Below are 53,628 nucleotides of genomic sequence, written 5' to 3'. Positions count from 1 at the left end.
GGTTAAGCTTTTTGATCGCCGCGTCGTCCCATTTTGTGATTTCGCCAAGGAAAATCTTCGCGATCGTCTCGCCGTTCAGCGTGAGCTCGCCGCCCGTGACGCCGTCCAGATTGACGACCGGGACGATGCCGCCGATCACCTGCGGCCACTGAATGAGGCCCGCGGACTGGAGGTCGTCGGCCTTCAGCGGCTGGTCCGTGGCGCCGAAAGTGACCGTGCGCGCCTTGATCTGCTTGATGCCGCCGCCCGAGCCGATCGACTGGTAGTTAAGGCCGTTGCCAGTCTCTTTCTTATAGGCCTCGGCCCATTTGGCGTAGATCGGGTAAGGGAAGGTCGCGCCCGCGCCGGAAATGTCCATCGCGCTCGCCGCGCCAGCCAAAACGGCGAGAGCGAGCGCTGCGCCAGCGCCGCGCTTGAAGATCGTCGAGATCATTTGAAGGTCTCTTTTGCTCGAGAACAGATTTCGCGGTGCGCCCCGCGCCACCGCGCGCCAGAAACTAGCGATCCGACAACAGGTTTTTGTGACAGATAGATTACAGTTTTATGACATAATCAAAATATATATTTTTAAATAACTTAGCGCTTTAACCAACCTCGGTTCCCGGAAGGATGACGCGAAACAGCGTGCCTTCGCCGAGCGCGGATTCGATCACCAGCCGGCCGCGATGGCGCAGCACGATATGTTTGACAATGGCGAGGCCGAGCCCGGTGCCCCCTTTGGCGCGGCTCTTGCCCGCATCGACGCGATAGAAGCGTTCTGTGAGCCGCGGAATATGCTCCGGCGCGACGCCGGGACCATAGTCGCGCACCGACAGAACGGCGAGCGCGCCCTTGCGGGCGAGCGAAATGTCGATCGGCTTGCAGGCGCCATGCTCGGCGCACCCATATTTCAACGCGTTCTCGACGAGATTCTCTATGACGCGCGCAAGCTCGTCCCGATCGCCCGGCGCAACGACGTTCGGCTGGAGATCGAGGTTGATGGCGACGCCCCCGTCCTCGGCCATCTGCGACAGCGTGTCGACGATATGCGCGACCAGGAGAGTGAGGTCGACGGGCGTCGCCGGCCGCAGATGCATATGCTGCTCGATGCGCGAGAGCGACAGAAGATCGTCGACGAGGCGCGCCATCCGCTGCGCCTGCTCGCGCATGATGGCGAGGAATTTATCGCGCGTTTCGGCGTCCTCGCGCGCCGGTCCTTGCAACGTCTCGACGAAGCCGAGAAGGGACGCGAGCGGCGTGCGCAATTCATGGCTGGCGTTGGCGACGAAGTCGACGCGCATGCGCTCGACGCGCCGAGACTCGGTGAGATCCCGCAGGCTCACCATTGCGGCCGGCTCGAACCCCTCGATCTGCATCGGGGCGATATGGGCTTCGAACCAGCATTCCACCGGTAGGCGCTCGACCCAGACGGTTTTCTCGGTCTCGCCGCCGGCGAGCACGCGGGCGACGGCGTCGAGCATATCGGGCGAGCGAAGACTGCGGGAAAGCGGTTCGTTCAGGCGAATGGCGGGCGAGAGAGATTGCGCGGCGGCGTTAACGGCGACGACGTGCGTTTCCGAGTCGATGACGAAAATTGGCTCGGGGAGCGCATTGATCACAGGCGACAGCAGATCCATCGCTTGATTGCGCCACTTGCGTTGCTCAACCGACAGAGTCATGACGACTGGCCCGGCGCCATTCAATTCGAGCGCTCCTCCACAATACGCGCGATAGCCTCACGCAAAGTCGCCCAGCGGCGCGCGCCTTCGTCAGCGCCAAGAAGCGCAAGCGCGACGATGAACGGTATAAAATAGTAGATCATCCGAAACAGAAGCAGCGACGCCAGAACGCTTTCGTGCGAAGCCGCCGGAATGGCGTGCAGCATGGTCGCTTCAAAGACGCCGATGCCGCCCGGCGCATGGCTGATCACGCCGAGAATGCAGGCGACAATATAAACCGCGACGAAGGGAACAAAGTCCAGCGGGACGTCCGCGGGAAGCAGCACATAGAGCGCGCCGGAGGCGCAGCACAGGTCGGCGACGCCGAGCGCGAACTGCGCCACAGTCGGGACGAAGCCAGGCAGGTCAAGAGTGTGGCCGCGAAGCTTAATGCTGCGGCGCTCTAGCGTTACCCAGCCAAAATAGAAGAGAACGCCGCCGAGCACGAGCACGCCGGGAATAATGTGAAGAATGGCTGGCGCCCCGTCGAGCGCGGCAAGCGCATCCGCGCCATAAACGAAGCCTATGCCTATCATCAGCGTCATGCCGAGCCAGAAGGTGACGCCGGCGAAGACGGTGATGTTGGCGACCTGAAGCGCGCTCAGCGCAACGCGCGAATATATCCAATAGCGGACCGCCGCGCTGGTGATGACAGGAAATCCAAGGTTGAATGAAATGGCGTAGCTCGCGAAGGACGCCAGCGCGGCCACTCTATAAGGCGCATGCGTTCGCATATGATGCAGAGCGACGACGTCATAGCCCGTCAGGAAGAGATAAGAGAGCGCGGAAAGCGCTAGCGCCGCGAGAATCTGTGTCGCGCTTGTCGCACGAAAGGCGTTCAGCAGATCGCTGTAGCTGAGGCCCGATAGCGTTTTTCCGAGAACATATGCGGCGAGCGCAAAGACGGCGAGACTCGCCCCAAGGCCCAGCGCGCTCAGAGCCCCTTTGGGCAGCCGTTTCCGCAGCGAGTCAAAAAAGTTTTCTCGTGGCCTTACGACAGGCAGGCCCGGCGTGGAGGCTTGCACCAGATCGTTATCCTGTCGCGTCACGCTTTCCCCGCGCCAGCCGCCGCCCGGTTCTTGGGCCGTTCAAATGGATCATCCTCTCGATCTTCATCCTGAAGTTCGTTTTTCGTCGTCGCTTAAAGCTCATCCGGTTCAATCCCTCAATCATGTCAGGGCGATGACTGGAGTCGAACGGAGACGTTCGCGCTGCCTATGAGCTTGGCGCCCAGGCTGTCAACGTCAAGCCCCAACCACCGTTTAAGCCTCAAATCTGGACCCGCGAGCGTGCAATCTAGATGTGAGCTTTCTGTAGGTTATCCATAAGTCGGCGAGAAACGCTTCCGAAAACGGGGCTGTCGTTGTTTGCTGAACAGGCGTCAACCGATTGGCGGCCCTTTCAGTTCGACGACATTCTGTTCGGGATCCTTGATGTAGATCGACAGTCCTTGGCCCTCTGCGCCAAAGCGTGAAGCGGTTTCGCCGGCCTCGACGTTATGTGCTGCGAGGTGGCTGCGGATTTTGCTCTCGTCGAAAGGGTCGACCCGGAAGCAGAAGTGATCGAGATTACGTCCTTCCCTTCCCGGCGCGCCGCCGCCGGCGCGGCCGAGCTGGCCGTCGACGGGCGCGAGATCAAGCAGTGAGCGCCCTGCCCTGAGCTGCACGATGCCGAGGGCGTCGTTTCTCCGTTCGATCGCGCAGCCAAGCACGTCGCAATAAAATTTCAGCATCGCGTCGAGATCAGCGACGCGAAGCACGAGATGATCGATCTCCCGGATCCGCATCTTGGAGCCTCCTTTCCGGTCGTCAGATGGATCGATGGTCGCCGATCGCTATAGAGAGTGTCAATCTTCGGCATGGCGCGCAGCTTCCTCCATCGCCACACGCTTCTCCAAGTCCGAGACCGATAAGATCATCGACAGGGAACTGGCCGAGGAAGGCCGCTCGCCCGAAAGCAATTTCGCACTAGGCATCACCGCTGTCGTTCGCGACAAGCCCAATCGGGACGCCCGCCTCGACATAGAGGCAAAAGGGAAGAGGCGGCGCGCTATTTGCCGCCAAGCTCCAAAATATAGCTCGCAAGCGAGTCGATCTCTTCGCGCGAAAGAATGAAATTCGGCATGTTCCTGTGCGATGAGCGCAGGAACACTTTAAGCGACAGTTCGGTCGTCGAAGCCATCTTGGCGACATCGACGAAACGAGGGGCCTTGGGATCGGGACTCTTCGCCTCGGCGTCGCGCGCGATCGCATGACAGGTGGCGCATTCGGTTTTGGCGATATGTTCGCCGGTCGCAGGATCGGCGCCCGCGGCGCTCGCCGGCGCGGCAACGAGGACCAGTGCTAAAGAGAGCGCTATCCTCATTTCGTCACTCCTCGCCGTTCAAATCCTCGGGACGAGGCTGCAACATGATGTTGTAGCCGGCGTCGACGAGATGGACTTCGCCTGTAACGCCCCCCGAAAGCTCCGATAGAAAATAAAGCGCGGAACCGCCGATTTCATCAAGCGTGATCATCCGGCGCAATGGACAATGCTTTTTCTGAAACGCGCCCATCGCGCGCGCGCCGGTGATGCCGGCGCCCGCCATTGTCCGCACCGGGCCGGGCGACAGCGCATTGACGCGAATGCCGCGATCGCCGAAGTCGGCGGCGAGATAGCGGACTGATGAATCGAGCGCCGCCTTGGCGATCCCCATGACATTGTAATTCGGCATGACATGGGTGCCGCCGCCGAAACTCACCGTCAGCAGCGATCCGCCATTCTTCATCAGCGCCGCGGCGCGGCGCGAGGCTTCCGTGAAGGAGAAACATGAAATGACGAGCGTGCGAATGAAATTTTCGCGCGAAGTGTCGGCATAAAGCCCCTTCAATTCGCTCTTGTCGGAATAGGCGATGGAGTGGACGAGAAAATCCATGTCGCCCCAGTCATATTCGAGACGGGCGAAGACCTGGTCGACGGTGGAAATGTCTTCGACGTCGCAAGGCAGAACAAGGTTCGATCCGAGTTCCTGCGCGAGCGGCTTGACGCGTTTGCCGAGCGCCTCGCCCTGATAGGTGAATGCGAGCGTCGCGCCGTGGCGCGCAAGAACGCGCGCGATGCCATAGGCGATCGAATGATCATTGGCGACGCCCATGATGAGCCCGCGCTTACCTTGCATCAAATTGCTGGCGACCGTCATTTACAAACGTTCCTCGGAAAGATGGCGCGGCCGCTTCGCATTGCAGTCGCGCGACTACAAGCAGGCGGGCACGCGTTACGCTGTTCTAGAGAGTTGACGCGCTACCGCGCCAGAAAGGGCAATCTAAGTCATCAAGCGTCCGGATGCTTGAACACCAATGTCGCATTGGTGCCGCCAAAGCCGAAGGAGTTGGACAGCACGGCGCCGAGCTTCACATTATCGAGGCGCTCGCGCATGATCGGCATGTCGGCAAAATCGGGGTCGAGCTCTTCGATATTGGCGCTCTCGCAGATGAAGCCGTTCTGCATCATCAAAAGGGAATAGATCGCCTCCTGCACGCCCGTCGCGCCGAGCGAATGGCCGGTCAGGGATTTCGTCGCCGCGATCGGCGGGCATTTGTCGCCGACGCCAAAAACTTCGCGCAGCGCTTCGATTTCCTTGGCGTCGCCGACCGGCGTCGCGGTGGCGTGTGGATTGATGTAGTCGATCGGGCATTTCACGGTCGCGAGCGCCTGCTTCATGCAGCGTACGGCGCCTTCGCCGGAAGGCGCCACCATGTCATAGCCGTCCGACGTCGCGCCGTAGCCAGCGACCTCGGCGTAGATTTTCGCGCCGCGCGCCTTGGCGTGTTCGAGCTCTTCCAGCACCAACACGCCGGCGCCGCCGGCGATGACGAATCCGTCTCGGTTCTTGTCATAGGCGCGAGAAGCCGTGGCCGGTCGATCATTGTAGGAGGAGGACATCGCGCCCATAGCGTCGAAGAGCACCGAGAGCTCCCACTCCAGTTCCTCGCAGCCGCCCGCGAAGATCATGTCCTGCTTGCCGTATTGGATCAGCTCATAGGCGTTGCCGATGCAATGATTGGACGTGGCGCAGGCCGACGAGATCGAATAGTTGACGCCCTTGATCTTGAACCAGACGGCCAGCGTCGCCGAGGCCGTCGAGGACATGCATTTCGGCACGGCGAAGGGACCGACGCGCTTGGGTCCCTTCGTGCGGGTGATGTCGGCGGCTTCGACAAGAGTGTGCGTCGAGGGTCCGCCCGAGCCCATGATGATGCCGGTGCGCTCATTGGAAATTTCCGCCTCGGTCAGCCCAGCGTCGCGGATCGCCTGATCCATGGCGACATGGTTCCAGGCCGTGCCGGTCGCATGGAAGCGCATGGCGCGGCGATCGACAACCGTCGAGGGGTCCAATGTCGGCATGCCGTGCACCTGCGAACGGAAGCCGAGTTCGGCGTATTTATCGGCGCGCACGATGCCGGATTTCGCCTCGCGCAGCGAAGCGACCACCTCCTGCGTCGTGTTGCCGATCGACGACACGATGCCCATTCCGGTGACGACGACTCGTCTCATCTCGCTCTCCCTTGACGCCTTCGCAGCGTCTTCCGCGCGTTCTCGCTTGTCCGTTTCAGGCGGCCTTCGCCTCGTTGGCGAGGCAGACCTTGAGGTCCTTGGCCTCGTAAATACGCTCGCCATCCGCCGCCACCCAGCCGTCGGCCAAGCCGATCACGAGCTTGCCGGTACGCAGGCGCGTGAAGTCGACGCCATAGGTGACGAGCTTCGTATGCGGCCGCACTTGGCCGCTGAATTTTACTTCGCCGACGCCGAGCGCCATGCCGCGTCCAGGATTGTCGAGCCAGGCGAGATAGAAACCGACCATCTGCCACAGAGCGTCAAGCCCAAGGCAGCCCGGCATCACCGGGTTGCCTTTGAAATGGCAGTCGAAGAACCAGAGGCTCGGTTTGATGTCGAGTTCGGCGCGCATATAGCCTTTGCCGTGCTCGCCCCCTTCTTCGAAAATCTCAGTGATACGGTCGAACATGAGCATCGGCGGCAGCGGCAGCTGCGCATTTCCGGGGCCGAACAGCTTTTCCTCGCCGCACGCCAGTAAATCCTCATAACCGAATGAGGAGCGCCTTTCGCCCATTGTTCCTTGTTCCTCGCGTTCGAGCCTTTCGGGCCATCCTCCCTAAGCGCCGCAAAAAGGCGCGCCCTTATCCTTATTGGCGCCGTGAGGCGCCGCTCCTGGGCGAAGCGATCCGTAACATAGGCTCGTCCAGGCCGAAAGCGCCGCGGCGAACTGGCTTCAAATGGCCGAGCGACGTTGAATTTCCCGCCATTTTCCCTATGATGCCAAGTGGAAACCGCGAGTAGAAAAGCCGCGAGCCGAGATGGACGCCGACCAAACCCCAGCCGTTCCTAAAAACGCCGCCCCGCGCAAGCCGGTCGGTGAGTTGCTGGCCGAAGCCGGGCTGCGGCCGACCCGCCAACGGTTGGCGCTGGGCGAGTTGCTGTTCGGGCAGGGCGGCGATCGCCACGTGACGGCGGAGCGTCTTTATGAAGAGGCGCTGGCGGCCGATCTCTCGGTGTCGCTCGCGACCGTATACAATACGCTCCACCAGTTCACCCAAGCGGGACTGCTGCGGGAGATCGCCGTAGACGGAACGCGGGTGTATTTCGACACCAACACCGACGACCACCATCATTTTCTGCTCGAAGACGATGGCGACCTTTACGACATCGCCGGCGCGAATGTCTCGGTCTCCGATCTTCCTCAGCCGCCTGAGGGTTTGCGCGTCGCGCGGGTCGATGTCGTCGTGCGTCTACGCCGCGCCTAAGTTCGCCCTATATCTTAAAACGCGAAGAGAGTTTCCAGAGAGCTCGGCTTGCCGAGGGGCTTGCCGATGACTCTTTGAGGGCATGTTTCGGGCGGGGAGCAATGTCGCAACTGGCGGCTGCACGAGAATCGGAGATCACCTACGCGCAATTTAAGGCGCTCGCCAACTCGATGCCCAACCTTGCGTGGATGGCGCGCCCGGACGGCTGGATTTTTTGGTACAATGATCGTTGGTATCAATATACCGGCACGACGCCCGAGGAGATGGCGGGGTGGGGCTGGCAATCCGTCCATCATCCGGATGTGCTGCCCAAAATGCTGGAACGCTGGACGTATGCGCTTCAGCATGGCGAATTCTTTCAGATGATCTTTCCGCTCAAGGGCGCGGACGGACTCTATCGACCCTTTTTGACGCGCGTCGAACCTTTGCGCGAAAACGGCGCCATCGTCGGCTGGTTCGGCACGAACACCGACGTGACCGAGCAGGAACGCGACCGCGAACGCCTGCAGCTTTTGGTCAATGAGCTCAATCATCGCGTTAAGAACACGCTGGCGACGGTCCACTCGATCGCCATGCATTCGCTTCGTGACCTGAAGCCAGATTCTGCGCAGCAATTTGAAAAGCGCCTGCTGGCGCTTGCCGCCTTGCACGATGTTCTGACCCGCGAAAATTGGACGAAGGCGCAGGTAGGCGAACTCGTGCATATGGCGATCGCGCCGGTGGACCAAGAGAATTTTGATGTGTCAGGGCCGCCGGTCGGCATATGCCCGCGCATCGCGTCGGCTCTGGCGATGACCCTGCACGAATTATGCGCCAACGCCGTCATGCACGGATCGCTGTCGGCGCCGGGCGGGCGCGTCGCGGTCGATTGGAGGCTCGACGCGCAGCGGCGGACCCCTATGCTCCATCTCGTCTGGCGCGAGTATGGCGGGCGCTCTGTCACGCCCCCGCTAAAGAAAGGATTTGGCCTGCGACTGATCGAAAAAACGCTGGCGTCTGACGCGGGCGCTCGGGTCGCTATCGAATTTCCGCCTGAAGGGTTACGCTGCGCGATGGACATTCCTCTCGCCGTGGAAGTGCTCAAATGACCGAACCGCGCGTCCTAATCGTCGAAGATGAGGCCGTCATCGCCATGGCGCTTGAGATGTTTCTCGAGGAGCTTGGCGCACAGGTCGTTGGCGTTGCGGGCAATATCCAAGACGCGTTGCAAAAGGCGACGAGCGAAGACTTCGACCTCGCCTTTCTCGACATCAACCTCAATGGCCAGAAGGCGCATGTTCTGCCTGGCGTCCTGGAGCGGCGGCGCAAACCCTTCGCCTTCGTTACCGGCTATGGCGAGCAGGGCGTGCTCGAAGCGCACGCCGATGCGCCTGTCGTCGCGAAACCGTTCAGTCGCGGCACGATTTCGACGGCGCTGGAGCAACTCAAGGGACGGCTGCCGGCGACCCCCTCGCCTGACTAATCGAATTTTTCTCCCGGATAGACGCCCCAGAGATTTTCTTGCTGCATGTAGCCGTCAAAACCCTTGCCGGCGATACGGCACCATTTGCCGTCGCAGCCGCGCAAATTTCCGATGACGCCGGGGCCGAGCTTCGCCACAGGCGTTGAATGATCGTCGGCGACAAGCAGCTGCGGCTCCTTTTTCCAGGGCGCGACCAGCGCTGTGCGCCTTCCCGAAAGCAGCGAATGCAGCACCCAGCCCTCGGCGCCTTCGGAATCGCGGATCTTGCGCCAAGTTTCGAATTCGGCGGTGATCTCGACGGGGAGCGCGGCGCGTTCGTAAATCCACAGGGTCGGATGCTCCTTGCTGGGGCCCTCCCGCACATTCACGCGATCGGACTTGAGGCTCACGTAGCGAGGCAAGGGCAGACCGCTCACGGGACCTTTTTGAGGCTCCTGAGCGTGCGCGTGCATTGCGCAAAAAAACACGGCCAAGAGAACCGGGGCGAGCTGGGCGAGGAGACCGCGCGGACGCTTCTGGAAACATTCCGGAGCGCCGGAGAAAGCTGCCGAAATTGGCGCAAATTCTGCATTTATTCGCGACATGCTGGACTGTTCGCTCGCTTGTCTTTGGCCCGTCATCTGCTAGGAAGTCGAATGCGTCCGCTAAAGGGGCGTATTGGTTTTGTCGCCGACCGCCGTTAAGACCCGGTTGAAAGCCGGCGAAACTCGCCGGCGTCTTTTCATCCGCTTCGACGAAGCGGCAAAGATCATAGCGCAATCGCAGAAATGCTGCTGCAACACAACATAAACGCGGAGGCACGACCAGGGATATGCCGAAAAAGAAGCCGCTCGTTGTCGTGTCGCGCCGGCTGCCCGAGGTGATCGAGACCCGCATGTGCGAGTTGTTCGACACGCGCCTCAATGAGAGCGATAAGCCGCTCACCCATGACGAACTTGTCGAAGCCATGCGCACGGCCGACGTGCTGGTGCCCACCATCACCGATCGTATCGATTCGCATCTCATCGCCCAGGCAGGCGAGCAGATGAAGCTCATCGCCAATTTTGGCAATGGCGTCGACAATATCGACGTCGCCTCGGCGCTTGATCGCTCCATCACGGTCACCAACACGCCCGGCGTTCTGACCGAAGACACGGCCGACATGACCATGGCGCTGATTCTTTCGGTCTCGCGCCGGCTCGTCGAAGGCGCGAGCGCGATTCCCGACGGCTCCTGGCCGGGCTGGTCGCCGACCTGGATGCTCGGCCATCGAATCACCGGCAAGAGGCTCGGCATCGTCGGCATGGGCCGGATTGGACAGGCCCTGGCGCGGCGCGCGAAGAGCTTCGGTCTTTCGATCCATTACCACAACCGCCGACGCGTGGCGGCCGAAGTCGAAGAGCAATTGGAGGCGACCTATTGGGAGTCGCTTGATCAGATGCTAGCGCGAGTCGACATCGTGTCGATTCATTGCCCGCATACGCCCGCGACCTACCATCTTCTCTCGGCTCGCAGACTGTCGCATCTGCGTCCCCATACGATCCTGGTCAATACCGCCCGCGGCGAGATCGTCGACGAGAACGCTTTGGTGCGCATGCTCGAAGCCGATGAGATGGCCGGCGCCGGCCTCGACGTCTTCGAGCATGAACCTGCTGTATCTCCCAAATTGTTGAAGCTCGCGAAGGCCGGGAAGGTGACGCTGTTGCCGCATATGGGCTCTGCGACCATCGAGGGCCGCATCGACATGGGCGAGAAGGTCATCATCAACATCAAGACCTTCATGGATGGCCACCGCCCGCCTGACCGCGTTCTGCCGAGCATGCTATAAAGCGTTGCGCCGCGGTCGGAGGGGCCCGGCGACTGGCCCGCCTTACTGGAGGATGATTGACGCGATGAACAGGATTTTGCTCGCCTTAGCCGCCTCGCTCTGCGCCGTTGCGCTCGCCGCCGCGCCTGCCGACGCCAAGAGCCGCGCAAAGTCGCCTGAAGGGGCGGAGCAGAAGCAGCCGGAAGACGAAAACAAGGAGACCGGCGGCCTTCCCCGCTATCAGCCGTTCCCCCACAACCAGAACTTCGTGCTCAAGGAGATCAACGGCAAAGCGCCGCCGGTGGAGATGTGGATCTCGATCGACTCGACGGGCCGCGCCAATGGCTTTTCGGGCTGCAAGAACTGGTCGGGCGTTTTCGTCATCGGCCCGAACCGCTTGGGGCCGCGCGCCATGCCGGCGACTAACGAACGTAAATGCGAAGGCGCGCTCGCGGCCATCGAGCGGGATTATTGGGCGGTGCTGCTCTCGGGCCCCTATTGGGACACCAAGGGCGACGACCTGATCCTGAAGGGCGCGCAGGGCGGCGTGCTGCATTTCCAGCGTTCGCTGTAGCGCCTGCGCCCTTCATTGTGAGCGAAGCGAGGCAATCCAGTCTCGCGGAGCCTTTCTGGATTGCTTCGGCGCAAGCGCCTCGCAATGACGGCGAATTATTTCACCGGCGAGGCGAGCAGCGGACAGGGCGCCTCATGCAATACGCGCTCCGTCGTCGAGCCGCGGAGCGCCTCCAGCAGGCCTTTTCGGCTACGCGTCGGCATGGCGATCAGGTCCGCCTTGATCTCGCGAGCGTAGGAAAGAATGGTCTCGACGACCGGTCCCCGGCGCAGCTCGATGTGCGGAAGCAGCCCTTCGAAAATCGGCAGGTCGTCGCCGACATGCAGCATCATGACGTCGGCGGCCGGATTGAGACAATGGGCGATGTCGGCCGCGTGGCGAAAGGCGTCGAGCGGCGAAATCGTTGGCTCGACCGGCATCAGCACCGTGTTGAGAGAGACGGCGCCCGTCTCGCGATCGACGAAACCCTTCTGGTCCTCGCGCAGGAAGAGCGCCGGCACATGAGTCTCACGCGCCGTCTCCTCCGCGATTGAGCCCTCGAAGAGGCGCTCCAAAGCGCTGCGCGGCCGCGTCATCATCACGAGAAGATCGCACAGGTGCCGCTCGACATAGGCGGAGACTCCAGCGACGGGGGATTCCGATTCAACCGACGCTTTGACGAATTTGACGCCGAGCTGTTCGGCCGCCTCAGCGCGCGTCGCCGTCGGCGAGATCATTTTCCAGCGCGCCAGCATTTCGCGCACTTGCGGGAAACGGTCCCAATCGTCTTCCTCCGACTCAGGAGCCTCAATGTGCAGAATGTGGAACATGCTCTTGCAGTCCACGGCGATCCGCAGCGCATGAGCGAACGCGTCCAGGCTCGCAAAGGAGAGATCGGTCGGATGAACGATTGATCTGGGCGTGTCGCCATTCATAGGGGGTTGCTCCTCTATCGCTTCGCGAAAACTATACGCGCCCGCGCGCGTGGCAATGACGAGCTTCGCCGCAGGCTAATTTTTGAGCGTCTTTTGGACCTGCTCGACAAGTTCCGCTTCGGGAACGGCGAATTGGGCGGGGCGAAGCGCCTTCCATTCTTCGTTGGTGGCGATATTCGCGGCGGCCTTCGCGCCGGCGACGAGATCCTTGATGGTGACCTCGCCTCTCGCTTTTTCATCCGAGCCCTGGATGATGGCGAGCGGACTGTTGCGCCGGTCAGCGTATTTCATCTGCGCCTTCATGCCCGCAGCGCCGAGATAGATTTCGGCGGCGATTCCTGCGTTGCGCAATTGCGCCGCCATGCGCTGATAATCGGCGAGCCTCTCGCGATCGAGGACGAGAACCACGACGGGCCCCACATGCGGACGCGCCGAGACGATGGGGCTGCCGATGAGTTTCAACGCCGCGAAGAGTCTTGAGACGCCGATCGAGAAGCCGGTCGCCGGCGCATTTTCCGGCCTGAAGCGCCCAACCAGCCCGTCGTAGCGGCCGCCGCCCCCGACGGAGCCGAAGCGCACGGGATTTCCCTTCTCGTCGCGGGTCTCGAAGGTGAGATCCGCCTCGAAAACGGGCCCCGTGTAATACTCAAGGCCGCGCACGACGGAGGGGTCGATGCGGATGCGATCGGGGCCGAAACCGGCGTCGCGGGCGAGGTCTTCGATTTCTAGAAGCTCCTCGGCGCCTTGGGCGCCGATCTCGCTTTTGCCGAGCAGGCCGAAGAGATCGAAGGCGGGAGCGCCGTCCCCATATTGTCCGCCGAGGCTGAAGGACAGGATCGTGTCGATCGCGGGCAGATCGAGCCCCGCGCCTTTAGTGAAATCCCCGCTCTCATCCTTTCGACCCTCGCCCAGCAATTGCCGGACGCCGTCGGGGCCAAGCCGGTCGAGCTTGTCGATCGCGCGCAAAACGACGAGGCGGCGCGGCGCGTTCTCCTCACCCGAAAGCCCGATCGACTGCATCACGCCGTCGAGCACCTTGCGGCTGTTGATCTTGATGACGTAGTCGCCGCGCGCGATCCCCAGCCGCTCCATGGCGTCCGCCGCCATCATGCAGATTTCGGCGTCGGCGGCAGGCGAGGCCGAGCCGACCGTATCGGCGTCGAACTGCATGAACTGCCGAAAGCGTCCGGGTCCCGGCTTCTCGTTGCGATAGACCTGGCCGACGCGATAGGAGCGATAGGGCTTGGGCAGCCGATCGAAATTCTGCGCGACGAAACGCGCCAGCGGCGCGGTCAGATCATAGCGCAGCGACAACCATTGCTCGTCGTCGTCCTGAAAGGAGAAGACGCCTTCGTTGGGGCGATCCTGATCGGGCAAGAATTTTCCGAGCGCGTCAGTATATTCGATCGTCGGCGTCTCCAGCGCCTCGAAGCCGTAAAGCTCGTATACTTCGCGGATGACGTCGAGCATGCGGGATGTGGCGGCGAGTTCGCCGGCCTCGCGGTCGGCGAGCCCGCGCGGCGCACGCGCTTCAACCTTCGTTTTGATTTCGTCTTTGGACATAAACCACTGCAGTATTAGCCTTCCCCTTCAAGGGAGGCGGGATTCGGCCGCCTTCCTAGCATTTTCCCACCGGGAAGGAAGGGTCGCGTCTTTCGGCCAGAGTCGCAAATGCGCGGCGCAGCGGCGGCAGTCCGAACTGCCGAAGCCGGCGACGGGAATCGGCAAATCGCCGAGAGCGGCGTTAAACGCGCATTCATCGCCGTCTTCTTGGACGAAAGCGCCGAGCACGCTCGCAACAGCTGTGAGCTGATCGATATGCCAGTGCGCCCGCTTTTGCGGCCGCATGTGTCGCGACAATCGCGCCCGCAATCCGCCGGGCCCGCGCGCCGAGCCGCAATAGAGGTAATTGCCGGCGGGTAGCGTCGCCGAGATTTTACCGACGCGAACATCGAGCGGCGCCTCAAGCCGCAGCCAGAGCGCATAGGCGCCGGGCGCAGCGGCGACGTCGAAGGCGGAGACGCAGAATATCATCGGCGTTCTTTGACAAAACCCGGGCGCCAACCCTCTCCCACGCAAGTCCGAGCCTGCTCGACTTGCGGAAGATGATGCTAAAGTCGGCAACAGCCGACTTCAGTCGGGAGAGGGCGGGCCCGGCGAAGCGGGGGTCGGGTGAGGGGTTACCCACTCACAATCTTCGCCCGTATCAGAGATTTCCGCCCGAGCAGACACCGGCTCCGCCCCGAAAAGCCAGCGATACACCCCCTCACCCGGTCGCCCCTCAGGCGATCATCACTCGCGCGGCGCTTCTTTCATCGCCCAAGAGCTCGAGGACCTTGGCGACGATCGCCTTGCTGTCGAGCATCGCCTTGGCGACCATCAGCTCGTGCTTGTCGTGGTCGATATAGGCGTCGGGCAGAGTCATGCTGCGGAATTTGAACGCGCCGCGCGCGCCGTCGAGCAGCCCGTCGTCTGACAGCGCCTGGAAGACCTGCGCGCTAAAGCCGCCGATCGAACCCTCCTCGATCGCGACAAGCGCTTCGTGATTTGCCGCGAGACGACGCAGCAGGTCGCGGTCGATCGGCTTGGCGAAGCGGGCGTCGGCGACCGTCGTCGAGACGCCGTAATTTTCGAGTTCAGCCGCCGCCTTCATCGAGTCGGCGAGGCGCGTGCCGAGCGACAGGATGGCGACTTTCGAACCCTCGCGCAGTATGCGGCCCTTGCCGATCTCGAGAATTTCGCCGCGCTCCGGCAATTCTACGCCGACGCCCTCGCCGCGCGGATAGCGGAAGGCGATCGGGCCATCGTCATAGTCCGCAGCCGTCGCCACCATATGCATCAGCTCGCCCTCGTCGGAAGGCGCCATGATGACGAAGTCCGGCAGACAGCCGAGATAGGCGAGATCGAAGGCGCCGGCATGAGTCGGCCCGTCCGCGCCGACGAGGCCGGCGCGGTCCATGGCGAAGCGCACCGGCAGATTCTGGATCGCCACGTCGTGAACGACCTGATCGTAGCCGCGCTGCAGGAAAGTCGAGTAAAGCGCGCAGAAAGGCTTGTATCCCTCGCAGGCGAGGCCGGCCGCAAAGGTGACGGCGTGCTGCTCGGCGATCGCCACGTCGAAGGTGCGGTGAGGGAAGGCCTTGCCGAAAATGTCGAGGCCGGTGCCTGACGGCATCGCCGCCGTGATGGCGACGATCTTATCGTCATGCTCGGCTTCGGCTTTCAATGCCTTGGCGAAAACATTCGTATAGGTCGGGGCGTTGGCTTTCGGCTTGATCTGAATGCCGGTCGCGACGTCGAATTTGTTGACGGCGTGGCACTTATCGGCCGATTCCTCGGCTGGTCCGAAGCCCTTGCCCTTCTGCGTGACGACGTGAACGAGGACCGGCCCGTCGTCTTTGTCGCGCACATTCTTGAGGACGGGCAGCAGATGATCGAGGTTGTGTCCGTCGATCGGCCCGACATAGTAGAAGCCGAGCTCCTCGAACATCGTGCCGCCGGTGATGAAGCTGCGCGAGAACTCCTCGGCCTTGCGGGCCTTGTCGTAGATGAAGCGCGGCAGATGGCTGGCCAGCTGCTTCGCCGCCTCGCGGATGGAGCGATAGGCGCCGCCGGAAACGAGGCGGGCGAGATAGGCGGACATGGCGCCCGTGGGCGGGGCGATCGACATGTCATTGTCGTTCAAGATGACGATGAGGCGAGAATGCAGCGCGCCGGCGTTGTTCAAAGCCTCATAGGCCATGCCCGCCGACATCGAGCTGTCGCCGATCACCGCCACGACGTGATTGTCGCCGCCGGCGAGATCGCGCGCTACGGCCATGCCGAGCCCGGCCGAAATCGAGGTAGATGAATGGCCGGCGCCGAAGGCGTCATATTCGCTTTCGGCCCGCTTGGTGAAACCCGAAAGGCCGCCGCCCATGCGCAGCGTGCGGATGCGGTCGCGTCTGCCGGTGAGGATCTTGTGCGGGTAGGTCTGGTGACCGACGTCCCAGATGACCTTGTCGCGCGGCGTGTCGAAAACATAGTGCAGAGCGACGGTCAGTTCGACGACGCCGAGGCCCGCTCCCAGATGGCCGCCAGTGACCGAGACCGCGTCGATCGTCTCGTGGCGCAACTCCTCGGCGACCTGCTTGAGCTCATTGGGGCGCAGCTTGCGCAGATCTTCGGGAGTGGCGATCCGGTCGAGGAGGGGGGTCTTGGATGTCGTCAACGTCTCTACTCTGCTCGGTCAACAGCAAGCGCCAGAAATCCGAGCTTTACTCGTTAATAAGGACCCCCGCAAATGCGCCGCAGCATTCGCCGTGATTCTGTCGAATACTGTTGCCAAGTTGCAACGGGAACGCGGGCGCCCGTCAGAAGGGGGCGAAGCCCCCCCAATTGGATTGGAACGCCGGCTCCTCATACATAGGTCGCGGGGGGCGCGCCACGCGAGGGCGCTCGACCTCTTCGCGGGCGATCGAGCGGCCGCCGCCGGCGCCGCCCGTGATTTCGACAGTCGCCCCGTGTTTTTTCACCCATTCGAAGAGCTGACGGGCGTTAGGGACCGCGAGCCGAACGCAGCCGTGGGAAAGTGGACGGCCCAAACCACGCTCATAACTTCCATGGATGGCCAGGCCGCGCGGGGAAAAGAACATGGCGTAGGGCATCGGCGCCTGATCATATTCGTCCGAATAGTGATCGGCCTCCATGCGCATGACGCTGTAGGTCCCCGTCGGCGTTTCATATCCCCGTCTGCCGCTGGAGATTTTCCACGTCACCGTTTCGCCTTGGGGGGTCACGGCCTGGAGTCGTTGCGCCGTTAGGTCGATGCGGATGCGCACCGCCGCCGCGGTAGGTTCCGCCATGAATAGGCTGGCCGCGGTAAGAGTGAGAGTCGCCGCGGCAAGGACGACAAAAAAACCCGAAACGCGGGCTATGGGAGAACTGAACACGCCAACCTCCAAACGGTTAAGGCGATGGGGGGCCCCGCTAAGCTTATGGCGACGCTGAGCAGCCTCCGAAAGGGGATCAGCCCGATCGCTGCGCCCTCGCCTTTTCCACCTTCAACGTTATAGTGCGCCGGCCTCTCCTTGGGACGAATCGCGTGACGCCTCCACTGCCGCTTCTCACCCGCCGCCCTTTAGCGGTTCTTGCGCTGGCGCTCGTCGCCACAAGCCTCGGCGCTTGCGGCCGGCATGGCCCTTTAGAGCTTCCGCCCGAGACCCAGGCGCGCAGCGCGGCCTTGCGGGCGGAGGCTGAAGCCGCCCAAGCGAAAGCGGCGGCGCATGGCGTTCCTGCGCCGCCTCCCCTCCCGCCCGGTGCGCCACCCCCCGGCACCATCGGCAATCGACCGCCGGCGCAATATCCATTCCCGCTCGATCCGCTGCTCTAAACTCATGCATCTCTTCGCCTATCGGAATGGCGCGCTCCACGCCGAGGAGATCGCCGTGGCTAAGCTCGCCGATGAGGTGGGCACGCCCTTCTATTGTTACTCGGCGGCGACGATCCGACGCCACTACCGGGTTTTTTCGCAGGCCTTCGCCGGGCTCGACGCGCTTGTCTGCTATGCCGTGAAGGCCAATTCCAACCAAGCGGTGCTGCGTCTTCTCGCCCAGGAGGGCGCAGGAATGGACGTGGTTTCAGGCGGGGAGCTCACGCGGGCGCTCGCGGCCGGCGTCGCGCCGGAAAAAATCACCTTTTCCGGCGTCGGCAAGACGCCGGAGGAGATTGCTGCCGCGCTTCGCGCCGGCATCTTCTGTTTCAATGTCGAATCCGAGCCTGAACTCGAAACGCTCTCCCATGCGGCGGTCGCCCTTGGGCGCGCCGCGCGCGTGTCGCTACGCGTCAATCCGGACGTCGACGCCCGCACGCATAAGAAGATTTCCACTGGCCTCGCTGAAAATAAGTTCGGCGTGCCTTTGTCGCGCGCGCGGGAGGTCTACGCCTTCGCCGCGAAGCTCAAAGGAATCGAGATCGCCGGCGCCGACATGCATATCGGCTCGCAACTCACCGATCTCGCGCCCTTCGACGAAGCTTTTTCGTTGCTCGCCGAGCTCGTATGCGACCTGCGCGCCGACGGCCACAAGATTTCGCATGTCGACCTCGGCGGTGGACTGGGGATTCCCTATCATGAGGGCGACGATCCGCAGTCCTATCATCCCGAAAAATACGCCGAGATCGTGCGCCGGCATTTTGGCGGACTCGACTGCAAGCTGGTGCTGGAGCCGGGACGGCTCATCGTCGGCAACGCCGGCGTGCTCGTCACGCGCGTGCTTTATGTGAAGCATGGCGACGCAAAGACCTTCGTCATCGTCGACGCCGGCATGAATGATCTCATCCGCCCGACGCTCTACGACGCCTGGCATGACATCATTCCCGTGTGCGAGACCGCAGAGCGGCGAAAGATCGTCGCCGACGTGGTCGGACCGGTGTGCGAGACGGGCGACTATTTTGCGCATGGACGCGAAATGATCGAGCCGCGCGCGGGCGAATTGCTCTGCGTGCTGACGGCCGGCGCTTATGGCGCCGTGCAGTCTGGCGCCTACAACACAAGGCCGCTCGTTCCCGAAGTCTTGGTCGATGGCGCGCATTATGCGGTCATTCGCAAGCGCCAAAGCGTCGAGGAAATCATCGCGCTCGACAGCATTCCCGATTGGCTGGCGTGAAAACTACCGCTCAATCGCTCAATACGCCAATTCGCCGTGAGTACGGCGATAGTTGCGATACCATTCGACGAGCGCCGCGACGCCTTCGTCGATCGACGTATGCGGGCGATAGCCGGTCAAGCGCTCGAGGAGATCGGCGCTGGCGAAGGTGCGCGGCACGTCTCCCGGCTGCATGTCGAGATAGTTGCGCTTCGCCTTTTTGCCGAGAGCTCTTTCGATCGTCTCGATGAAGTCGAGAAGCTTCACCGGTTCGCCGCGGCCGATGTTGACGATGCGATACGGCGCGATGGGCGAAACGCTGTCATCGCCCGAGTCGCGCTCAGGAACGCAATCGATTAAGCGCATAACGCCTTCGACGAGATCCGCCACATAGGTGAAGTCGCGCGACATGTCGCCGTGATTATAAATGTCGATCGCACGGTCGTTCTCGATCGCGTCGACGAATTTCAAGGGGGCCATATCCGGGCGGCCCCATGGACCGTAAACGGTGAAGAAGCGAAACATCGTCGTCGGGATTGACCACAGATGCGCGTAGGAATGCGCCATCGCTTCGCCAGCTTTCTTCGTCGCGGCGTAAAGCGTCAGCGGAAAGTCGGTCCGATCGCTTTCGTGAAATGGCACGGTAGGACTCGCGCCATAGACCGAGCTCGTCGAGGCGAACAGGAAATGGCGCGGCTTCAGTAGCCGCGCGATTTCCATGACGTTGAAGGCGCCGACGAGATTGGCGTCGATGTAGGCGCGCGGGTTTTGCAGCGAGTAGCGCACCCCAGCCTGCGCCGCGAGATGAATGATGACGTCGGGCGCCGCCTGTTCGGCGGCGCGCGTTAGAGCGTCCATGTCTTCCAACATGGCGATCGTGTCACGATAGCCGTTGGTGCGCAGCAGAATGGCGCGTCGCGCCTCTTTGAGACCCGGATCGTAGTAGGGCGTCATGCCGTCGAAGCCGTCGACGAGATGCCCGGCCTCGAGCAGGCGCTTCGCCAGATGAAAGCCGATGAAGCCGGCCGTGCCGGTCACGAAGACGCGCATGAGCCGCTATATTCCCGCGTGATGAAAGCTTTGCCTCAATGCGGGAAGGCGCCCGCCGTGTCAACGCGGGCGTGGGCGAGGGCCTTGGGTTTTGGCGTGGAAGCCATATGTTTGCGGCGTAAAGAGGAGAAGCCGCCATGGCTGACGCGGCCGGCGCCGAAAAGCCACAGACGATTCACCCGCTCTTCATTCGGGTGACGCATTGGGTGAACGCTTTCGCGATCTTCGTCATGGTGCTGAGCGGCTGGCGCATCTACAACGCCTCGCCGCTCTTTGGCTTCGAATTTCCGCCAGGTTTCACGCTCGGCGGCTGGCTCGCGGGCGCGCTCGCCTGGCATTTCGCGGCGATGTGGCTTTTGGCGCTGAATGGCATGGCCTATCTCGCCTACGGCATTGTTTCAGGTCATTTCCGAAGGGATTTTTTTCCAATTTCATTCAAACGCGCGCTCAATGACGTCGTGCTGGCGGGCCGAGGCCGCCTTGATCATGCGCCTGGACGCTACAACGCCGCTCAACGACTGCTTTATGTCGGCGTCATTCTTGCGGTGATCGTCGCCATTTTTTCCGGTCTCGCCATTTGGAAGCCTGTGCAGCTCCAGGGGCTGACGGCGTTAATGGGCGGATATGACGTTGCGCGCCTCGTGCATTTCTTCGCCATGGCCGCGATCGTTGCATTCCTCGTCGTTCACATCGCGCTCGCCGTCGGCGTCAAAGGCGTGCTCGCGCCGATGTTCACCGGCCGCGCGGAGGCGCCAAGATGAAACCGTCTCGTCTTTCCGCCTTTGGGTCCAAGGTTGCGCGGCTCGAGCGACGTTCCTTCATCAAGCAGAGTTTATCGCTTGGCGCGCTTTCGCTTCTCTCAGGCTGCACCTTGAAGGATGACGACGCTGTAGATCGGTTGCTTTCCGCCATGTCGCGCTTCAACGACAAGATGCAGGCGGCGCTTTTTGATCCGACAAAACTCGCGCCGACCTATTCTGAAGCCGATCTCACGACGCCATTCCCCTTCAACGCCTATTACGAAGAAAAGGATGTTCCATTCGTTGATGGCGAGAGCTATCGGCTACAGCTCTCCGGCCTCATCGCCGACAAGCGGCCTTGGTGCCTAGAGGAGTTGCGCGCGCTGCCGCAATCAAGCCAGATCACCCGCCTCGTCTGCGTCGAGGGTTGGAGCGCGATCGGCAAATGGCGCGGCGTCGCCTTCCGCCATTTTCTCGAACGAATTGGCGCCGACCTAACGGCGCGTTACGTCGGCTTCAGATGCGCCGACAAATATTACTCAAGCATCGACATGCCGAGCGCGCTGCATCCGCAAACGCTGCTCGCGCTCGACTTCACTGACGCGAAATACGGCTATCCGCTGCGCCTGCGCATCCCGACGAAACTTGGATTCAAGAATCCCAAATTCATTCATGAAATCTTCGTGACCAACGACTATCCTGGCGGCTACTGGGAAGATAAAGGCTATAATTGGTTTAGCGGCTCTTGACCTGCGCCGCTGCGTATATCGAGTCTCGACTCGCTCTCGCCACTTTCTTGACTCTCAATGACTTCGGAAGCAGTTGAATCGGCGCCGTGAGATCGAGGGAGGACATATGACCAATCGTCGACCCTGCGTGAACGGCATTCTCGCTGCTGTCCTGTCGGCCAGCATCATCCCGCTTCACGGCGCGCTCGCACAGGAGAAGACTCCGACCGCGCAGCGGCCCGTAGCGAGACTTCCCGCTACTCTGCCGGTCAAGAACGAGGCCTCTCCGAGCGAGGCGATCAAGCCGGAGGAAACGGAAGCCGCCGACGGCGAATGATGGCCGCAATTTTTTCAAGAACTCGTTAACCAGTTCGTCAAACTGCTTCAAACCGAACGAATTCCGTCACGAAATCACCGCAGCGCCGGCGTGGCGGCGACCTAACTTCATCATCGTTGAGCGGCCTGATATGTGCGGGGCGGGCCGATGATTCGGCAGGGGGTCTCACTTTTGAGGGGACCATCAAGTGATGAATCAGCGATCTTGCGCAAACGGCATATTGGCCGCGGTATTGTCGGCAAGCTTCCTGCCCATTCATGGCGCGCTCGCCAAGGAAGAAAGATCCGCAGCGCCCGGCGCCGTCAAACATGTCGCGAAGAAAACGGTGAAGCCGCCTGCGGTGAAGCATGATGCGACTAAGCCGTCGCCGGAGGGCGATGCAGGAAGCGCGGGCGACAAGCAGTAAAGGGTCTCGCCACGCAAATCTTGCACTAATAATCGACAGCGACAAGGTAGAGACCGTGTGGCGGCGCGACCTGTCCGCAGCGCGCGCGGTCTTTCGCTGAGAGCGCCAGCGCAAGATCTTCGACGCGCCACTTGCCGCTGCCGACATGCTCCAGCGAGCCCGCCATTGAGCGCACCTGATTGTGCAGGAAGGAGCGCGCCGAAGCGACGATCTCGATACGCTCGCCGTCGCGGCGGACATCAAGACGCTCCAGCGTGCGCATCGGCGAATTCGCCTGGCATTCGGAAGCGCGAAACGTCGTGAAGTCGTGACGCCCGACGAGCGACTGCGCTGCTCGATGCATGGCTTCGACGTCGAGCGGGCGCTTGACGTGCCAGGCGCGGCCGCGATTCAACGTCAACGGCGCGCGGCGATTGTCGATGACATAGAGATAATGCCGGCGGATCGCCGAAAAGCGAGCTTCGAAATCATCGCCGACCGTGCGCGCTGAAAGCAAAGCAATCGGATCAGGCTTCAGATGCGCATTGATCGCGTCGCGCAGCCGGTCGACGCGCCAGTCGTGCGAAAGATCGACATGGGCCACTTGCCCCAGCGCATGAACGCCGGCGTCCGTGCGGCCAGCCCCGTGCACAACGGCGCGTTCGCCGCCATTGATCGCGGCGACGGCTTCCTCGAGACGCTGCTGGACAGAAATTCCATTCGCCTGCCGCTGCCAGCCGACGAAGGGTCCGCCGTCATATTCGATGGTAAGCGCGAAGCGATGCATGTCAGGCAAGCGAGACGCCGCGCGTCAGCCTGCGGCCGCGCGCGAATTCTTCAAAATCCATCTCGCCCTTGCCGGCGCGTTGCACGCGTATTAGCCGCAGCGCGCCGGCGCCGCACGCGATGAGCCCATTATCGTCGAGCGCGACGCCCGGCGCGCCCTTTCCATTCTCTTTCCGTGCGCGCAAGACCTTCACGCGTTCCCTGCTATGGCCGAGATCGGCCTCGAAAAAAGCGCCCGGAAAGGGCGAGAGGCCGCGCACGAGATTATGGACCTCTTGCGCCGATCGGCGCCAATCGATCCGCGCCTCGGACTTTTCAATTTTTTTCGCATAGCAGGCGCCCTCTTCGGCCTGCGGCGTGAAATGCAATTCCCCCTTGGCGAGCAGATCGAGCGCCTGCGCCGTAAGCGGCGCGCCGAGTTCCGCAAGACGGTCATGCAACTCGCCTGCCGTCATTTCGGCGTCGATTGGGGTCTTCGCCGTCAGCGCCACGGGGCCGGTGTCGAGACCAGCCTCCATTTTCATCACCATGACGCCGCTCTCTGCGTCGCCTGCCATGATCGCGCGCTGGATCGGCGCGGCGCCGCGCCAGCGGGGCAGCAGCGAGCCATGGAGATTGAGGCAGCCATATCGCGGCGCGTCGAGAATCGGCTGAGGCAGCAGCAGGCCGTAGGCGGCGACGACCGCCACGTCCGCGTCAAGCGCGGCGAACTCAGCCTGCGCGTCGGCGCCCTTCAGGCTTTTCGGCGTACGAACGGGAAGCTTAAGGCTCTCGGCCAAGAGGTGCACGGCGGACTTTTTTTCCGTCATGCCCCGTCCGGCCGGACGCGGCGGCTGCGTATAGACGGCCACAATCTCATGGCCGCGAGAGACGATTTCGTTGAGCAGACGGGCTGCGAATTCCGGCGTGCCCATGAAGACGACGCGCATTCCCTCGCGCAATCGTCAGGCCCCGGCTTGTTCCGACTGACGCTCCGCGGCCGCGCGCCGCTGGGCGGCGATCTCGTCGAAGCGCGCCGCCTTATTGAACTTCTTGACCACGCGTTCGCGTTTCAGCCGCGACAAATGGTCGATGAAGAGACCGCCTTCGAGATGCTCGAGCTCATGCTGCACAACGGTCGCGAGCAGTCCTTCGGCGTCGAATTCCTGGAGAGCGCCTTCCCGGTCGAGATGACGCAGGCGCACCTGCGCCGGCCGCTTCACGTCCTCGAAATAGTCCGGCACCGACAGGCAGCCTTCCTGATAGACGCTCAATTCCTCCGACGCCCAGACGATTTCCGGGTTGATGAGGAAAAGCGGCGACCGCGTCTCCTCGGTCTTGCCGATGTCGACGACGACGATGCGCTTCGCCACGGCGACCTGGATCGCCGCAAGTCCGATGCCCGGCGCCTCGTACATCGTCTCCAGCATATCGTCGAGCAGACGACGCACCTCTGCGTCGACCCGGTCGACAGGCTCTGAGACCTTTCGCAGCAGCGGATCCGGAAGCGTAATGATCGGCAGAATGGCCATTTATGTTCGCCGTGGCTCTTTGCGTTTCCTTGAGATAGGCGCGACCGGCGCGTCCGTCAAATCTAAGGGAGCGGCGCGTCTTTGCCTAGCCGCTAAAGGCGGATAACATGCAGGCGCAAAAAGCAATCGCCGCCGCGCGGGGCGGCGCGCCAGTGGGAGCGCGCCATGTCTTTGCTGATTTTTCTGGGGCTCGTCGCCGCCGTCGCCCTCTGGCTGGTGGGCGTTTACAACGGCCTTGTGTCGCTGCGCCAGCGCGGCAAGCAAGCCTTTTCCGACGTCAACGTGCAGCTCAAGCAGCGCCACGATCTCGTGCCCAATCTCGTCGAGACGGTCAAAGGCTACGCCGCCCATGAGAAAAGCACGCTGGAAGACGTGGTAAAGGCTCGTAACGCCGCCGTGGCGGCGCAAGGTCCGGCGCAGCAAGGCGCTGCGGAGGGCGCGCTGACCGGCGCGCTGTCGCGATTGATCGCGCTGTCCGAGTCCTATCCGGATCTGAAGGCGAACCAGAATTTCCAGCAGCTGCAGAGCGAACTGTCGGACATCGAAAACAAGATTTCCGCGGCGCGGCGATTCCTCAACAACACGGTCGCGGAATATAACGCCACGCGCGAAGGCTTTCCGGGCTTCCTGATTGCGCAACGCTTCGGCTTCGAGCCGCTCGACTATTTCGAGCTCGACGAGTCGGAGCAGCGGGCGATCGAAGCCGCGCCGAAGGTGCAGTTTTAAGCTGTTCGAATCCCCGGGAATCCAGATCCATCATCGACCCTAGATTCCTGATCGCGCGCTGTCGCGCGCGTTGGGAATGACAGCCCGTAAGTTCGGTGGAAAGATAATGTTCAAAGCCTACGGCCTCTATTCTCACATTCGCGCCAATAGGCTGCGCTCGGCCTTCCTGCTCGCGGGCTTTGTCGTCCTGCTGCTGGCGTTGATGTTCTCCTTCGCGCTCATCATCGAAGCGATGAATGCGCAGCCAGGCGCGCCTTTCGATTACATCTTTGCGCTCGCCGTCGACGATCTAAAACGCGGATGGTGGATCGGCGTCATCGCGGCGGGCGTCTGGTTCGCCATCGCCTATCTCTTCCACCAGAAGATGATCGACTTCGCCACGGGCGCGGCGAATCTGTCGCGCGCAGAGTCGCCGCGCATTTACAACCTCCTCGAAAATTTGTGCATCTCCCGGGGCGTGCCGATTCCTGCTTTGCAGATCATCGAAAGTGACGCGCTCAACGCCTACGCCTCGGGGCTCAGGGAGGGACAATATAAGATTACGGTGACTCGCGGTTTGACCCGGTATCTGACCGACGCTGAACTGGAAGCGGTGCTCGCGCATGAGCTGACCCATATACGTAATCGCGACGCTCAGCTTCTTGTAATCGCCGTTATCTTCGCCGGCATCTTCGCCTTCGTCGCCGATCTGACGATTCGCCGCTGGGATTTTCCTTTCGGTTTCTCGCCGCATCGGCCAGAAGGCAGCAATGACAGAAAGGGCAATGGCGGCGCCGCTCTCGCCATTCTTGTCGCGCTATTCATCATTGCTCTGAGCTGGGGCGCCTCGGTGCTGATCCGCTTTGCGCTATCGCGCTCGCGCGAATTTCTTGCAGACGCCGGCAGCGTCGAATTGACGAAGAACCCCGACGCCATGATTTCGGCGTTGCGCAAGATCGAAGCGCATGGCGCGATTCCGAACATGCCCTCGCGCATGCAGTATTTCTTCATTGAATCGCCCGCGCTTCATCCGGAGTCGGGCTGGCTCGCGACTCATCCAAGCGTCGACGCGCGCGTCGCGGCGCTCGTAAAATTCGGGGGAGGCCAAGACATTCCGGTCGCGCTGGCGGGAGAAGAGCTTGCCGCGATTGATGCGTCGCGCGCGGACGAGACGTCTTTCCTGCCGAAGGACGGACGCACGCCGCTCTCACCGCCGCCCGGTCCATGGGGCAGCGCCTAGCGATAATCAGCGCGCACGCCGACGCTTGAACGACTCGCTTTAAGAATTGGATCGCTTTCGCCGGCGACTCGCAGGCTCTGCGGCATACCAATGGAGTCAGCGCCTGTCCAAAGGTCCGTGTCGATTTGACGATGATAGCGAAACGGGGCCGGTTCTCTTATCACTACGGTATCAACACTGTGCTTCGGAATTAAAATAAATCCAGAGTAGAGATGCGGAGAATTACATTCATTCCAGAATATTTGATTTTTCTAAACAATAGAGACGCGCTATATTACATAGGTCTTTAGCGGCGTGTTCGCGATTGAGGGGCTTCCTCTGCTTTTCTTGGCGTAACCGCTGATGTTGATGGCCAAATTTCGCGGACGAGGCGCGGGTATGAGCATCACGGTTATCTTCGGTTCCGACGGCGGCGCGACAAAGGGGGTAGCTTCCAAAATTTCGAAGAAATGTCAGGGGCGGTCTGTCGACATCAAGGACGCCACGACGGACGACTTCGAGAACTGCCATCTGCTGATTCTGGGTTCGCCGACCTATGGCGACGGCACCTTGCAGACGGATTGGGAAGAGAACATCGACAAGCTGCGCGGCGCCAATCTGAAGGGCAAGAAGGTCGCCCTGTTCGGCACCGGCGACCAGCAGACCTATCCGCTCTCCTTCGTCGACGCGATGGGCATCCTTTACGACGAGGTGTCGGCTCTCGGCGCCCAAGTGATCGGCTTCACTGAAACCGCCGGCTATGACTATGTCGGCTCAACTGCCGAGCGGGACGGCAAGTTCGTGGGCCTCGCCCTGGATCAGGACACCCAATCCGGCATGACCGAGAAAAGAGTGACGGCATGGCTGAGCCAGTTAATTTGATTGTGCAGGATGTTCGGACCCAGTCGTCTGCGCGCGTTCGGTCCCCCGATGCTGCGCCGGTGCTGCGACTCTTTCATCACAACATCTACGAATATGGACGTGGCGTTCGCGGCCTGTTTCTCATGACCGTCAGCCGTCAGGAATTGGAGTTGGTGCTCGGCAAGCTGGAGGCGCAAGGCATCCATCACTTCGTCCAGGAGCTCAGCCCGGCGAAGGTAAACCTTTTCTTTGGCCGGCCCGCGTTCGTCGCCGTGGCGCGTTCCTTCGTAACGCGGCCGCTCAACGCCCTCACGGTGGAGGAAGACTTCATGCTCGGCACGTTGCTCGGCTACGATCGCGAGCAGCAGTGCCGCCGCTTTCTCACGCGTTCCGGACGGGGCATGCCGGAGGAATTGCTCTTGGCCGCCGAATGATGGGAGAGAGAGGCGCCTATTCGGCCCAAGCCGCCGTTTGAGCGACGCGCGCTTTCAAGAATTCAATCGCTTTCGCCCTCGACTCGCGCGCTTCCGGGAGAAAGCGCATCAACTGCCACGCGTGAGGCACGCAAGGCCACGTCTCGAGTCGCGCGTCGACTCCCGCTTGGCGCGCATGCGCGACAAGCCGCGTCGAGTCGTCCCTCAGTGCTTCGTCAGCGCCGACGTGAACGAGCATCGGCGGTAGGCCGGAAAGATCGGCATAGATCGGCGAAGCGAGCGGATTTCTTGCGCTTTGGCGTCCGAGAACCGCTCGGGCGCCGAGGAGGATGTCCTTGCGGGTAAACAGAGGGTCACGCTCTTCATTCTCGCGCATCGAGGCGCCGCTTGCGGCAAGATCGACCCAAGGCGAAGACAGCGCCGCGGCGACGGGCGGCGGCAAGCCTTCATCGCGGATGCGCAGCATCAAAGAGACCGCAAGCCCGCCGCCAGCCGAATCTCCAACAATGACGAAAGGTCCTGGCCGCGCCTCGATAAAAGTTCGGTAGGCGCGCAGCACATCTTCGAGCGCGGCCGGAAAGATATGCTCAGGGGCAAGCCGATAGGCCGGCGCGAAGACGTCAAAGCCCGCGTGCGCGAACTCCCGCGAAGCATAGCGAAAAAGCCGCGGCGAACCGATGAGAAAGGCGCCGCCATGGAGATAGAACAGCGTTGCGACCGCAGCGCCGGAAGTAGGATTCCAATCGCCGGAAACTTGCGGCGCAAAAGGCGCGCGTCGTTCGGGAGAGAATCTTTCGACGAGCGCCTGAACGGCTCGCAAAGGCGCCGTCAGCGATTGGATGTGCGGCTTAACGAAACGGCGCAAGAAGGCGACTGTCCGCAGCGTCGCCGCGCTCGCGGCGGCGCTCATTTGCCGACGGTTGGCTTCGGCGGCTCGGACGCGTTTGAGAGATAATCCAGCGAGGGATCGTTCAGACCCGCTTCCCGCGATTTATCTCGCCACTCCCGCGCCTCAGTGAGATTAGCCTCAACTCCGAGGCCCTGGGCGAGAATATGGGCGAGACGGTTTTGCGCGACCGCATTGCCCTTCACCGCCGCTTTGCGAAACCATTGCGCCGCGGCGTTGCGATCTCGCGGCACGCCGACGCCGTTGAATTGGAGAACGGCGAATTCGACCATCGCCGGCGCGAAGTCGAGTTCGGCGGCGCGCCTGAACCACTCCGCCGCCTCGCGCTCGTCCTTTGGAACGCCCCGACCGGTCTTGTAAAGAACGCCGAGGGCGTAGAGCGAATCCGCGTTGCCCTTCGCCGCAGCGCGCCGGAAATAATCCGCCGCTCTGCCGAAGTCAGACGTGGCGCCCTCATTTTCGAGCGCGATCTCGCCAAGGAGATGCAAGGCTGCGGGGTGATCCTGCGTCGCCGCCTTTTCAAGATAGGCGCGGGCGGCGGCGCGGTTCTTCTGCGCGCCTGAACCATTGAGCGCCGCAGCGCCGTAGATATATGCCGCTTCTTTGTCGCCAGAGTCGGCGCCGCGCTTGAACCACTCCATCGCGGTCGAGAGATCGCGCGGCACGCCCGCGCCTTCGAGGTAAAGCTGGCCGATAAGGGTGAGCGCCGCCGCATCCTTGGGATTGGCGGCGATGCGCTTCTTCGCCTCCTTCATCGCGCCCGTGTAATCGCCGCGCTGATAGGCCCCGAAGGCGAGATCGGGCGATACCGGCGCGCCATTCGCGGCCGCGCGCGCGACGGCAGGCGTCAAAATGGCGATGATGGCGAGCGTCGCCAGGAGGCGCGAGCGAAGCGAGCCTCGAAGGACGAGGGCGAATTGAAATAGAAAAATGAGCGGCTTCCTCGTCCTTCGAGACGACCCCTTCGGGGTCTCCTCAGGATGAGGAAGCCTTTTGCTCGATCGCCCTCGGATCATTGCCGTTCTCCCTTGAGCCGCGCCTGGGCCTCAGCAACGGCGGCCGCCGGCCCGCGCGCGTCGCTCCAGACAGCGTCGTCGAGCAGAACGAAGTCGGCGCCGGCTTCGGCGAGGGGCGCGACGTTGGCGAGCGTATTGGCGCTGGCGACGCAGGGCGTGTTGAAAAGTTCCGCCCACCAGGCGACGCGCTCAACCAACGCTTCGTGATTGAGATCCGAAAACATCACATAATCCGCGCCTGCTTCGCCGGCGCGCATCGCGTCGTCGCGCGTTTCGAGATCGCCGGCGCCGACGATGTAGCGCGGCGACAATTTCTTGATCGCGTCGGCAAGCGCTTCGCCGCAACCCGAAACATGCGCGCCATCAGCGCCGGCGCGCAGCGCGACATTTGGCGCCGCGGCCACGAGAACGGCGACATCCTTCTCTTGCGCAGTTGGCGCCAGCGCGCGCACGATCGCTTCATTGGCGCGCTCGTCGGCGCCCGCGAAACGAATGAGCAGACTCGCAACGTCGCCAGCAGTCAGCGCCTCGTTGAGCGCAGGCGCAAAATCCGCCGCGTCAGCCAGCGGCGGGGTCGCGAGATAGAGTCGCGCCGGGAACTCGTTCATTCGGCCTTCAGCCTGTCGAGCCAGGCCTGCGCGGCGGCGCGCACATTATCGGGGGACGCGCCTCCAAAGCTTTTGCGGCTCTGCACCGACTTTTCAACGCCGAGCACGTTGAACACTTCGACGTTGATGCGCGGCTCGACGCTTTTCATTTCCTCAAGCGTCAAATCTTCGAGGCCCGCGCCGCGCGCTTCGGCGAGCGCGACGATGCGGCCGGTGACGTGATGCGCCTCGCGGAATGGAAGCGAAAGCGCTCGCACCAGCCAATCGGCGAGATCGGTCGCGGTCGCATAGCCCGCGCCGGCGGCCGCCTTCATGCGCGCACGATCAACACGCATGTCGCGGACCATGCCCGCGAGCGCAGCAATGCAGAGCGACAGCGTGTCGAGCGCGTCAAAGGCGCCCTCCTTATCTTCCTGCATGTCCTTCGAATAGGCGAGCGGCAGGCCCTTCATGACGACGAGCAGCGCGACGAGCGCGCCGATCACGCGACCCGACTTGCCGCGCGCGAGTTCGGCGGCGTCGGGATTGCGCTTCTGCGGCATGATCGACGAGCCGGTGGTGAATTTGTCGGAGAGCGCGATGAAGCCGAATTGCGGCGTCGTCCAAAGCACGATCTCTTCGGCGAAGCGGGACAGATGCGTCGCGCAAATCGCCGCCGCGCTCAGCGTCTCCAAAACGAAGTCCCGATCGGAGACGCTGTCGAGCGAATTCGCCGTCGGCCGATCGAAGCCAAGCGCTTGCGCCGTCATCTCGCGGTCGATCGGAAAGCTCGTGCCGGCGAGCGCCGCGGCGCCGAGCGGACATTCGTTCAAGCGGGCGCGCGCGTCGCGCAGACGCCCTCGGTCGCGTGCGGTCATCTCGACATAGGCGAGAAGATGATGGCCGAGCGTCACCGGCTGCGCTGATTGGAGATGCGTAAAGCCCGGCATGACGCTCGCCGCTTCCTGCAGCGCGCGGGTCGCAAGCGCAGTTTGCAGGTCCGCGAGTTCGCGATCGAGCGCGTCAATCTCATCGCGGATGTAAAGGCGAAAATCGGTCGCTACCTGATCATTGCGCGAGCGCGCCGTATGTAGGCGCCCCGCCGCTGGCCCAATCAGTTCGGCAAGCCGCGACTCGACATTCATGTGAATGTCTTCGAGCGCGCGCGAGAATTCGAAACGTCCGTTCTCGATGTCCTCTTTGACCCGCTCCAACCCTTCGGCGATCTTCGCCGCGTCGTCGCGCGAAACGATTCCGGTTTCAGCCAACATGGCGACATGGGCGAGCGAGCCGCGGACATCCTGCAAGCTGAGGCGCTTATCGAAGTCGATCGAAACGTTGATCGCCTCCAGAACCGCGTCGGTTGCGCTTTGGAAGCGTCCGCCCCATATCTTGCTCGTCATTTTTAGCCTCGGAGACTGCGCTCTCATGTCGAAACCGCCGCCGCCCCAGCGATCGTTCCTGTTTGTCGCGAAGGCGGCGCTGATCACAATGGCGGCGAGCGTGGCGTTTCTATACGTGATCGGCAGCATGGGCGGCAAGAAACCGCCCGGAAGCGCGGATGACGAAGGCGCGAAACCCGCCGGAACGGCGCAGCAGAGCGCGGCCCCGGCGTCCGACAGCGACGCTGCTTGCGCGACATCGGCCAAGGTCGCCGCCAATGTGAAGGATCTTGCCAAGGGCGAGGTCGCGGCGATGACGATCGCCGCGAAGCCGGAGCCGCTGCCAGACTATTCCTTCGACGGACCGGACGGCGCGCCGGTGTCGCTCGCCTCCTTCAAGGGCAAGACGGCGCTTTTCAACATCTGGGCGACCTGGTGCGTGCCTTGCCGCGCTGAGATGCCGGCGCTCGACAGGCTGCAAGAGGCGTTCGCCGGACAGAATTTCCAGGTCGTCGCCGTCAACGTCGACACGACGCGTCTTGAGAGGGCGAAAGCGTTTCTCGCCGAGACGGGCGTCAAGTCGCTGACCTATTACAGCGACCCCAAGGCCAACATCTTTTACGAGATGAAGCAGTCAGGGAAGGCGTTGGGCCTGCCGACCACGTTGCTTATTGGCCCCGACGGTTGCCAGATCGGCCTGATGAACGGCCCGGCCGCGTGGGACAGCGAAGAAGCGAAGGCGTTGATCGCGCGCGCGCTCGAGATTCCCGCGAATTAATCGCGAGGTCTGCGCTCAAGCGCTTAGCGCTCTAGCTTTGCGCCAAGAGCCCGAACCAATTTCTAATAGGGAGATCGGCGGATGCATGTTTCGATCGAACAGGCTCACAAGGCGATCGCCGCGGCGCGTCGGAAGGCGATCGAGCTTAAAACTCAGATGTGTATCGCCGTCGTCGATTCTGGCGGCGTTCTAAAGGCGTTTGAGCGGATGGACGACGCCTGGGTCGGCAGCATCGACATTGCGATGAAGAAAGCGAAGACCGCCGTTTTCTTTGGCATGCCGACCGGTCAGATCGGCAAGCTGTCGCAGCCGGGCGGTCCGCTTTACGGCATCGAGCACTCGAATGATGGGCTTATCACCTTTCCGGGCGGCCTCCCCATCGTCGATGCTGACGGCGTGATGATCGGCGCCATCGGCGTCAGCGGCTCCTCCGTCGATAATGATCACGCGGTTGCGTGGGCCGGCGTCGAGACGCTCGGCGTTTGCGACCTTCCCGAGCATCCCTGGCGCACCTGATCGACGCGAGATCACGCCGCATTTGGGCGAAATCGCCCAAATGCGAATAACGTGATCGATGATAGAGTTAGGGCGCGCTTTACGCGAAAAACCCGCTTCCGCCTTTTCGCGAGCCGCGCTCTAGTCGCGGTGATGTCTCTTGGACTTTTTACGCTTTTCTCCGGGCTCGTTCGTCGCGCCTGGCTGTTGGCCTTGGTCGGTGGCTGCCGCGGCTGGCGGAGCAGCATCGGCCGGCGGCGCGGCGCCCTCTTGCGTCGTCGGGGCGGCAGGTTCGGGCGGCGGGACGTCTACGGGCGCTGGAAGCGCGCCGCGTTCTTCAACGGGCGGCGCATCGGGCGCAACTGGGGGCGGCGGCGAACGCGAGGCGGCGAGCCACCAGGATGCGGCGGCGAGGGTCAGAATGGCGAGCGCCACGATAAAGGCGATCGCTCCCCCGCCGGCGCCGCCGCGCGGAGGCGGCGGTGGATCGACTGCGGCCCGAGTCGCCGACGGTTCCTCGGTCTTCGACGCGCGGGCCAACCCAAGTGGAGCGGATGAATCCGGCGACTCGCCGCGATACTGGCTCCATACCCACGCGTCAGGCGGCGTCTTGCCGCTTCCATCGTTTCGAGAATCTGACATTGGCATGTCCTCCAGAATCGCTGCGCCGGCTGCGCGCATGTTGCCTCGGCTCCGCGAAGCTCACAAGAGCGGCCGCAACGCGACGCTCGACGCGACACAAGAATGGGAAATGCGCTATCTAGACTAAGCCTCACCTTACACCAGAGCGAGAGATTGGGCATGACAATTCAAGCTGGAGACCGGCTCCCCGACGTCAAGCTGACCGTCATGGGCAAGAATGGCCCCGAGCCGGTCAGCACAAAGGACTATTTCGCGGGACGTAGGGTGGCGCTCTTCAGCGTTCCCGGGGCCTATACGCCGACCTGCCACAAGAAACATCTGCCGGGCTTCATCGCCAAGGCGGATGAAATCAAATCGAAGGGCGTGCAGGTGGTGGCGGTCACGGCGGTCAACGACATCTTTGCGCTCGACGCCTGGGTGAAGGAGTCGGGGGGCGGCGGCAAGATCGACGCGCTCGCGGACGGCTCGGCGACCTTCGCCAAAGCGCTCGGGCTCGAACTCGATCTCACCGCGCCGGGCTTGGGCGTGCGTGGCAAGCGGTATTCGGCGCTCATCGATGACGGCGTCGTCAAATGGATCAACGTCGAGGAGAATTCGGGCGAGGCCACTGTCTCAACGGCCGAAGCGACGCTTGCCAATTTGTAGCGGGCTCTGAGCGCGCGCAGACCGACTATCGCATCAGCGCGGCGACGCCTGGCAGCGTTTTGCCTTCGAGCCATTCGAGGAAGGCGCCGCCCGCCGTCGACACATAGGAAAATTCCTGAGCTGCATGCGCCTGATTGAGCGCCGCGACAGTGTCGCCGCCGCCGGCGATCGAGAGAAGCTTGCCCTCGACTGTGAGTCGAGCCGCCGTCTGCGCGACGGCGTTCGTGCCTTCGTCGAAGGGCGGCAACTCAAACGCGCCGAACGGCCCGTTCCACACCAGCGTCTTGCACTTGGCGAGAAGCGACTCGACATGGGCGATGGATTTCGGTCCGACGTCGAGGATCATGTCGTTTTCGCCGACATGATCGACGGAGACGATATGTGACGGCGTATGCGCCTCAAATTTCTGCGCAACTGTCACATCGATGGGCAGAACGATGGCGCAGCCCGCTTTTTCAGCCTTGGCGAGAATATCGCGCGCCGCCTGCGCGAGATCATGTTCGCAAAGCGACTTGCCGACGGCCTTGCCTTGCGCCGCAAGGAAGGTGTTCGCCATGCCGCCGCCGATGACGAGATAATCGACCTTCTCGACGAGATTGCCCAGGAGTTCGAGCTTCGTTGAAACTTTCGCGCCTCCGACGATCGCCATGACCGGGCGCTGCGGATGGGCGAGCGCCGATTCAAGCGCTTCGAGCTCCGCCTGCATCGCGCGGCCCGCGAACGCGGGCAGTCTATGCGCTATTCCTTCGACCGACGCATGCGCGCGATGCGCCGCCGAGAAAGCGTCGCTGACGAAGATGTCGCCGTTTTTTGCGAGCGCCTCGACGAAGTCGTCGGCGTTCTTTTCTTCGCCCTTGTGGAAGCGGGTGTTCTCGAGCAAGGCGACATCGCCGTTCTTGAGCGCGTCGACCACGCGAGCGGCGTCCTCTCCCACGCAATCGTTAGCGAAGGCGATCTTGCGCTTGAGAACATGTTCGAGCGTCGGGACGACGTGGCGCAGCGAATCCTCATCGACGCGCTGACCTTTCGGTCGGCCAAAATGCGAAAGCAGGATCACTTTGCCGCCCTTTTCCGCGATTTCGTTGATCGTCGGCAGCGCGCGCTCGATGCGCGTCGCGTCGGTGACGCGGCCTTCCTCCATCGGCACGTTGAGATCGACGCGCAGCAGCACGCGCTTTCCTTTGACGTCGACGTCGTCGAGAGTGCGGAAGGCGGTCATTTGAAGCGTCCAATCACGGCTTGGAAAAGAGACGCGGACCAGAAGGTCCGCGTCGGTATCACGGAGCGAAGCTTAGAGAAGCTTGCCGATCACGCTCGCGACATCGGTCATTCGGCCGGAGAAGCCCCATTCATTGTCGTACCAGGACAGGATCGACACGAGATTGCCGTCCATGACCTTGGTTTGGTCGAGATGGAAACAGGATGAAAGCGGATTGTGGTTGAAGTCGATCGACACGAGCTTCTCGCTCGTATAGCCGAGCACGCCCTTGAGAGGACCGTCAGCGGCGGCTTTGATCGCGGCGTGCACCTCGTCCTTGGTCGTCGCGCGCTTGGCCAGAAACTTCAAATCAACCGCCGACACATTGGGAGTCGGCACGCGCATGGCGAAGCCGTCGAGCTTGCCGTTGAGTTCGGGCAGCACGAGTCCGACGGCCTTCGCCGCGCCGGTCGACGTCGGGATCATCGACAGCGCCGCCGCGCGGGCGCGATAGAGATCTTTGTGCATCGTGTCGAGCGTCGGCTGATCGCCCGTATAGGCGTGGATCGTCGTCATGATCCCCTTCTCGATGCCAATCGCCTCATGCAGCACCTTGGCGACCGGCGCGAGGCAGTTCGTCGTGCAGGACGCGTTGGAAATGACGAGATGGTCCTTGGTGATCTTGTCGTGATTGACGCCATAGACGACCGTAATGTCAGCGCCGTCGGCGGGCGCGGAAACAAGCACGCGCTTCGCGCCGGCGTCGAGGAGCAGCTTCGCCTTGTCGCGCGCGGTGAAGAGGCCGGTGCATTCCAGCGCGATGTCGATCTTGAGATCCTTGTAAGGAAGTTCCGCCGGGTTCTTGATGGCGGTGACTTTGATTGGACCGCGGCCGACGTCGATCGTGTCGCCGGCGACTTTCACCTCATGCGGAAAGCGGCCGTGCACGGAATCGTAGCGCAGAAGATGCGCATTGGTCTCAACGGGGCCGAGATCGTTGATGGCGACGACTTCGAGGTCCGTGCGCCCGGTCTCGATGATGTAGCGCAGGATATTGCGGCCAATGCGCCCGAAGCCGTTGATCGCCACTCTCACCGTCATTTGGAAAATCTCCTTGCGCCGCAAGCACTCTGCGCGGCTCTCGCCGTCCGAGCCCGCCGCCTTTGAAGGCTGGCGTGTGATAGCACCTCGCGCCCCCCTGTCAACGCGCCAAGCTTACGCCATTCGGCGCGGTTTCGATTTCGCCGATTCATGCTAGGTACAGGCTGGCAAGCGAATCGCCCCGGCCCGCCCGCCGCGCCCGAAAGCCTTGCAACTCCAGCGACCGGCGATGAACCACTCAGATAAGCGCAGCGAGGAAAACTCCAAGAGGCTCGAGGCCGCGATCGCCGGACTCCAAGCTGCGCTCTCGCATTTGGAGCGCACTGTCGCCGATAAACTCGAAGACGAACTTTCCAGCGCCGAACTCGAAGAAGAGCTCGCCATCATGCAAGACGACCGTTCGCGCCTTGCGCTCGATCTCGACGCCGCGCTTGCGCGACAGAACACTCTGGAGAAGGGCCGCGATGAAGTGCTGCGACGGCTCGAAAACGCGAGCGAAGGCGTCGTCGCCGCTCTTGCCGCGACGGTTATAACTCCGGCGCGCGAGAACTGATATGGGCGCAGTCGTCCTTTCGATCGCCGGGCGCACCTATCGCATGTCTTGCGAGGACGGCGAGGAGCAGCGCATTGAAGAGCTCGGTCATTATGTCGAGAGCAAGATCGAGTCGATGCGCCAGAGCTTTGGCGAGATTGGCGAGCAGCGCATCATCGTGATGGCCGCGCTGGCGATTGCGGATGAGGCGACGGACGCACGCGCCAAAGCGCTGGGGATGGAGACCGACTTCGCCACGCTGCGCGCTGAACTCGAAGCTATGCGCAACGCGAACGACGTACTATCTGCGCGGGCGGCCGAAGCGCTGGAAAACGCAACGCGACGGCTTGCGAAGCTCAATGGCGAATTGTCGGCGCCCGCCGCGGCGCCAGACGACATCCTCTAATCTGTCGGTTCTGGGTTATTTCTCGCCCCAGTTTTCGATGCTGGGGTCGCGCTTCGCCTTTTCCAGATTGTCCGCCTGTTCCGACAGCTGGTAATTGCGGTTTTGCGCCACCATGGCTTCGGCGCCGTCCTTCAGAATGGCGATCTTCATCTGCTCCGTGGCGAGACGATTGAGTTCATTGATCCATTGATTGAGATTAAGCATCAACTTGCGTTTGCGTTCTCTTTGGATCTCATGCGACGAGTCATTGTTGTCTGAGAGCGCCAGTTCTTCCTGAGCCTCTGCAATCATTCCATCGAGTTTTTTGACGTTCTCTTCCGCAGCGGCGACCTGATCGGCCGCGCCGGATTTCGCTTTTTCGAGGGCCGCTTCGGCCTCGGCGCGCGCCTTCTTGAGATTGTCGAGGCCGTTCTGCAGCCAGTTCGACTGAATTTTTAGGAGCGCATCGCGCGGAACGCCGCTGATGCTCAACGAGTTCGGAAGAGGGAAATATTTGCTAAGCTGCGCGGCCTCGGCCGGCGGGGCCAGGGTTGCGCAAGCGAGCAAGCCAAGAAGGGCCAACGCCGCGCGGACGCTGGCCATTTTGTGACGGAAGCTCATGATTTCTCTCCCTATGCAGCGCTTTTTCGATGCGCTTTTCTTGCTCAAACTGGGCCATCGGTTGATTTCTGGCAAGTGCCGGCGCGCTGCGGTCGAATGAAAGAGCTGGGCGCAACGCTTGACTGCTACGGCGCTTTCGCGCGAGCCTAGATGCGCCGGGGGAGCCCCGCCCGGCGGCGCGCTGCCAAGTTCGCCGCAAGGGGCTGAGAGGCCGCATGAGGCGCTGCGAGGCGCGGGAGCGGCGACCCTTCGAACCTGATCCAGTTGAGACTGGCGGAGGGATGGTGTCAGCGAAAATTCAAGAAAGGCGCCTAGGGTGCTCGCGCGTGTGATCGGCGCCGGCGTCGCCGGACTCTGCGCGGCTTACGCGCTCGCTCGGAAGGGCGTCGACGTCGAAATTGTCGAGCGCGAGGCGTCGCCGGGCCTCGGCTGCTCGCGTTTCGCCGGCGGCATGATCGCGCCCTGGTGCGAGCTGGAAAGCGCCGAGCCTCTGGTGGCGACGCTCGGCGAAGAAGCGCTCGGCTTCTGGTCGCGCGAACTCGGCGTCGCCACGGTCGCCGGCAGCCTTGTCGTCGCGCCACAGCGCGAGCGCGCCGAACTCGTCGATTTTTCCCGGCGCGCCAGCCATTTCGAAAGGCTCGACGAACAAGGGATTGCGGCGCTCGAACCTGATCTCACAGGGCGCTTCGCAACGGCGCTGTTTTTTGGGCAAGAAGCGCATCTCGACCCCCGCGCCGCGCTCGTCGCCTTAACCGAACAGCTCGCTCAAACGCCAAATGTGACGCTGCATTTTGGATGTGACGCCGCCGAATTGGCGACTACCCCCGATTGGACCATTGACTGCCGCGGTTATGCGGCGCGCGACGCCCTCTCTGGACTACGCGGCGTGAAGGGGGAGATGCTGATTTTGCACAGCGAGGAGATATCCCTCTCGCGTCCCGTGCGCATGCTGCATCCGCGCCGACCGGTCTACCTCGTTCCGCGTGGCGAGGGTCTGTTCATGGTCGGCGCGACGATGATCGAGAATGAGGAGCGCGCCCGCGTCACCGCGCGCTCGGTCATCGAACTCGTCAATTCGGCCTTCGCCATTCACCCGGCTTTTGCGGAAGCCGAGATCGTCGAAATGGGGTCCGACCTTCGGCCGGCCTTCCCCGACAATCTGCCCCGTCTTTTGAAACGGGATCGCACTCTCTATATCAATGGGCTCTACCGCCACGGGTTCCTGCTTGCGCCGGCGTTGGCGCGCCGCGCTGCTGAGGTCGTCGTCAACGACGAGTATTTCCCAGAGGTGATGGATGCTCATTCAGATCAACGGGCGATCGCAGGACGTCCGCGCGACCACGCTGCAGTTGCTGCTGCAGGAACTGGGGTATGACGACAAGACCGTCGGCACCGCCTTGAATCAGGAGTTTGTGCGCGCCAGGGACCGCGCCGAAACGCCGCTTCGCGAAGGCGACGCCGTCGAGATCGTGACTCCAAGACAGGGCGGGTGAGCAGGCCTGATGGATGACTCGGTGAGGCTTTACGACGTCGCGCTTTCCTCGCGGCTGCTGCTCGGCACGGCGCGCTATCCCTCGCCCGCGATCCTCGCTGAGGCCATTCGCGCTTCGGGCTGCGAAATCGTCACGGTCTCGCTGCGGCGCGAAGCGGGCGGGGCGCGGGCGGGCGAAGCCTTCTGGAGCCTTATTCGGGACATTGGCGTGCGCGTGCTGCCGAATACCGCCGGCTGCCGCACGACCAAGGAGGCGATCGCGACGGCCCAAATGGCGCGCGAAGTGTTTGCGACTGACTGGATCAAGCTTGAAGTCATCGGTGAGGAGGACACGCTTCAGCCTGACGTCTTCGGGCTCGTCGAGGCGGCGCGCGTTCTCGCCGACGACGGCTTCAAGGTCTTTCCTTATACGACTGACGATCTCGTGGTTGCGGAAAGACTGCTCGACGCAGGTTGTCGCGTGCTGATGCCTTGGGCCGCGCCGATCGGCTCCGGGCGCGGCGTCAATGACGTTTTCGCGCTGAGGGCGCTGCGCGCGCATTTTCCCGATACGCCGCTGATCGTCGACGCTGGGCTTGGCGCGCCCTCCCATGCCGCGCTCGTCATGGAGATGGGCTATGACGCGGTGCTGCTAAACACCGCCGTTTCGCGCGCTGGCGACCCTATCCTGATGGCGCGCGCCTTTGCCCTCGCAATCGAAGCAGGCCGCGCAGGTTTCCTCGCCAAGCCGATGACGCCGCGCGACATGGCGGAGCCTTCGACGCCGGTTATCGGCCGCCCCTTTGACAGACTGGCGTAGAAAAGGGGCTTTGGAGGTTCCTCTTGCGCCCAAATAAGCAGGGCGCTTCGCTTTCGTTTAGAATCGCCAAGGTTTCGCAACTAAAGAGGCGTTGCGAACATCATCGCGTTGGGGCAAACCAAAAAGGGTGAAACAAACTTAGATCTCGGGATTTTTTGTGCCATGACGGATCGTCAACCGAAACAGGTGAGTGAGGAACTTGGCATGGAACCTCTAGTAATGGAAATACCAAAAAAAGTATTTCAGCACGCTTGGGATGATATGGACGAAGCTCAGCAGCGATTGTTCTTTTCCAAGAATGGCTTTCTTGTCGTTCCTGAGATTTTCTCGGCTGCAGAAGTCGCTGCTATGCATAAAGAGATTGAAAGCCTCGGCCTGGAAGATAAAAATATTGATATGAGCGAAGCCTTCTGCAGGGCTTCTACTTTTGCCCCGATGATAGATAATCCCAAGCTCACGTCAGCTCTCAAAAGTATATTTGGCCCAGAATTCGTTTGCTTCAAAGGCGCTTACGTCCCGAAGAAATCCAAGGCGAAGGGCGTCCCGCCCCAGCGCACGGCGCTGCACGTTGATTATGGAATTCTAGAACCGGAGGGAGACTATCGGAATTCTTCCGCACTTTGGGTCAATGTCATCTGCTATCTAAGCGACATGACGCTGGAACATGCGCCGCTTTCCATAGTGCCCGGCAGCCACACCCGCTATGACCTGCAACCCGCCTCAGACATGGAAATGCTCAAAGAGGAGGCGGTAACGCTCCTAACCAAGGCCGGCGACGCCGTCATATTCTTGCACAACACCGTGCATGCAGGCGGCGTCAATGTCTCGGGTTACACTCAGCACATGGTATTTTGCAGTTATCGTGCTTCCTGGGCGCGCCATATCGGCCATGTGAGGGAATGGCCGAAGGCTTTTGTCGATAGCGCGCCTCCTTCAAGAAGGCGCTTAATTTCCGATCTGAACTTCGGCGCTTTGGAGCGCGGGGCGCCGGTGTTTGTACACCGATATTTTCCGCCTTTTCTTTTGAAGAAAGTTTCCGAACTACTTTCCACAGTGGGCGGTCTCTTAGGTTCGCCTAAAATAAAGAAGTTAGGCGATCGATTGTGGGCCGCACACAGTGCGCGGAAAAGCTAGCTTTTGAATGGTCGACGCAAACCTGACTGACATGTGAGCGTGTTTCTGGATCCCTTCTACCTCATCGTTGATGACGCCAATTGGCTTTCTCGCGTGCTGCCGCAAGGCGTTAAGCTCGTGCAGTTGCGGGTAAAGGATCGTTCTGAGCCGGAGGTCCGCGCGCAGATCGCGACGGCGCGGGAATTGTGCGCGCGACATGGCGCTCAGCTCGTCGTCAACGACTATTGGCGGCTGGCGATCGAGGAAGGCTGCGACTTCGTCCATCTCGGCCAGAGCGATCTTGATGGCGCTGATATCACGGCGTTGCGCCGCGCCGGCGTCAGAATCGGCGTATCGACTCATGACCAAGCCGAACTCGACCGTGCGCTGTCCGTCGGCGCCGACTATGTCGCGCTCGGGCCGATCTATCCGACGCTCCTGAAGCAAATGGCTTTTGCGCCGCAAGGGCTCGCCCGCATCGGCGCCTGGAAGGGGCAAATCGGCGAAACGCCTCTTGTCGCCATCGGCGGGCTGACCCCCGATCGCGCCATCGCCGCGCTCGCGGCGGGCGCTGACAGCGCCTGCGTTGTCACCGACGTTTTGCGCAGCGCCGATCCGGAGGCGCGCACGCGGGAATGGTTGTCAGCGACGCAGCCCTGGCGCGACGGCGAGGGTTTTTTCGAGCCCGACTACGCCGAGGCGAAAGTATGTCCCTCGCCCAATCGTGGCGCGCGATTGCGGCCGATCTCGTCTCTGGTGCTCCACTACACGGGGATGCCGACTTCGGAGTCGGCGCTCGCTTTGCTCTGCAATCCGCGCTCAAAGGTCTCGGCGCATTATTTTGTCGAGGAAGATGGGCGCGTGCTGCAGCTCGTGCCGGAGTCGCAGCGCGCCTGGCACGCAGGAATAAGCTTCTGGGCCGGCGAGACGGACATGAATTCCGCTTCGATCGGAATCGAAATCGTTCATCCCGGTTACCTCGATCCGCGTCCCTATACTGCGGCGCAAATCGAGGCGACCGCGGCGCTCGCCAAGGACATTTGCCGACGCCACGCGATAACGCCGGAGCGCGTGCTGGCGCATTCCGATATCGCCCCTGGCCGCAAGCGCGATCCCGGCGAATTCTTCCCTTGGGACGAGCTTGCCCGTCGAGGCGTCGGGCGTGTTGTCGACCAGAGCGCCTATGAAGGCGCGACGACGATCGCGCTTGGCGACGAGGGCGCCAAGGTCGCTTCGCTGCAGCGCGATCTTGCGGCTTACGGCTATGGCGTCGATGAGACCGGCGTCTATGACGCTCAGACCGTACAGGCTGTCGAGGCGTTTCAGCGCCACTTCCGCCGCGCGAAGGTCGACGGTCTGGCCGACGGCGAAACGCGCGTCGCGCTTGCGCGTCTCGTCGCCGCCTTGGGGGAACGCGTTTGAAGACTATCGTCGTGACGGGCGCCTCGACGGGTATTGGCGCAGCCTGTGTCGACCTATTGGTTGAGGAGGGGTTCCTCGTTTTTGCCTCAGTCCGCAAGGAGAGCGACGCCGCGGCGCTCGCGGCCCGGCACGGGGCGTCGGTCGTTCCGCTCCTTTTCGACGTGACTGACGATGAGGCCATCAAGGCCGCCGCCCGAAGCGTCGAGGCGCGTCTCGAGGGCGAAACGCTTGCCGGCCTCGTCAACAATGCCGGCGTCGCCGTTCCAGGCCCATTGCTGCATCTGCCGATCAAAGACTTCCGGCGCCAGCTCGAGATCAATCTGGTCGGGCAGCTTCAGGTCATTCAGGCCTTCGCGCCGCTGCTTGGGGCCGGCGAGGAACGGCGCGGCAGGCCCGGCCGCATTGTCAATATGAGTTCGGTCGCCGGTCGCTTCGCGGCGCCGTTTCTTGGCGCGTACAACGCCTCGAAATTCGGGCTTGAAGGCCTGTCGGACGCCCTTCGGCGCGAGCTGATGGTCTATGGCGTCGACGTCATCCTGATCGAGCCAGGGATAATCGCGACGCCGATATGGGACAAGGCTGACGACACGGATCTTCGCATGTTTGAAGGCACCGCCTATGCGGCGCCGGGCCGAAGAATGCTGAAATGGCTTGTCGGGGAGGGCCGCGCCGCGCCCGGGCCTGAGGTCGTCGCGCAGGCCGTGTTGCGGGCATTGACGACGCCGCGCCCGCCGGTTCGCATTCCCGTCGTCCGCAATCGCTTTACTGATTACACGCTGCGCAGCCTGTTGCCGGCGAGGCTCCTCGACCGGCTGACCTCGCGCCGGCTGGGGTTGCTGCCGAAATAGTCGTCCCGCGGCGAGCCTTCCAATTGTCTGGAACGATGTTGAGCTGAAAAAGGAGAAGCCTATGTCCAGCGCCAATGAACCTGTCGCGCGGCCAAAACATGGCGCGATCTGCTGGAACGAGCTCAATGTCCATGACGTGGAGCGCGCCAAGAAGTTCTACAGCGAATCTCTCGGCTGGAGCTTTGAGGGCATGCCGATGGGCGGCTTCACCTATTGGATCATCAGTTCCCATGGCGCGCGAGTCGGCGGCATGTTCGAGATGAAAGGTCCCGAATTCGAGGGCGTTCCAGAACACTGGCTGACCTACATCGGCGTCGACGACGTTGATGCGCGCGTGGGGAAAGCCAAGGCCGCCGGCGCGACAATCTGCAAGGACGCTTTTGACATCCCGGGCGTGGGCCGCATGGCTGTGCTACAGGAGCCCGGCGGCGCCATAGTCGCCTGGATGACGCCGAGACCCCAGCAAAACGCCTGAGCGGTGGGGCGTCGCGCTTGACCTAGCCGCCTTTACAGGCGACCTATCTGGCGTCCGCAATGACCGCCGAAGCGAGCCTATGAACGAAGCCGCGCAAGAGACCCGCCTGCCTGATCCGGTCGCCGCCGAGCCGGCGCCGCGTCGGCGCACTTGCGCGGTCGAGATCGGCTCCGGGCCCGGCGCCGTGGTGGTTGGCGGCGGCGCCCCGATCGTCGTCCAGTCCATGACCAACACCGATACGGCGGACGTCGACTCAACCGTCGCCCAGGTGACGGCGCTGGCGCAGGCCGGCTCGGAACTCGTGCGCATCACCGTCGATCGCGACGAGGCGGCCGCCGCTGTGCCGCATATCCGCGACAGGCTGGACCAGAAGGGCATAAACGTCCCGCTCGTCGGCGACTTCCATTACATCGGGCACAAGCTGCTCGCCGATCATCCGGCCTGCGGCGAGGCGCTCGCCAAATACCGGATCAATCCGGGCAATGTCGGCTTCAAGGAGAAGCGGGACAGACAGTTCGCCTCGATCGTCGAACTCGCCGCCAAGCACGGCAAGGCGGTGCGCATCGGCGCCAATTGGGGCTCACTCGACCAGGAGCTCCTGACCTATCTCATGGATTTGAACCACGCCTCCGACCGGCCGCTCGATGCGCGCGCCGTGACCCGCGAGGCGCTGGTTCGTTCGGCGCTGATGTCGGCGCGGCGCGCCGAGGAGATCGGCCTCTCAAAAGACCGCATCGTCATTTCGGCGAAGGTCTCGGCGGTGCAGGACCTCATCGCCGTCTATCGCATGCTCGCGGCGCGCAGCGACTATGCGCTGCATTTGGGGCTCACCGAAGCCGGCATGGGCTCGAAGGGCGTCGTCGCGTCCTCCGCCGCGCTCGGCGTGCTGCTGCAGGACGGAATCGGCGACACGATCCGCGTGTCGCTGACGCCGGAGCCCGGGGGCGACCGCGCGCTTGAAGTGCGCGTCGCCCAGGAAATTCTGCAAACGATGGGCTTTCGCACCTTCGTGCCGCTCGTCGCTGCCTGTCCGGGCTGCGGGCGCACCACCTCGACCGTGTTTCAGGAACTCGCGCGCGACATCCAGGCGCATATCCGCGAGCGCATGACTGTCTGGCGCATGCACTATCCCGGCGTTGAGACGCTCAATGTCGCGGTGATGGGCTGCATCGTGAACGGTCCCGGCGAGTCGAAACACGCCGACATCGGCATTTCGCTGCCCGGCACTGGCGAGACGCCCGCCGCGCCCGTCTTCATCGACGGCAAGAAGGCGATGACCTTGCGCGGCGAGGGCATCGCCGAGGAATTCACCCGCATCGTCGATGATTACGTCACCCGCCGCTTCGGCGGCGGCGAGAAGGGCGAAGCGGCGGAGTAAGTCTCTCGCACGTCATGGCCGGGCTTGTCCCGGCCATCCACGCGCGCCGTTTGATGAAGGAGTCGAGCGAAGGATTGGTTTCCTCACCCTCATCCTGAGGAGCCGCCGCAGGCGGCGTCTCGAAGGACGAGGGTGACAAAATGTACGCGAAAAGGGCTTCCTCGTCCTTCGAGACGCGTGCTGCGCACGCTCCTCAGGATGAGGAAGCCCTTCACAATTCCCCACCCTTTGGCAGCAATCACAACGCCTCCGCCGCCCTTCGCAAATCGCGCCAGGCGGCGGGTTTCAGCGCCGCGCTTTTCAGCATCGCCTCGAGACTAGAGAAAACGAAAGCGCGCGCGACATGCGCGCCGTAGCGCGCTTCATGCATCTTGCCGCGCAGCTTTCCGACCGGCTCGTTCGTCGCGAGCATGATCCGCGCTGGCGCTTCGCCAAAAAGCAGCAGAACGTCTGGCCGCGCCAGCTCCACCCGCCGGCGCGCGAAAGGCGCGAAGATCGCCGCCTCATGCGGCGTCAGCGCGCGATCTCCGGGCGGGCGCCATGGCGAGACATAGGCGAGCGAGGCGCTTGAGCGCTCGAGTCCGATCGCCGCGAGCATATTGTCGAGGAGCTTCGCCGAGAGCCCGCAAAACGCTTCGCCGCTTGCTTCCTCCGTCGCGCCCGGCGCGGCGTCGAAGGCGACGAGCCGCGCGTCGGCGGCGCCAGCGCCGAAAAGAAAATGCTGCGCCATGTCGCGAAACGGCGCATGCGGAAAATCGGCGAGACGCGCAGCGAGTTCGTCAAGGTCGCGCGCGCCGGCCGCCGCCGCCTCTGCGGCGCGAATGGCTTCATCGGGCGCGACCATCGGCGCCGCGGGGGGACGGGGACGTTCGGCGATTGGCGGCTGCGCTGCGACTGAAAGACTCGCTGCTGATTCCTGCGGCTCAGGAAACGACGCAACGTCCACCCGCGCGCTGTCCGCGTAGCGATCGTGCGGCGTCTCGTCGAGCGCGAGATCGACGCCGCTTTCGGCATACCAGTCGAGGAGCGCAAGAAGCGCGGCGCGAGTTTCGGGCGTCGGAGGCAAGGCCATAAGCGACATTATCGCAGCCGGCGACAGCCGTCATCGCCGGGGCGCGATCAACAACAACGAAACGCGCGTTCGCCGCCGGCGCCAAAACGTGCATTCTCCCGCGCGCGGAAGAATTCATCGCGCGTCATGACCGGCGCGCCTTCATGCCGCTCGCGGACATGCGCGACATAGGCGTCATAATCGCCCTGTCCGACCATCAGCTTCGCGCCATCGCGGAGCTTCCGCGCGAGGCGATTGAGATCAAGCCCGGGCAGGCCGCAGATCGTGCAATTCATCCTCGGTCTCCCGCGTGGTGACATGTTCAGCGGCGCGCGCGGCGCGAATGGCCCTGATGGCGAAGCCGAGCATCGCCAGAACCAGCGTGACATAGATGGCGCAAAGCGTCGCGTCGACATAATCGTTGAAGATGACGCGCTGCATTTCGGCAAGCGTCTTCGCCGGCGCCAGCAATTGCTCTTTCTCGGCGGCGGCGGCGAATTTTCTGGCGTGCGCCAGGAAGCCGATGCGCGGATCATCGTGAAAGATTTTTTCAAACGCCGCCGTCAGCGTGCAGATATAGAGCCATGCCGTCGGCGCGATGGCGACAAAGGCGTAGCGCTCGCGCTTCATCCGATAGAGCACCACGACGCAAAGCGTCAGCGCGATCGCCGCGAGCATTTGGTTGGCGATGCCGAACAGCGGCCACAGCGTATTGATGCCGCCGAGCGGATCGATCACGCCCTGATAGAGGAAATAGCCCCAGCCGCTGACGGCGATGGCGGTCGCGGCGAGATTCGGCGCCCAGGCGCGGGTGTTGCCGAAGGCCGGAAAGAAGGCGCCGAAGAGATCCTGGATCATGAAACGCGCGACGCGCGTGCCGGCGTCGATCGTGGTGAGGATGAACAGCGCCTCGAAGAGAATGGCGAAATGATACCAGAAGGAGCGCATGGCCGAGCCGCCGACGGCGGAGGAGAGAATATGCGCCATGCCGACGGCGAGCGTCGGCGCGCCGCCAGTGCGCGACAATATCGTCTTCTCGCCGACCTCGGCGGCGACGCCGGACAGCGTTTCCGGCGTGACCGCGAAGCCCCAGGAGGAGATCGCCGCCGCGGCGGAATCGGGCGTTGCGCCGATCAGCGCCGGCGCGCTGTTCATGGCAAAATAGACGCCGGGCTCAAGCACGCTTGCGGCGATAAGCGCCATGACCGCGACGAAGGATTCCATCAGCATCGCGCCATAGCCGATGAAGCGGGTCTGCGTTTCGTCGCCGATCATCTTCGGCGTCGTGCCGGAAGAAACAAGCGCATGAAAACCCGACACGGCGCCACAGGCGATGGTGATGAACAGAAACGGAAAGACGCTGCCGGCGAAGACCGGGCCAGTGCCGTCGATGAAGCGGCTGATCGCCGGCATTTTGAGATCGGGCCAGACAATAAAGATGCCAAGCGCGAGCGACAGGATCGTGCCAATCTTTAAGAAGGTCGAGAGATAGTCGCGCGGCGCGAGCAACAGCCAGACTGGTAAAACTGAAGCGACGAAGCCATAGCCGATGAGCATGAAGGCCAGCGTCTCTCCCTTGAAGCTGAAGAGCGGCGCAAGCAACGCGCTTTCAGATACGGTGCGGCCGAAGGCGATGCTTGCGAGCAGCAGAACGAAACCGATCGCCGACATTTCGCCGATGCGGCCCGGCCGTAGATAGCGGCCATAGACGCCCATGAACACGGCGATCGGTAGCGTCGCGAAAACGGTGAAGGCGCCCCACGGACTGTCGGCGAGCGCTTTGACGACGACGAGCGCCAGCACCGCGAGCAGGATGATCATGATCGTAAGAATGCCGAACATCGCGATGACGCCGGGCACGCGCCCCATCTCTGCCTTGATCAGATCGCCGAGCGAACGACCGTCGCGGCGTGTGGAAATAAACAGAACAAGAAAATCCTGCACGGCGCCGGCGAAAATGACGCCAGTTAAGAGCCACAATGTTCCCGGCAGATAGCCCATTTGCGCCGCGAGCACCGGCCCGACCAGCGGTCCGGCGCCGGCGATCGCCGCGAAATGATGGCCAAACAGCACCCATTTGTCGGTCGGCACATAATCGAGCCCGTCGTTGCGGCGAAGCGCGGGCGTGCGGCGGCGCGCATCTAAGCCCAGCACGCGCTCGGCGATGAAGCGCGAATAGAAGCGATAGCCGATGGCGTAGGTTCCGATCGCCGCCGTCACGAGCCACATGGCGTTGACCGGCTCGCCGCGCGAGAGCGCGAGCGTGTAGAGCGAGAACAGCACAAGGGCGAAGACGAGCGCCCAGGGTAACAGCGCTATTTGGTTGCGAGGGGAGCGAACAAGAAGCGTCGACACGATGGCGAAATCTTCGGCTATCCCCTTTTCTCGCCCAGGAGGAAAGGGTCAGTTGAAGGGCAAGGAGCATTTCCTCCGATTCGAGCCGGCATTGTTACCAGAGATATTGCGATGCGGGGAATACGTCCGCACAAAACGCTTTCTTGGCCGAAAGTTAGAAGTTTTGGAATCTAAGGTGCAGTGCCATCGCGCGAAGCGCGCCCGTTGACCAATCGCCGATATCTCAATTCGTCAGCGCCGGGCTTTCGCGATAGAGCGACGGAAAGAGGCGCTTCAGGTGATCGATCTTCGGCATGTCGTTATAGACGATGTAAGGCTGCGCCGGATGGCGGATAAGATAGTCCTGATGATAGACCTCCGCCGGATAGAACGCCTTGAGCGGTTCGAGCGTCGTGACGATCGGCGCTGAAAAGGCCTGCGCGCTCGACAGCTGCTGGATATAGTCGCGCGCGACCTTTTCCTGCTCGGCGTTGGCGACAAAAATCGCCGAACGATATTGTGCGCCTGCATCAGGGCCCTGACGGTTCAATTGCGTCGGATCATGCGCGACGGAAAAATAGACGCGCAGCAATTCTCCAAGGCTCACGATTTTCGGATCATAGGTGATTTCGACCGATTCCGCATGGCCGCTGTCGCCCTGTGAAACCTTGTCGTAACGCGCCGCCTCCTTGCCGCCGCCGGCATAGCCGGACATTGCGTGCGAGACGCCCTTGACGTGCTGAAACACGCCTTGCACGCCCCAAAAGCAGCCGCCGGCGACGACAAGCCTTTGTTCGCTCCCGCTCGCGGCCGGCGGATCGTAAGCAGGCGCTGGCAAGACGATCGCACGCTCGGCGGCGCTGGCGGGACACGCGGCGAAAATTATCAGTGCGGCGACGAGCGCGGCGGCGAGCCTCATGGCGATGTCTCCTACGCTTGTCCGCGCCCGACGAAACGCAGCGCAACGCCATTCATGCAATAGCGCAATCCTGTCGGCTTTGGTCCGTCGGCGAAGACATGGCCAAGATGCGCGTCGCAGCGTTTGCAGGAGACGGCGACGCGTCTCATGCCGAACGAGTTATCTGCGCTTTCGACGACATTCGCCTTCGAAATCGGCGCAAAGAAGCTCGGCCAACCCGTGCCGGAATCATATTTGGTCTTTGAATCGAACAGCGCCGTATCGCAGCAGACGCATCGATAGAGTCCGTCAGCGTGATTGTCCCAATAGGGACCTGTGAACGCGCGTTCAGTTCCATCCTTGCGCGTCACCTCGAAGGCGAGCGGCGAGAGCTGCGCGCGCCATTCCGGCTCGGTCTTGACGATCTTTTCAACGCGCGAAAGCCCGAGGCTTTTGCCATTTGCGTCGAATGTTTCAATCTCGACCATTTCTGCGGCGGCATGCGCGTTCCGTGCAAAGGCCAGAAAGGCGGCGCCTGATAAGAGACTACGACGATTCACAGTCGGGCTCCTGCGTTCTCGTCCTCATTCGTTCGAGCGCCGGGAAATGTTACGCCGCCCCAGATAAATTTCTAAAATCACCTGCGCCCGAAGAGCTTCTCGATATCAGCGAGCTTCAGCTCAATATAGGTCGGCCGGCCATGGTTGCATTGACCCGCGCCCGGCGTCGCCTCCATCTCGCGCAGCAACGCGTTCATCTCGGGCGCTGAAAGCCGCCTTCCGGCCCGCACCGAATGATGGCAGGCGCAGGTCGCGAGCACGTGATCGAGTCTGCGCGAAAGGCCGCGCGCGTCGCCATCTTCCGCCAAGAGATCGGCGATGTCCTCGACGAGCCGCTTGCAGTCGACTTCGCCGAGCAGCGCAGGCGTCTCGCGCATGAGCACAGCGCCCGGGCCGAAAGGTTCGAGCGCGAGACCAAGCGCCGCGAGCTCGTCGAGCGCCGGCGCGAGCGCATTCATCCGCGCCTCATCGAGTTCGACGACCGCCGGGATCAGCAGCAATTGGCGTGCGACGCCAGTTTCTTCGCACTGGCGTTTGAACTTCTCGTAGACGATGCGTTCATGCGCGGCGTGCTGATCGACGATGACGAGTCCGTCGAGAGTCTGGGCGATGATGTAGGTTTCATGCAGCTGCGCGCGCGCGGCGCCGAGAGGAGAGTCGACGTCTTGTGCAGCCACGTCATGCGCGCGCGCGTCGGCCATTGGCGCGCCATGGTCGAAGGCGTGCTGCGGCGGCTCTTCGAAGCCCGAGGGCGCATAAGGAGAGCGCGACAAATTCCAATTCGCAGGCGCCGGCGCGCGATAGGGCGCGCCATTTGTGCGCGCCAAAGCGTCGATCGCCACGCGCGCGTTCGCATCGGCGCTGCGGCGGCTTTTCTCGGCAAGCGCCTGTTTCAGAGCGCCAACGACGAGGCCACGCACGAGTCCGGGATCCGCGAAGCGCACTTCCGCTTTTGCCGGATGCACATTGACGTCGACGATGCGCGGATCGCATTCAATGAAGAGCGCGACGACAGGATGGCGGTCGGAACTTAAGTAATCGAGATAGGCGGCGCGAATGGCGCCGGCGAAGAGCTTGTCGCGCACCGGCCGGCCGTTGACATAGACATATTGCATCTGCGCGTTGCCGCGATGATAGGTCGGCAGGCCGGCAAGACCAGAAAGGCGCAAGCCTTCGCGAACGGCCTCGAGTTCAAAGGCGTTTGAGCTGAATTCTTCGCCAAGAATTTGAAAAATGCGCCGCGCCGGATCGTCGCTGCATGCGGAATAGTCGAAGAGCGCGCCGCTGTCGGCGGCAAGCGAAAATCTCACTTGCGGATTCGCTATGGCGAGACGTTTGACGACGTCGACGATCGCCGCGGTTTCGGTGCGTTCGGTTTTCAAGAATTTCAGCCGCGCCGGCGTCGCCGCAAAGAGCGCGCGCGCTTCGATTTTGGTTCCGCGCGGCCAATTGGAGGGGCTCAAACCGCGCTTTTCGCCGGATTCGACCCGGATCGAAAAGCCGTGCGCGGCGCCCGTCGCGCGGGTTTCAATGGTCAGATCCGCCACCGCGGCGATCGAGGGCAGCGCCTCACCGCGAAAACCGAGCGTCGCGATATTGGTCAGATCTCCGTCTGGGATTTTCGATGTGGCATGGCGCTCGATGGCGAGCGCAAGGTCGCGTTCGTCCATGCCGCATCCATCATCGATGACGCGGATGAGCCTCTTGCCGCCTTCTTCGATGGCGACATCGATGCGGCTCGCTCCGGCGTCGAGCGCATTCTCGACGAGCTCCTTGACGGCGGAGCTAGGGCGCTCGACCACTTCGCCGGCGGCGATGCGGTCGACGAGAATTGGATCGAGACGGCGAATAGGCATGGGCGAATCGGCTCAAGCGGCCATGGTTCTGCAGATTATAATGGCTTAGGGCGAACAATCGCTATGATAGAGAGCATCCTTATTCAAGCAGAGGGTTGCGCGGGATGGCGGGGGCAGCTCGCACGGATTCCCAAGGTAGTCTGGTGAAGGACAGCCATCTTCGCCCTCATGCTGAGGAGGCTCCGCAGGAGCCGTCTCGAAGCACGAGGGCGAGCCACAGAGCGCGCACGAAGGGTCTCCTCGTCCTTCGAGACGCGGCCTTCGGCCGCTCCTCAGGATGAGGAGACCCTTCGCCTGATTACCTTGAGGCGGATTCCGCACCATCATTGCCTACCGTGTGAAGGAGCGAAGCATTTTTCTTTACGGCTTCGCCAAGAACGAGCGGGACAATATCGACGCGGATGATTTGGAGCTTTTGAAAAAGCTGGCGCGGCAATTCTTGCTCATGAACGCAGCGGAGATTGAAAGGGCAATCGAGGAAGGCGAACTCATCGAGGTGGAACATGACGACTAAGGCCAAGAAGAAATTTCGCAGCAAAAGCGCAGAAGCCGCGCACGAGACGGCAAGCGGCCTGCATCGCATTGGCGTGCTCGACGCCAAGACGATGCGCGAATTTGATGCGGCGTGTCTCACCATGATCGAGCCGCTGACGGGCGCGCAAATCCTTGCGCTGCGCGAGCGCGAAGGCGTGTTCGCTCGCGTCCTGAACGTAAAGCCCAAACTGGTGAGCGAATGGGAGCGCGGCGAAAAGAAGCCAAGCGGCCCCTCGCCCAAGCTGCTCTCAATCGTGAAAGCGCGCGGCCTTGGGGCGATAATTTGATTGCAAAAGGGGTCTACCTTTTGCAGTAGCGCGTGACGCGCATTATGGAACTTGGGTTAGCATTCCTGAAATTCACGAATTTCGATAATCGACGCGATGGGTTAGAGAGCGGACGCCGCGGACAGGATTCTCGGCGAGCGTTCGGCAGCGGCAAAGCGACATTTTGTCTTGCCCTATTCCCTTAACCTATCATGATCTCGGAAGCGCTGCCTTGTGAAATGGTCAGGAATCGTATTTTTTGGCGTGGATGGACGGACAATGACACTCACAGATTTTCAACAAAACGCTCCAATCGCGACCGCCACTGCTGCCATTCTCGGTTTCGTATTGGCATTGTGTACACTATGTGTTCAGAGACAAATCGCTCGTCGGCGAGCAGCTATAGATTTGTTCTTAAAGACTGAGATGGATGATAAGATAGTGAAGGCGTTTAATGATTTCGAAAATGCGGTCAAGGAGTTGAATAATGCGCAGTCGATGAAGGAGTTCGAAAGCACAGATGCGTACACAAAAATTTGCCAATGTTTAAATATCCACGAGTTGATAGCAATTGGTATAAACAACAAGATACTTGACGAACGCATCTGCTACGACTTCTGGGAGTACGAGATGGTTCGAGCGTATATAGACACAAAACGGCTCATAGATTTTGAGCGGGCAAAGCCTGGCTGCGCCGAGACCT

The 53,628-nt window shown here is 62.2% G+C and carries 62 protein-coding genes, 2 pseudogenes and 1 riboswitch (2 of these 65 cut by a window edge); of the genes and pseudogenes, 32 read left to right on the top strand and 32 right to left on the bottom strand.

Features of this window, described 5'->3' with window-relative positions:
• The 4 genes from pstS to FEV16_RS10705 form a co-directional block, all read right to left on the bottom strand.
• A protein-coding gene (gene pstS / locus FEV16_RS10720; RefSeq protein ID WP_138167612.1) for a phosphate ABC transporter substrate-binding protein PstS crosses the window boundary here: on the bottom strand, positions 1-433 show its 5' end (the start). The gene continues 614 nt to the left of window position 1, outside the view; only the first 433 of its 1,047 coding nucleotides appear in the window; it begins with the start codon at positions 431-433; its stop codon lies beyond the left edge, outside the window.
• Between the two features lie 151 nt (positions 434-584).
• Positions 585-1,682, bottom strand: coding sequence for an ATP-binding protein (locus FEV16_RS10715; RefSeq protein WP_138167611.1), 1,098 nt, complete (start codon positions 1,680-1,682; stop codon positions 585-587).
• Entirely contained in the window at positions 1,679-2,746 is a 1,068-nt protein-coding gene (locus FEV16_RS10710; protein ID WP_138167610.1) for a lysylphosphatidylglycerol synthase domain-containing protein, read from the bottom strand. Before FEV16_RS10710 ends, FEV16_RS10715 begins: the two co-directional genes overlap by 4 nt.
• Before the next feature lie 332 nt (positions 2,747-3,078).
• Positions 3,079-3,483 carry a VOC family protein gene (locus tag FEV16_RS10705; protein ID WP_138167609.1) on the bottom strand — a complete coding sequence of 135 codons (405 nt, stop codon included), beginning with the start codon at positions 3,481-3,483 and terminating at the stop codon, positions 3,079-3,081.
• Positions 3,484-3,586: 103 nt separating this feature from the next.
• Here FEV16_RS10705 and FEV16_RS17260 point away from each other — a divergent pair.
• Positions 3,587-3,811, top strand: a pseudogene (locus FEV16_RS17260) (hypothetical protein); the annotation flags it as partial.
• On the opposite strand, the gene FEV16_RS10700 reads toward FEV16_RS17260, so the two are convergent.
• The 4 genes from FEV16_RS10700 to fabA form a co-directional block, all read right to left on the bottom strand.
• Positions 3,747-4,061 (bottom strand): cytochrome c, encoded by a 315-nt coding sequence (locus tag FEV16_RS10700; RefSeq protein WP_138167608.1) that lies wholly within the window; start codon positions 4,059-4,061, stop codon positions 3,747-3,749. The pseudogene FEV16_RS17260 and the gene FEV16_RS10700 sit on opposite strands and share 65 nt — an antisense overlap.
• A gap of 4 nt (positions 4,062-4,065) precedes the next feature.
• A complete protein-coding gene (gene fabI / locus FEV16_RS10695; RefSeq protein WP_138167607.1) occupies positions 4,066-4,875 on the bottom strand; it encodes an enoyl-ACP reductase FabI in 810 nt (269 codons plus the stop codon).
• Positions 4,876-5,006: 131 nt separating this feature from the next.
• Positions 5,007-6,230 carry a beta-ketoacyl-ACP synthase I gene (gene fabB / locus FEV16_RS10690; protein ID WP_138167606.1) on the bottom strand — a complete coding sequence of 408 codons (1,224 nt, stop codon included), beginning with the start codon at positions 6,228-6,230 and terminating at the stop codon, positions 5,007-5,009.
• Positions 6,231-6,285: 55 nt separating this feature from the next.
• Positions 6,286-6,804: a 3-hydroxyacyl-[acyl-carrier-protein] dehydratase FabA gene (fabA, locus tag FEV16_RS10685; protein ID WP_138167605.1), complete on the bottom strand. Its 519-nt coding sequence runs from the start codon at positions 6,802-6,804 to the stop codon at positions 6,286-6,288.
• 244 nt (positions 6,805-7,048) lie between these two features.
• Here fabA and irrA point away from each other — a divergent pair, with 244 nt between their 5' ends.
• From irrA to FEV16_RS10670, 3 genes are all read left to right on the top strand, one after another.
• Positions 7,049-7,495 (top strand): iron response transcriptional regulator IrrA, encoded by a 447-nt coding sequence (gene irrA, locus FEV16_RS10680; protein ID WP_138167604.1) that lies wholly within the window; start codon positions 7,049-7,051, stop codon positions 7,493-7,495.
• 101 nt (positions 7,496-7,596) lie between these two features.
• Complete coding sequence (locus FEV16_RS10675; RefSeq protein WP_138167603.1) at positions 7,597-8,583, top strand: HWE histidine kinase domain-containing protein; 987 nt, start codon at positions 7,597-7,599, stop codon at positions 8,581-8,583.
• Positions 8,580-8,957 carry a response regulator gene (locus FEV16_RS10670; RefSeq protein WP_138167602.1) on the top strand — a complete coding sequence of 126 codons (378 nt, stop codon included), beginning with the start codon at positions 8,580-8,582 and terminating at the stop codon, positions 8,955-8,957. The genes FEV16_RS10675 and FEV16_RS10670 overlap by 4 nt, the downstream gene beginning before the upstream one ends.
• On the opposite strand, the gene FEV16_RS10665 is transcribed toward FEV16_RS10670, so the two are convergent.
• On the bottom strand, positions 8,954-9,409 hold the full coding sequence (locus FEV16_RS10665) for an SH3 domain-containing protein (protein ID WP_246657283.1): 456 nt from the start codon (positions 9,407-9,409) through the stop codon (positions 8,954-8,956). The two genes, FEV16_RS10670 and FEV16_RS10665, sit on opposite strands and share 4 nt — an antisense overlap.
• A 359-nt stretch (positions 9,410-9,768) precedes the next feature.
• Here FEV16_RS10665 and FEV16_RS10660 point away from each other — a divergent pair, with 359 nt between their 5' ends.
• Together FEV16_RS10660 and FEV16_RS10655 are read left to right on the top strand one after the other, a co-directional pair.
• Positions 9,769-10,764, top strand: a complete 996-nt coding sequence (locus tag FEV16_RS10660) for a D-glycerate dehydrogenase (protein WP_138167600.1) — start codon at positions 9,769-9,771, stop codon at positions 10,762-10,764.
• 64 nt (positions 10,765-10,828) lie between these two features.
• Positions 10,829-11,317: an META domain-containing protein gene (locus tag FEV16_RS10655; protein ID WP_246657275.1), complete on the top strand. Its 489-nt coding sequence runs from the start codon at positions 10,829-10,831 to the stop codon at positions 11,315-11,317.
• A 95-nt stretch (positions 11,318-11,412) separates the two neighbouring features.
• On the opposite strand, the gene FEV16_RS10650 is transcribed toward FEV16_RS10655, so the two are convergent.
• The 5 genes from FEV16_RS10650 to FEV16_RS10630 all read right to left on the bottom strand — a co-directional run bounded on the left by FEV16_RS10650 (position 11,413) and on the right by FEV16_RS10630 (position 17,162).
• Positions 11,413-12,231 (bottom strand): universal stress protein, encoded by an 819-nt coding sequence (locus FEV16_RS10650; RefSeq protein ID WP_138167598.1) that lies wholly within the window; start codon positions 12,229-12,231, stop codon positions 11,413-11,415.
• A 75-nt stretch (positions 12,232-12,306) separates the two neighbouring features.
• Positions 12,307-13,794 (bottom strand): histidine--tRNA ligase, encoded by a 1,488-nt coding sequence (gene hisS, locus FEV16_RS10645; protein WP_138167597.1) that lies wholly within the window; start codon positions 13,792-13,794, stop codon positions 12,307-12,309.
• A 27-nt stretch (positions 13,795-13,821) separates the two neighbouring features.
• The gene (locus tag FEV16_RS10640) at positions 13,822-14,265 is read right to left on the bottom strand and encodes a GIY-YIG nuclease family protein (protein ID WP_138167596.1); all 444 of its coding nucleotides are present in this window, start codon (positions 14,263-14,265) and stop codon (positions 13,822-13,824) included.
• Between the two features lie 247 nt (positions 14,266-14,512).
• A complete protein-coding gene (gene dxs / locus FEV16_RS10635) occupies positions 14,513-16,441 on the bottom strand; it encodes a 1-deoxy-D-xylulose-5-phosphate synthase (protein WP_138167595.1) in 1,929 nt (642 codons plus the stop codon).
• Between the two features lie 142 nt (positions 16,442-16,583).
• Complete coding sequence (locus tag FEV16_RS10630; protein WP_246657274.1) at positions 16,584-17,162, bottom strand: L,D-transpeptidase; 579 nt, start codon at positions 17,160-17,162, stop codon at positions 16,584-16,586.
• A 152-nt stretch (positions 17,163-17,314) separates the two neighbouring features.
• Here FEV16_RS10630 and FEV16_RS10625 point away from each other — a divergent pair, with 152 nt between their 5' ends.
• Complete coding sequence (locus tag FEV16_RS10625; protein ID WP_138167594.1) at positions 17,315-17,602, top strand: lipoprotein; 288 nt, start codon at positions 17,315-17,317, stop codon at positions 17,600-17,602.
• 4 nt (positions 17,603-17,606) lie between these two features.
• Positions 17,607-18,875, top strand: a complete 1,269-nt coding sequence (gene lysA / locus FEV16_RS10620) for a diaminopimelate decarboxylase (protein ID WP_138167593.1) — start codon at positions 17,607-17,609, stop codon at positions 18,873-18,875.
• 18 nt (positions 18,876-18,893) lie between these two features.
• On the opposite strand, the gene FEV16_RS10615 is transcribed toward lysA, so the two are convergent.
• Positions 18,894-19,904, bottom strand: coding sequence for an NAD-dependent epimerase/dehydratase family protein (locus FEV16_RS10615; RefSeq protein ID WP_138167592.1), 1,011 nt, complete (start codon positions 19,902-19,904; stop codon positions 18,894-18,896).
• Between the two features lie 137 nt (positions 19,905-20,041).
• Between FEV16_RS10615 and FEV16_RS10610 the strand changes: the two genes are divergently transcribed.
• From FEV16_RS10610 to FEV16_RS10595, 4 genes are all read left to right on the top strand, one after another.
• Complete coding sequence (locus tag FEV16_RS10610) at positions 20,042-20,665, top strand: cytochrome b/b6 domain-containing protein (protein ID WP_138167591.1); 624 nt, start codon at positions 20,042-20,044, stop codon at positions 20,663-20,665.
• A complete protein-coding gene (locus tag FEV16_RS10605) occupies positions 20,662-21,393 on the top strand; it encodes a molybdopterin-dependent oxidoreductase (RefSeq protein WP_138167590.1) in 732 nt (243 codons plus the stop codon). The genes FEV16_RS10610 and FEV16_RS10605 overlap by 4 nt, the downstream gene beginning before the upstream one ends.
• A gap of 106 nt (positions 21,394-21,499) precedes the next feature.
• Complete coding sequence (locus FEV16_RS10600) at positions 21,500-21,709, top strand: hypothetical protein (protein ID WP_138167589.1); 210 nt, start codon at positions 21,500-21,502, stop codon at positions 21,707-21,709.
• Between the two features lie 190 nt (positions 21,710-21,899).
• A complete protein-coding gene (locus FEV16_RS10595) occupies positions 21,900-22,115 on the top strand; it encodes a hypothetical protein (RefSeq protein WP_138167588.1) in 216 nt (71 codons plus the stop codon).
• 25 nt (positions 22,116-22,140) lie between these two features.
• Here the strand turns inward: FEV16_RS10595 and truA are convergent, their stop codons facing one another.
• Genes truA through def form a run of 3 tightly spaced genes read right to left on the bottom strand, consistent with a single transcriptional unit; the run spans position 22,141 to position 24,391 of the window.
• The gene (truA, locus tag FEV16_RS10590) at positions 22,141-22,881 is read right to left on the bottom strand and encodes a tRNA pseudouridine(38-40) synthase TruA (RefSeq protein WP_138167690.1); all 741 of its coding nucleotides are present in this window, start codon (positions 22,879-22,881) and stop codon (positions 22,141-22,143) included.
• A gap of 1 nt (position 22,882) precedes the next feature.
• Positions 22,883-23,809, bottom strand: coding sequence for a methionyl-tRNA formyltransferase (gene fmt, locus FEV16_RS10585; RefSeq protein WP_138167587.1), 927 nt, complete (start codon positions 23,807-23,809; stop codon positions 22,883-22,885).
• A 15-nt stretch (positions 23,810-23,824) separates the two neighbouring features.
• A complete protein-coding gene (gene def, locus FEV16_RS10580; protein ID WP_138167586.1) occupies positions 23,825-24,391 on the bottom strand; it encodes a peptide deformylase in 567 nt (188 codons plus the stop codon).
• 165 nt (positions 24,392-24,556) lie between these two features.
• On the opposite strand from def, the gene FEV16_RS10575 reads away from it, so the two are divergent.
• The 4 genes from FEV16_RS10575 (at position 24,557) to FEV16_RS10560 (ending at position 27,610) form a co-directional block, all read left to right on the top strand.
• On the top strand, positions 24,557-25,117 hold the full coding sequence (locus FEV16_RS10575) for a LemA family protein (protein ID WP_138167585.1): 561 nt from the start codon (positions 24,557-24,559) through the stop codon (positions 25,115-25,117).
• 106 nt (positions 25,118-25,223) lie between these two features.
• Positions 25,224-26,336 carry a M48 family metallopeptidase gene (locus tag FEV16_RS10570; RefSeq protein WP_138167584.1) on the top strand — a complete coding sequence of 371 codons (1,113 nt, stop codon included), beginning with the start codon at positions 25,224-25,226 and terminating at the stop codon, positions 26,334-26,336.
• Positions 26,337-26,714: 378 nt separating this feature from the next.
• Positions 26,715-27,197, top strand: coding sequence for a flavodoxin FldA (gene fldA / locus FEV16_RS10565; protein ID WP_138167688.1), 483 nt, complete (start codon positions 26,715-26,717; stop codon positions 27,195-27,197).
• Positions 27,176-27,610: a DUF2023 family protein gene (locus FEV16_RS10560; RefSeq protein WP_171015196.1), complete on the top strand. Its 435-nt coding sequence runs from the start codon at positions 27,176-27,178 to the stop codon at positions 27,608-27,610. Before fldA ends, FEV16_RS10560 begins: the two co-directional genes overlap by 22 nt.
• Before the next feature lie 16 nt (positions 27,611-27,626).
• On the opposite strand, the gene FEV16_RS10555 is transcribed toward FEV16_RS10560, so the two are convergent.
• The 4 genes from FEV16_RS10555 to argH are packed head-to-tail and all read right to left on the bottom strand — an operon-like array spanning position 27,627 to position 31,523.
• On the bottom strand, positions 27,627-28,520 hold the full coding sequence (locus tag FEV16_RS10555) for an alpha/beta hydrolase (protein WP_138167583.1): 894 nt from the start codon (positions 28,518-28,520) through the stop codon (positions 27,627-27,629).
• Entirely contained in the window at positions 28,517-29,533 is a 1,017-nt protein-coding gene (locus tag FEV16_RS10550) for a tetratricopeptide repeat protein (RefSeq protein WP_138167582.1), read from the bottom strand. Before FEV16_RS10550 ends, FEV16_RS10555 begins: the two co-directional genes overlap by 4 nt.
• Entirely contained in the window at positions 29,530-30,141 is a 612-nt protein-coding gene (locus tag FEV16_RS10545) for a thiamine phosphate synthase (RefSeq protein ID WP_138167581.1), read from the bottom strand. Before FEV16_RS10545 ends, FEV16_RS10550 begins: the two co-directional genes overlap by 4 nt.
• Entirely contained in the window at positions 30,138-31,523 is a 1,386-nt protein-coding gene (gene argH / locus FEV16_RS10540) for an argininosuccinate lyase (RefSeq protein ID WP_138167580.1), read from the bottom strand. Before argH ends, FEV16_RS10545 begins: the two co-directional genes overlap by 4 nt.
• A 25-nt stretch (positions 31,524-31,548) precedes the next feature.
• Between argH and FEV16_RS10535 the strand changes: the two genes are divergently transcribed.
• Complete coding sequence (locus FEV16_RS10535; protein WP_138167579.1) at positions 31,549-32,280, top strand: TlpA disulfide reductase family protein; 732 nt, start codon at positions 31,549-31,551, stop codon at positions 32,278-32,280.
• 81 nt (positions 32,281-32,361) lie between these two features.
• Positions 32,362-32,796, top strand: a complete 435-nt coding sequence (locus FEV16_RS10530; RefSeq protein ID WP_138167578.1) for a heme-binding protein — start codon at positions 32,362-32,364, stop codon at positions 32,794-32,796.
• Between the two features lie 120 nt (positions 32,797-32,916).
• On the opposite strand, the gene FEV16_RS10525 is transcribed toward FEV16_RS10530, so the two are convergent.
• Entirely contained in the window at positions 32,917-33,417 is a 501-nt protein-coding gene (locus FEV16_RS10525) for a hypothetical protein (RefSeq protein ID WP_138167577.1), read from the bottom strand.
• A 159-nt stretch (positions 33,418-33,576) separates the two neighbouring features.
• Between FEV16_RS10525 and FEV16_RS10520 the strand changes: the two genes are divergently transcribed.
• Entirely contained in the window at positions 33,577-34,062 is a 486-nt protein-coding gene (locus FEV16_RS10520; protein ID WP_138167576.1) for a peroxiredoxin, read from the top strand.
• 25 nt (positions 34,063-34,087) lie between these two features.
• Here FEV16_RS10520 and FEV16_RS10515 read toward each other — a convergent pair whose 3' ends face one another.
• Together FEV16_RS10515 and gap are read right to left on the bottom strand one after the other, a co-directional pair.
• On the bottom strand, positions 34,088-35,281 hold the full coding sequence (locus tag FEV16_RS10515) for a phosphoglycerate kinase (RefSeq protein WP_138167575.1): 1,194 nt from the start codon (positions 35,279-35,281) through the stop codon (positions 34,088-34,090).
• 72 nt (positions 35,282-35,353) lie between these two features.
• Positions 35,354-36,361: a type I glyceraldehyde-3-phosphate dehydrogenase gene (gene gap, locus FEV16_RS10510; RefSeq protein WP_138167574.1), complete on the bottom strand. Its 1,008-nt coding sequence runs from the start codon at positions 36,359-36,361 to the stop codon at positions 35,354-35,356.
• A gap of 229 nt (positions 36,362-36,590) precedes the next feature.
• Here gap and FEV16_RS10505 point away from each other — a divergent pair, with 229 nt between their 5' ends.
• Both FEV16_RS10505 and zapA read left to right on the top strand, forming a co-directional pair.
• The gene (locus FEV16_RS10505) at positions 36,591-36,914 is read left to right on the top strand and encodes a DUF4164 family protein (RefSeq protein ID WP_138167573.1); all 324 of its coding nucleotides are present in this window, start codon (positions 36,591-36,593) and stop codon (positions 36,912-36,914) included.
• A gap of 1 nt (position 36,915) precedes the next feature.
• Positions 36,916-37,299, top strand: coding sequence for a cell division protein ZapA (zapA, locus tag FEV16_RS10500; protein ID WP_138167572.1), 384 nt, complete (start codon positions 36,916-36,918; stop codon positions 37,297-37,299).
• A 15-nt stretch (positions 37,300-37,314) separates the two neighbouring features.
• Here the strand turns inward: zapA and FEV16_RS10495 are convergent, their stop codons facing one another.
• On the bottom strand, positions 37,315-37,899 hold the full coding sequence (locus tag FEV16_RS10495) for a hypothetical protein (RefSeq protein WP_138167571.1): 585 nt from the start codon (positions 37,897-37,899) through the stop codon (positions 37,315-37,317).
• A gap of 147 nt (positions 37,900-38,046) precedes the next feature.
• Positions 38,047-38,199, top strand: a riboswitch (TPP riboswitch).
• A gap of 16 nt (positions 38,200-38,215) precedes the next feature.
• Between FEV16_RS10495 and FEV16_RS10490 the strand changes: the two genes are divergently transcribed.
• The 8 genes from FEV16_RS10490 to ispG all read left to right on the top strand — a co-directional run bounded on the left by FEV16_RS10490 (position 38,216) and on the right by ispG (position 45,426).
• Positions 38,216-39,274 (top strand): FAD-dependent oxidoreductase, encoded by a 1,059-nt coding sequence (locus tag FEV16_RS10490; RefSeq protein ID WP_138167570.1) that lies wholly within the window; start codon positions 38,216-38,218, stop codon positions 39,272-39,274.
• Complete coding sequence (gene thiS / locus FEV16_RS10485) at positions 39,195-39,392, top strand: sulfur carrier protein ThiS (protein WP_138167569.1); 198 nt, start codon at positions 39,195-39,197, stop codon at positions 39,390-39,392. The genes FEV16_RS10490 and thiS overlap by 80 nt, the downstream gene beginning before the upstream one ends.
• A gap of 9 nt (positions 39,393-39,401) precedes the next feature.
• Positions 39,402-40,190, top strand: a complete 789-nt coding sequence (locus tag FEV16_RS10480; RefSeq protein WP_138167568.1) for a thiazole synthase — start codon at positions 39,402-39,404, stop codon at positions 40,188-40,190.
• 162 nt (positions 40,191-40,352) lie between these two features.
• Positions 40,353-41,324, top strand: a complete 972-nt coding sequence (locus FEV16_RS10475; protein ID WP_246657273.1) for a phytanoyl-CoA dioxygenase family protein — start codon at positions 40,353-40,355, stop codon at positions 41,322-41,324.
• Positions 41,325-41,357: 33 nt separating this feature from the next.
• Positions 41,358-42,725 (top strand): thiamine phosphate synthase, encoded by a 1,368-nt coding sequence (locus FEV16_RS10470; protein ID WP_246657272.1) that lies wholly within the window; start codon positions 41,358-41,360, stop codon positions 42,723-42,725.
• Positions 42,722-43,573, top strand: coding sequence for an SDR family oxidoreductase (locus FEV16_RS10465; RefSeq protein ID WP_138167567.1), 852 nt, complete (start codon positions 42,722-42,724; stop codon positions 43,571-43,573). The genes FEV16_RS10470 and FEV16_RS10465 overlap by 4 nt, the downstream gene beginning before the upstream one ends.
• A 61-nt stretch (positions 43,574-43,634) precedes the next feature.
• On the top strand, positions 43,635-44,048 hold the full coding sequence (locus FEV16_RS10460) for a VOC family protein (RefSeq protein ID WP_138167566.1): 414 nt from the start codon (positions 43,635-43,637) through the stop codon (positions 44,046-44,048).
• 79 nt (positions 44,049-44,127) lie between these two features.
• Positions 44,128-45,426 carry a flavodoxin-dependent (E)-4-hydroxy-3-methylbut-2-enyl-diphosphate synthase gene (gene ispG, locus FEV16_RS10455; RefSeq protein WP_138167565.1) on the top strand — a complete coding sequence of 433 codons (1,299 nt, stop codon included), beginning with the start codon at positions 44,128-44,130 and terminating at the stop codon, positions 45,424-45,426.
• A gap of 238 nt (positions 45,427-45,664) precedes the next feature.
• On the opposite strand, the gene FEV16_RS10450 is transcribed toward ispG, so the two are convergent.
• The 6 genes from FEV16_RS10450 to mutL form a co-directional block, all read right to left on the bottom strand.
• Positions 45,665-46,507, bottom strand: a complete 843-nt coding sequence (locus tag FEV16_RS10450) for a uracil-DNA glycosylase (protein ID WP_246657271.1) — start codon at positions 46,505-46,507, stop codon at positions 45,665-45,667.
• Between the two features lie 38 nt (positions 46,508-46,545).
• Positions 46,546-46,773 (bottom strand): YbdD/YjiX family protein, encoded by a 228-nt coding sequence (locus FEV16_RS10445; RefSeq protein WP_138167564.1) that lies wholly within the window; start codon positions 46,771-46,773, stop codon positions 46,546-46,548.
• The gene (locus tag FEV16_RS10440; RefSeq protein WP_281404851.1) at positions 46,739-48,832 is read right to left on the bottom strand and encodes a carbon starvation CstA family protein; all 2,094 of its coding nucleotides are present in this window, start codon (positions 48,830-48,832) and stop codon (positions 46,739-46,741) included. The genes FEV16_RS10445 and FEV16_RS10440 overlap by 35 nt, the downstream gene beginning before the upstream one ends.
• Positions 48,833-49,055: 223 nt before the next feature.
• Entirely contained in the window at positions 49,056-49,730 is a 675-nt protein-coding gene (gene msrA, locus FEV16_RS10435) for a peptide-methionine (S)-S-oxide reductase MsrA (RefSeq protein ID WP_138167563.1), read from the bottom strand.
• Between the two features lie 11 nt (positions 49,731-49,741).
• On the bottom strand, positions 49,742-50,197 hold the full coding sequence (gene msrB, locus FEV16_RS10430; RefSeq protein ID WP_138167683.1) for a peptide-methionine (R)-S-oxide reductase MsrB: 456 nt from the start codon (positions 50,195-50,197) through the stop codon (positions 49,742-49,744).
• A gap of 149 nt (positions 50,198-50,346) precedes the next feature.
• Positions 50,347-52,125, bottom strand: a complete 1,779-nt coding sequence (mutL, locus tag FEV16_RS10425; RefSeq protein ID WP_138167562.1) for a DNA mismatch repair endonuclease MutL — start codon at positions 52,123-52,125, stop codon at positions 50,347-50,349.
• 319 nt (positions 52,126-52,444) lie between these two features.
• Here mutL and FEV16_RS10420 point away from each other — a divergent pair.
• The 3 genes and pseudogenes from FEV16_RS10420 to FEV16_RS10410 form a co-directional block, all read left to right on the top strand.
• Positions 52,445-52,639 (top strand): annotated as a pseudogene (locus FEV16_RS10420) (type II toxin-antitoxin system RelE/ParE family toxin); the annotation flags it as partial.
• Positions 52,629-52,946 (top strand): transcriptional regulator, encoded by a 318-nt coding sequence (locus FEV16_RS10415; RefSeq protein WP_138167561.1) that lies wholly within the window; start codon positions 52,629-52,631, stop codon positions 52,944-52,946. The pseudogene FEV16_RS10420 and the gene FEV16_RS10415, both read left to right, overlap by 11 nt.
• A 258-nt stretch (positions 52,947-53,204) precedes the next feature.
• Positions 53,205-53,628, top strand: the 5' portion of a protein-coding gene (locus FEV16_RS10410) for a DUF4760 domain-containing protein (RefSeq protein WP_138167560.1). Its footprint extends 92 nt past the window's final position; 424 of the gene's 516 nt are visible here — the first part of the coding sequence; it begins with the start codon at positions 53,205-53,207; the stop codon falls past the right edge of the window.

The organism is Methylocystis sp. B8 (assembly GCF_005771425.1).
In the GTDB taxonomy this organism is placed as follows: Bacteria; Pseudomonadota; Alphaproteobacteria; order Rhizobiales; family Beijerinckiaceae; genus Methylocystis.
The sequence above is the reverse complement of the archived record's forward strand: the minus strand, read 5'-3'. Positions and strand labels throughout refer to the sequence as shown.

What these genes read in the sequence shown, in the direction of transcription:
- FEV16_RS10705 (WP_138167609.1), bottom strand. Translation starts at nt 3,483, where the DNA reads ATGCGGATCCGGGAGATCGATCATCTCGTGCTTCGCGTCGCTGATCTC.
- FEV16_RS10700 (WP_138167608.1), bottom strand. Translation starts at nt 4,061, where the DNA reads ATGAGGATAGCGCTCTCTTTAGCACTGGTCCTCGTTGCCGCGCCGGCG.
- fabI (WP_138167607.1), bottom strand. Translation starts at nt 4,875, where the DNA reads ATGACGGTCGCCAGCAATTTGATGCAAGGTAAGCGCGGGCTCATCATG.
- fabB (WP_138167606.1), bottom strand. Translation starts at nt 6,230, where the DNA reads ATGAGACGAGTCGTCGTCACCGGAATGGGCATCGTGTCGTCGATCGGC.
- fabA (WP_138167605.1), bottom strand. Translation starts at nt 6,804, where the DNA reads ATGGGCGAAAGGCGCTCCTCATTCGGTTATGAGGATTTACTGGCGTGC.
- irrA (WP_138167604.1), top strand. Translation starts at nt 7,049, where the DNA reads ATGGACGCCGACCAAACCCCAGCCGTTCCTAAAAACGCCGCCCCGCGC.
- FEV16_RS10675 (WP_138167603.1), top strand. Translation starts at nt 7,597, where the DNA reads ATGTCGCAACTGGCGGCTGCACGAGAATCGGAGATCACCTACGCGCAA.
- FEV16_RS10670 (WP_138167602.1), top strand. Translation starts at nt 8,580, where the DNA reads ATGACCGAACCGCGCGTCCTAATCGTCGAAGATGAGGCCGTCATCGCC.
- FEV16_RS10665 (WP_246657283.1), bottom strand. Translation starts at nt 9,409, where the DNA reads ATGCACGCGCACGCTCAGGAGCCTCAAAAAGGTCCCGTGAGCGGTCTG.
- FEV16_RS10660 (WP_138167600.1), top strand. Translation starts at nt 9,769, where the DNA reads ATGCCGAAAAAGAAGCCGCTCGTTGTCGTGTCGCGCCGGCTGCCCGAG.
- FEV16_RS10655 (WP_246657275.1), top strand. Translation starts at nt 10,829, where the DNA reads ATGAACAGGATTTTGCTCGCCTTAGCCGCCTCGCTCTGCGCCGTTGCG.
- FEV16_RS10650 (WP_138167598.1), bottom strand. Translation starts at nt 12,231, where the DNA reads ATGAATGGCGACACGCCCAGATCAATCGTTCATCCGACCGATCTCTCC.
- hisS (WP_138167597.1), bottom strand. Translation starts at nt 13,794, where the DNA reads ATGTCCAAAGACGAAATCAAAACGAAGGTTGAAGCGCGTGCGCCGCGC.
- FEV16_RS10640 (WP_138167596.1), bottom strand. Translation starts at nt 14,265, where the DNA reads ATGATATTCTGCGTCTCCGCCTTCGACGTCGCCGCTGCGCCCGGCGCC.
- lysA (WP_138167593.1), top strand. Translation starts at nt 17,607, where the DNA reads ATGCATCTCTTCGCCTATCGGAATGGCGCGCTCCACGCCGAGGAGATC.
- FEV16_RS10615 (WP_138167592.1), bottom strand. Translation starts at nt 19,904, where the DNA reads ATGCGCGTCTTCGTGACCGGCACGGCCGGCTTCATCGGCTTTCATCTG.
- FEV16_RS10610 (WP_138167591.1), top strand. Translation starts at nt 20,042, where the DNA reads ATGGCTGACGCGGCCGGCGCCGAAAAGCCACAGACGATTCACCCGCTC.
- FEV16_RS10605 (WP_138167590.1), top strand. Translation starts at nt 20,662, where the DNA reads ATGAAACCGTCTCGTCTTTCCGCCTTTGGGTCCAAGGTTGCGCGGCTC.
- FEV16_RS10600 (WP_138167589.1), top strand. Translation starts at nt 21,500, where the DNA reads ATGACCAATCGTCGACCCTGCGTGAACGGCATTCTCGCTGCTGTCCTG.
- FEV16_RS10595 (WP_138167588.1), top strand. Translation starts at nt 21,900, where the DNA reads ATGAATCAGCGATCTTGCGCAAACGGCATATTGGCCGCGGTATTGTCG.
- truA (WP_138167690.1), bottom strand. Translation starts at nt 22,881, where the DNA reads ATGCATCGCTTCGCGCTTACCATCGAATATGACGGCGGACCCTTCGTC.
- fmt (WP_138167587.1), bottom strand. Translation starts at nt 23,809, where the DNA reads ATGCGCGTCGTCTTCATGGGCACGCCGGAATTCGCAGCCCGTCTGCTC.
- def (WP_138167586.1), bottom strand. Translation starts at nt 24,391, where the DNA reads ATGGCCATTCTGCCGATCATTACGCTTCCGGATCCGCTGCTGCGAAAG.
- FEV16_RS10575 (WP_138167585.1), top strand. Translation starts at nt 24,557, where the DNA reads ATGTCTTTGCTGATTTTTCTGGGGCTCGTCGCCGCCGTCGCCCTCTGG.
- FEV16_RS10570 (WP_138167584.1), top strand. Translation starts at nt 25,224, where the DNA reads ATGTTCAAAGCCTACGGCCTCTATTCTCACATTCGCGCCAATAGGCTG.
- fldA (WP_138167688.1), top strand. Translation starts at nt 26,715, where the DNA reads ATGAGCATCACGGTTATCTTCGGTTCCGACGGCGGCGCGACAAAGGGG.
- FEV16_RS10560 (WP_171015196.1), top strand. Translation starts at nt 27,176, where the DNA reads ATGGCTGAGCCAGTTAATTTGATTGTGCAGGATGTTCGGACCCAGTCG.
- FEV16_RS10555 (WP_138167583.1), bottom strand. Translation starts at nt 28,520, where the DNA reads ATGAGCGCCGCCGCGAGCGCGGCGACGCTGCGGACAGTCGCCTTCTTG.
- FEV16_RS10550 (WP_138167582.1), bottom strand. Translation starts at nt 29,533, where the DNA reads ATGATCCGAGGGCGATCGAGCAAAAGGCTTCCTCATCCTGAGGAGACC.
- FEV16_RS10545 (WP_138167581.1), bottom strand. Translation starts at nt 30,141, where the DNA reads ATGAACGAGTTCCCGGCGCGACTCTATCTCGCGACCCCGCCGCTGGCT.
- argH (WP_138167580.1), bottom strand. Translation starts at nt 31,523, where the DNA reads ATGACGAGCAAGATATGGGGCGGACGCTTCCAAAGCGCAACCGACGCG.
- FEV16_RS10535 (WP_138167579.1), top strand. Translation starts at nt 31,549, where the DNA reads ATGTCGAAACCGCCGCCGCCCCAGCGATCGTTCCTGTTTGTCGCGAAG.
- FEV16_RS10530 (WP_138167578.1), top strand. Translation starts at nt 32,362, where the DNA reads ATGCATGTTTCGATCGAACAGGCTCACAAGGCGATCGCCGCGGCGCGT.
- FEV16_RS10525 (WP_138167577.1), bottom strand. Translation starts at nt 33,417, where the DNA reads ATGTCAGATTCTCGAAACGATGGAAGCGGCAAGACGCCGCCTGACGCG.
- FEV16_RS10520 (WP_138167576.1), top strand. Translation starts at nt 33,577, where the DNA reads ATGACAATTCAAGCTGGAGACCGGCTCCCCGACGTCAAGCTGACCGTC.
- FEV16_RS10515 (WP_138167575.1), bottom strand. Translation starts at nt 35,281, where the DNA reads ATGACCGCCTTCCGCACTCTCGACGACGTCGACGTCAAAGGAAAGCGC.
- gap (WP_138167574.1), bottom strand. Translation starts at nt 36,361, where the DNA reads ATGACGGTGAGAGTGGCGATCAACGGCTTCGGGCGCATTGGCCGCAAT.
- FEV16_RS10505 (WP_138167573.1), top strand. Translation starts at nt 36,591, where the DNA reads ATGAACCACTCAGATAAGCGCAGCGAGGAAAACTCCAAGAGGCTCGAG.
- zapA (WP_138167572.1), top strand. Translation starts at nt 36,916, where the DNA reads ATGGGCGCAGTCGTCCTTTCGATCGCCGGGCGCACCTATCGCATGTCT.
- FEV16_RS10495 (WP_138167571.1), bottom strand. Translation starts at nt 37,899, where the DNA reads ATGAGCTTCCGTCACAAAATGGCCAGCGTCCGCGCGGCGTTGGCCCTT.
- thiS (WP_138167569.1), top strand. Translation starts at nt 39,195, where the DNA reads ATGCTCATTCAGATCAACGGGCGATCGCAGGACGTCCGCGCGACCACG.
- FEV16_RS10480 (WP_138167568.1), top strand. Translation starts at nt 39,402, where the DNA reads ATGGATGACTCGGTGAGGCTTTACGACGTCGCGCTTTCCTCGCGGCTG.
- FEV16_RS10475 (WP_246657273.1), top strand. Translation starts at nt 40,353, where the DNA reads ATGACGGATCGTCAACCGAAACAGGTGAGTGAGGAACTTGGCATGGAA.
- FEV16_RS10460 (WP_138167566.1), top strand. Translation starts at nt 43,635, where the DNA reads ATGTCCAGCGCCAATGAACCTGTCGCGCGGCCAAAACATGGCGCGATC.
- ispG (WP_138167565.1), top strand. Translation starts at nt 44,128, where the DNA reads ATGAACGAAGCCGCGCAAGAGACCCGCCTGCCTGATCCGGTCGCCGCC.
- FEV16_RS10450 (WP_246657271.1), bottom strand. Translation starts at nt 46,507, where the DNA reads ATGTCGCTTATGGCCTTGCCTCCGACGCCCGAAACTCGCGCCGCGCTT.
- FEV16_RS10445 (WP_138167564.1), bottom strand. Translation starts at nt 46,773, where the DNA reads ATGAATTGCACGATCTGCGGCCTGCCCGGGCTTGATCTCAATCGCCTC.
- msrA (WP_138167563.1), bottom strand. Translation starts at nt 49,730, where the DNA reads ATGAGGCTCGCCGCCGCGCTCGTCGCCGCACTGATAATTTTCGCCGCG.
- msrB (WP_138167683.1), bottom strand. Translation starts at nt 50,197, where the DNA reads ATGGTCGAGATTGAAACATTCGACGCAAATGGCAAAAGCCTCGGGCTT.
- mutL (WP_138167562.1), bottom strand. Translation starts at nt 52,125, where the DNA reads ATGCCTATTCGCCGTCTCGATCCAATTCTCGTCGACCGCATCGCCGCC.
- FEV16_RS10415 (WP_138167561.1), top strand. Translation starts at nt 52,629, where the DNA reads ATGACGACTAAGGCCAAGAAGAAATTTCGCAGCAAAAGCGCAGAAGCC.